Source organism: Vibrio sp. TRT 21S02 (genome assembly GCF_050113675.1).
In the GTDB taxonomy this organism is placed as follows: domain Bacteria; phylum Pseudomonadota; class Gammaproteobacteria; order Enterobacterales; family Vibrionaceae; genus Vibrio.
On sequence record NZ_JBNJOI010000001.1, the window covers coordinates 1 to 54,333 of the forward strand.

The 54,333-nt window shown below is 44.4% G+C and carries 70 protein-coding genes (1 of these 70 only partly in view); 55 read left to right on the top strand and 15 right to left on the bottom strand.

The window, feature by feature from the left end; translation table 11 throughout:
- The 13 genes from ACQEXU_RS00005 to ACQEXU_RS00065 form a co-directional block, all read left to right on the top strand.
- On the top strand, positions 1-919 hold a 919-nt coding region (locus ACQEXU_RS00005), incomplete at its 5' end, for a chemotaxis protein CheW (protein ID WP_427009196.1).
- 37 nt (positions 920-956) lie between these two features.
- The gene (locus tag ACQEXU_RS00010) at positions 957-1,451 is read left to right on the top strand and encodes a chemotaxis protein CheW (RefSeq protein ID WP_367986893.1); all 495 of its coding nucleotides are present in this window, start codon (positions 957-959) and stop codon (positions 1,449-1,451) included.
- Positions 1,451-1,948: a DUF2802 domain-containing protein gene (locus ACQEXU_RS00015; RefSeq protein WP_367986892.1), complete on the top strand. Its 498-nt coding sequence runs from the start codon at positions 1,451-1,453 to the stop codon at positions 1,946-1,948. The genes ACQEXU_RS00010 and ACQEXU_RS00015 overlap by 1 nt, the downstream gene beginning before the upstream one ends.
- A 187-nt stretch (positions 1,949-2,135) precedes the next feature.
- The gene (gene ccmA, locus ACQEXU_RS00020; RefSeq protein WP_427009197.1) at positions 2,136-2,756 is read left to right on the top strand and encodes a cytochrome c biogenesis heme-transporting ATPase CcmA; all 621 of its coding nucleotides are present in this window, start codon (positions 2,136-2,138) and stop codon (positions 2,754-2,756) included.
- Between the two features lie 2 nt (positions 2,757-2,758).
- Positions 2,759-3,427, top strand: a complete 669-nt coding sequence (gene ccmB, locus ACQEXU_RS00025) for a heme exporter protein CcmB (protein WP_367986890.1) — start codon at positions 2,759-2,761, stop codon at positions 3,425-3,427.
- Positions 3,428-3,539: 112 nt separating this feature from the next.
- A complete protein-coding gene (locus ACQEXU_RS00030) occupies positions 3,540-4,283 on the top strand; it encodes a heme ABC transporter permease (RefSeq protein ID WP_427009198.1) in 744 nt (247 codons plus the stop codon).
- A 12-nt stretch (positions 4,284-4,295) separates the two neighbouring features.
- Positions 4,296-4,502: a heme exporter protein CcmD gene (gene ccmD / locus ACQEXU_RS00035; protein WP_367986888.1), complete on the top strand. Its 207-nt coding sequence runs from the start codon at positions 4,296-4,298 to the stop codon at positions 4,500-4,502.
- Positions 4,499-4,984 (top strand): cytochrome c maturation protein CcmE, encoded by a 486-nt coding sequence (ccmE, locus tag ACQEXU_RS00040; RefSeq protein ID WP_367986887.1) that lies wholly within the window; start codon positions 4,499-4,501, stop codon positions 4,982-4,984. Before ccmD ends, ccmE begins: the two co-directional genes overlap by 4 nt.
- Positions 4,981-6,939, top strand: coding sequence for a heme lyase CcmF/NrfE family subunit (locus ACQEXU_RS00045; RefSeq protein WP_367986886.1), 1,959 nt, complete (start codon positions 4,981-4,983; stop codon positions 6,937-6,939). The genes ccmE and ACQEXU_RS00045 overlap by 4 nt, the downstream gene beginning before the upstream one ends.
- Positions 6,939-7,490 carry a DsbE family thiol:disulfide interchange protein gene (locus tag ACQEXU_RS00050; RefSeq protein WP_367986885.1) on the top strand — a complete coding sequence of 184 codons (552 nt, stop codon included), beginning with the start codon at positions 6,939-6,941 and terminating at the stop codon, positions 7,488-7,490. The genes ACQEXU_RS00045 and ACQEXU_RS00050 overlap by 1 nt, the downstream gene beginning before the upstream one ends.
- Positions 7,490-7,972, top strand: coding sequence for a cytochrome c-type biogenesis protein (locus ACQEXU_RS00055; protein ID WP_367986884.1), 483 nt, complete (start codon positions 7,490-7,492; stop codon positions 7,970-7,972). Before ACQEXU_RS00050 ends, ACQEXU_RS00055 begins: the two co-directional genes overlap by 1 nt.
- Positions 7,972-9,189: a c-type cytochrome biogenesis protein CcmI gene (gene ccmI, locus ACQEXU_RS00060; protein WP_427009199.1), complete on the top strand. Its 1,218-nt coding sequence runs from the start codon at positions 7,972-7,974 to the stop codon at positions 9,187-9,189. Before ACQEXU_RS00055 ends, ccmI begins: the two co-directional genes overlap by 1 nt.
- Before the next feature lie 68 nt (positions 9,190-9,257).
- Positions 9,258-10,010, top strand: a complete 753-nt coding sequence (locus tag ACQEXU_RS00065) for an MlaA family lipoprotein (RefSeq protein ID WP_427009200.1) — start codon at positions 9,258-9,260, stop codon at positions 10,008-10,010.
- 44 nt (positions 10,011-10,054) lie between these two features.
- On the opposite strand, the gene ACQEXU_RS00070 is transcribed toward ACQEXU_RS00065, so the two are convergent.
- The 4 genes from ACQEXU_RS00070 to ACQEXU_RS00085 all read right to left on the bottom strand — a co-directional run bounded on the left by ACQEXU_RS00070 (position 10,055) and on the right by ACQEXU_RS00085 (position 14,391).
- Positions 10,055-11,326: an outer membrane protein transport protein gene (locus ACQEXU_RS00070; protein ID WP_427009201.1), complete on the bottom strand. Its 1,272-nt coding sequence runs from the start codon at positions 11,324-11,326 to the stop codon at positions 10,055-10,057.
- 300 nt (positions 11,327-11,626) lie between these two features.
- Positions 11,627-12,919, bottom strand: coding sequence for an outer membrane protein transport protein (locus tag ACQEXU_RS00075; protein ID WP_427009202.1), 1,293 nt, complete (start codon positions 12,917-12,919; stop codon positions 11,627-11,629).
- Positions 12,920-13,163: 244 nt separating this feature from the next.
- Complete coding sequence (locus ACQEXU_RS00080; protein ID WP_367986880.1) at positions 13,164-13,892, bottom strand: DUF3379 domain-containing protein; 729 nt, start codon at positions 13,890-13,892, stop codon at positions 13,164-13,166.
- Complete coding sequence (locus ACQEXU_RS00085; RefSeq protein ID WP_367989191.1) at positions 13,885-14,391, bottom strand: sigma-70 family RNA polymerase sigma factor; 507 nt, start codon at positions 14,389-14,391, stop codon at positions 13,885-13,887. The genes ACQEXU_RS00080 and ACQEXU_RS00085 overlap by 8 nt, the downstream gene beginning before the upstream one ends.
- A 643-nt stretch (positions 14,392-15,034) precedes the next feature.
- Here ACQEXU_RS00085 and fadI point away from each other — a divergent pair.
- The 3 genes from fadI to ACQEXU_RS00100 all read left to right on the top strand — a co-directional run bounded on the left by fadI (position 15,035) and on the right by ACQEXU_RS00100 (position 19,149).
- The gene (fadI, locus tag ACQEXU_RS00090) at positions 15,035-16,342 is read left to right on the top strand and encodes an acetyl-CoA C-acyltransferase FadI (RefSeq protein ID WP_427009203.1); all 1,308 of its coding nucleotides are present in this window, start codon (positions 15,035-15,037) and stop codon (positions 16,340-16,342) included.
- On the top strand, positions 16,342-18,459 hold the full coding sequence (fadJ, locus tag ACQEXU_RS00095; RefSeq protein WP_427009204.1) for a fatty acid oxidation complex subunit alpha FadJ: 2,118 nt from the start codon (positions 16,342-16,344) through the stop codon (positions 18,457-18,459). The genes fadI and fadJ overlap by 1 nt, the downstream gene beginning before the upstream one ends.
- A gap of 141 nt (positions 18,460-18,600) precedes the next feature.
- Complete coding sequence (locus tag ACQEXU_RS00100; protein WP_427009205.1) at positions 18,601-19,149, top strand: NAD(P)H nitroreductase; 549 nt, start codon at positions 18,601-18,603, stop codon at positions 19,147-19,149.
- Positions 19,150-19,196: 47 nt separating this feature from the next.
- Here the strand turns inward: ACQEXU_RS00100 and ACQEXU_RS00105 are convergent, their stop codons facing one another.
- On the bottom strand, positions 19,197-20,072 hold the full coding sequence (locus ACQEXU_RS00105; protein WP_427009206.1) for a LysR family transcriptional regulator: 876 nt from the start codon (positions 20,070-20,072) through the stop codon (positions 19,197-19,199).
- 237 nt (positions 20,073-20,309) lie between these two features.
- Between ACQEXU_RS00105 and ACQEXU_RS00110 the strand changes: the two genes are divergently transcribed.
- The 6 genes from ACQEXU_RS00110 to recR all read left to right on the top strand — a co-directional run bounded on the left by ACQEXU_RS00110 (position 20,310) and on the right by recR (position 26,004).
- A complete protein-coding gene (locus ACQEXU_RS00110) occupies positions 20,310-21,404 on the top strand; it encodes a response regulator (RefSeq protein WP_427009207.1) in 1,095 nt (364 codons plus the stop codon).
- 401 nt (positions 21,405-21,805) lie between these two features.
- Positions 21,806-22,171: a YbaN family protein gene (locus ACQEXU_RS00115; protein ID WP_367989190.1), complete on the top strand. Its 366-nt coding sequence runs from the start codon at positions 21,806-21,808 to the stop codon at positions 22,169-22,171.
- Positions 22,172-22,324: 153 nt separating this feature from the next.
- Positions 22,325-22,870 (top strand): adenine phosphoribosyltransferase, encoded by a 546-nt coding sequence (gene apt, locus ACQEXU_RS00120; protein WP_367986874.1) that lies wholly within the window; start codon positions 22,325-22,327, stop codon positions 22,868-22,870.
- Between the two features lie 12 nt (positions 22,871-22,882).
- Complete coding sequence (gene dnaX, locus ACQEXU_RS00125; protein ID WP_427009208.1) at positions 22,883-24,982, top strand: DNA polymerase III subunit gamma/tau; 2,100 nt, start codon at positions 22,883-22,885, stop codon at positions 24,980-24,982.
- 76 nt (positions 24,983-25,058) lie between these two features.
- The gene (locus ACQEXU_RS00130) at positions 25,059-25,388 is read left to right on the top strand and encodes a YbaB/EbfC family nucleoid-associated protein (protein WP_006959389.1); all 330 of its coding nucleotides are present in this window, start codon (positions 25,059-25,061) and stop codon (positions 25,386-25,388) included.
- 16 nt (positions 25,389-25,404) lie between these two features.
- A complete protein-coding gene (recR, locus tag ACQEXU_RS00135; protein WP_367986872.1) occupies positions 25,405-26,004 on the top strand; it encodes a recombination mediator RecR in 600 nt (199 codons plus the stop codon).
- Positions 26,005-26,107: 103 nt separating this feature from the next.
- Here recR and ACQEXU_RS00140 read toward each other — a convergent pair whose 3' ends face one another.
- The 3 genes from ACQEXU_RS00140 to ACQEXU_RS00150 form a co-directional block, all read right to left on the bottom strand.
- A complete protein-coding gene (locus ACQEXU_RS00140) occupies positions 26,108-27,100 on the bottom strand; it encodes a DUF2860 domain-containing protein (protein WP_427009209.1) in 993 nt (330 codons plus the stop codon).
- A gap of 272 nt (positions 27,101-27,372) precedes the next feature.
- Positions 27,373-28,068: an aquaporin Z gene (gene aqpZ / locus ACQEXU_RS00145; RefSeq protein WP_427009210.1), complete on the bottom strand. Its 696-nt coding sequence runs from the start codon at positions 28,066-28,068 to the stop codon at positions 27,373-27,375.
- Between the two features lie 135 nt (positions 28,069-28,203).
- Positions 28,204-28,452 (bottom strand): YkgJ family cysteine cluster protein, encoded by a 249-nt coding sequence (locus tag ACQEXU_RS00150; RefSeq protein ID WP_367989189.1) that lies wholly within the window; start codon positions 28,450-28,452, stop codon positions 28,204-28,206.
- A gap of 409 nt (positions 28,453-28,861) precedes the next feature.
- Between ACQEXU_RS00150 and ACQEXU_RS00155 the strand changes: the two genes are divergently transcribed.
- Positions 28,862-29,302: a YcgN family cysteine cluster protein gene (locus ACQEXU_RS00155; RefSeq protein ID WP_427009211.1), complete on the top strand. Its 441-nt coding sequence runs from the start codon at positions 28,862-28,864 to the stop codon at positions 29,300-29,302.
- A gap of 119 nt (positions 29,303-29,421) precedes the next feature.
- Here ACQEXU_RS00155 and ACQEXU_RS00160 read toward each other — a convergent pair whose 3' ends face one another.
- Genes ACQEXU_RS00160 through ACQEXU_RS00170 form a run of 3 tightly spaced genes read right to left on the bottom strand, consistent with a single transcriptional unit; the run spans position 29,422 to position 31,887 of the window.
- Complete coding sequence (locus ACQEXU_RS00160) at positions 29,422-30,447, bottom strand: phage integrase (RefSeq protein WP_124940831.1); 1,026 nt, start codon at positions 30,445-30,447, stop codon at positions 29,422-29,424.
- 18 nt (positions 30,448-30,465) lie between these two features.
- Entirely contained in the window at positions 30,466-31,251 is a 786-nt protein-coding gene (locus ACQEXU_RS00165; RefSeq protein WP_427009212.1) for a WYL domain-containing protein, read from the bottom strand.
- A 30-nt stretch (positions 31,252-31,281) separates the two neighbouring features.
- Positions 31,282-31,887, bottom strand: coding sequence for a phage repressor protein CI (locus ACQEXU_RS00170; RefSeq protein ID WP_029860095.1), 606 nt, complete (start codon positions 31,885-31,887; stop codon positions 31,282-31,284).
- A 203-nt stretch (positions 31,888-32,090) separates the two neighbouring features.
- Here ACQEXU_RS00170 and ACQEXU_RS00175 point away from each other — a divergent pair, with 203 nt between their 5' ends.
- The 13 genes from ACQEXU_RS00175 (at position 32,091) to ACQEXU_RS00235 (ending at position 39,580) form a co-directional block, all read left to right on the top strand.
- A complete protein-coding gene (locus tag ACQEXU_RS00175) occupies positions 32,091-32,291 on the top strand; it encodes a hypothetical protein (RefSeq protein ID WP_029860093.1) in 201 nt (66 codons plus the stop codon).
- Entirely contained in the window at positions 32,288-32,434 is a 147-nt protein-coding gene (locus ACQEXU_RS00180) for a hypothetical protein (RefSeq protein WP_171758010.1), read from the top strand. Before ACQEXU_RS00175 ends, ACQEXU_RS00180 begins: the two co-directional genes overlap by 4 nt.
- A 9-nt stretch (positions 32,435-32,443) precedes the next feature.
- Positions 32,444-32,983, top strand: a complete 540-nt coding sequence (locus tag ACQEXU_RS00185) for a phage regulatory CII family protein (RefSeq protein WP_427009213.1) — start codon at positions 32,444-32,446, stop codon at positions 32,981-32,983.
- Positions 32,984-32,992: 9 nt separating this feature from the next.
- Positions 32,993-33,343, top strand: coding sequence for a hypothetical protein (locus tag ACQEXU_RS00190; RefSeq protein WP_031844042.1), 351 nt, complete (start codon positions 32,993-32,995; stop codon positions 33,341-33,343).
- Positions 33,344-33,408: 65 nt separating this feature from the next.
- On the top strand, positions 33,409-33,843 hold the full coding sequence (locus ACQEXU_RS00195) for a hypothetical protein (RefSeq protein ID WP_427009214.1): 435 nt from the start codon (positions 33,409-33,411) through the stop codon (positions 33,841-33,843).
- Entirely contained in the window at positions 33,840-34,433 is a 594-nt protein-coding gene (locus tag ACQEXU_RS00200) for a 3'-5' exonuclease (protein ID WP_261916711.1), read from the top strand. The genes ACQEXU_RS00195 and ACQEXU_RS00200 overlap by 4 nt, the downstream gene beginning before the upstream one ends.
- Positions 34,433-35,074, top strand: a complete 642-nt coding sequence (locus ACQEXU_RS00205) for a DUF6012 family protein (protein WP_427009215.1) — start codon at positions 34,433-34,435, stop codon at positions 35,072-35,074. The genes ACQEXU_RS00200 and ACQEXU_RS00205 overlap by 1 nt, the downstream gene beginning before the upstream one ends.
- The gene (locus tag ACQEXU_RS00210) at positions 35,071-35,613 is read left to right on the top strand and encodes a DNA methyltransferase (RefSeq protein ID WP_427009216.1); all 543 of its coding nucleotides are present in this window, start codon (positions 35,071-35,073) and stop codon (positions 35,611-35,613) included. The genes ACQEXU_RS00205 and ACQEXU_RS00210 overlap by 4 nt, the downstream gene beginning before the upstream one ends.
- Positions 35,610-35,831 (top strand): hypothetical protein, encoded by a 222-nt coding sequence (locus tag ACQEXU_RS00215; protein WP_427009217.1) that lies wholly within the window; start codon positions 35,610-35,612, stop codon positions 35,829-35,831. Before ACQEXU_RS00210 ends, ACQEXU_RS00215 begins: the two co-directional genes overlap by 4 nt.
- Complete coding sequence (locus ACQEXU_RS00220; protein WP_427009218.1) at positions 35,828-36,664, top strand: hypothetical protein; 837 nt, start codon at positions 35,828-35,830, stop codon at positions 36,662-36,664. Before ACQEXU_RS00215 ends, ACQEXU_RS00220 begins: the two co-directional genes overlap by 4 nt.
- Entirely contained in the window at positions 36,661-39,183 is a 2,523-nt protein-coding gene (locus ACQEXU_RS00225) for a replication endonuclease (RefSeq protein WP_427009219.1), read from the top strand. The genes ACQEXU_RS00220 and ACQEXU_RS00225 overlap by 4 nt, the downstream gene beginning before the upstream one ends.
- A 12-nt stretch (positions 39,184-39,195) precedes the next feature.
- Positions 39,196-39,405, top strand: coding sequence for a hypothetical protein (locus ACQEXU_RS00230; RefSeq protein ID WP_427009220.1), 210 nt, complete (start codon positions 39,196-39,198; stop codon positions 39,403-39,405).
- Between the two features lie 16 nt (positions 39,406-39,421).
- Positions 39,422-39,580 carry a hypothetical protein gene (locus ACQEXU_RS00235; RefSeq protein ID WP_427009221.1) on the top strand — a complete coding sequence of 53 codons (159 nt, stop codon included), beginning with the start codon at positions 39,422-39,424 and terminating at the stop codon, positions 39,578-39,580.
- A gap of 1 nt (position 39,581) precedes the next feature.
- Here ACQEXU_RS00235 and ACQEXU_RS00240 read toward each other — a convergent pair whose 3' ends face one another.
- Positions 39,582-39,908, bottom strand: a complete 327-nt coding sequence (locus ACQEXU_RS00240) for a helix-turn-helix domain-containing protein (RefSeq protein WP_427009222.1) — start codon at positions 39,906-39,908, stop codon at positions 39,582-39,584.
- Between the two features lie 239 nt (positions 39,909-40,147).
- On the opposite strand from ACQEXU_RS00240, the gene ACQEXU_RS00245 reads away from it, so the two are divergent.
- Positions 40,148-40,387, top strand: coding sequence for a hypothetical protein (locus ACQEXU_RS00245; RefSeq protein WP_102315534.1), 240 nt, complete (start codon positions 40,148-40,150; stop codon positions 40,385-40,387).
- On the opposite strand, the gene ACQEXU_RS00250 is transcribed toward ACQEXU_RS00245, so the two are convergent.
- From ACQEXU_RS00250 to ACQEXU_RS00260, 3 genes are all read right to left on the bottom strand, one after another.
- Positions 40,329-40,781, bottom strand: a complete 453-nt coding sequence (locus tag ACQEXU_RS00250) for an ogr/Delta-like zinc finger family protein (protein WP_076653621.1) — start codon at positions 40,779-40,781, stop codon at positions 40,329-40,331. The genes ACQEXU_RS00245 and ACQEXU_RS00250 overlap by 59 nt on opposite strands.
- 65 nt (positions 40,782-40,846) lie before the next feature.
- Positions 40,847-41,881: a phage portal protein gene (locus ACQEXU_RS00255; protein ID WP_076621548.1), complete on the bottom strand. Its 1,035-nt coding sequence runs from the start codon at positions 41,879-41,881 to the stop codon at positions 40,847-40,849.
- Positions 41,881-43,656: a terminase large subunit domain-containing protein gene (locus ACQEXU_RS00260; RefSeq protein ID WP_427009223.1), complete on the bottom strand. Its 1,776-nt coding sequence runs from the start codon at positions 43,654-43,656 to the stop codon at positions 41,881-41,883. The genes ACQEXU_RS00255 and ACQEXU_RS00260 overlap by 1 nt, the downstream gene beginning before the upstream one ends.
- A 166-nt stretch (positions 43,657-43,822) precedes the next feature.
- Here ACQEXU_RS00260 and ACQEXU_RS00265 point away from each other — a divergent pair, with 166 nt between their 5' ends.
- From ACQEXU_RS00265 to ACQEXU_RS00350, 18 genes are all read left to right on the top strand, one after another.
- A complete protein-coding gene (locus ACQEXU_RS00265; RefSeq protein ID WP_031844052.1) occupies positions 43,823-44,689 on the top strand; it encodes a GPO family capsid scaffolding protein in 867 nt (288 codons plus the stop codon).
- 49 nt (positions 44,690-44,738) lie between these two features.
- On the top strand, positions 44,739-45,752 hold the full coding sequence (locus ACQEXU_RS00270; RefSeq protein ID WP_031844053.1) for a phage major capsid protein, P2 family: 1,014 nt from the start codon (positions 44,739-44,741) through the stop codon (positions 45,750-45,752).
- Between the two features lie 19 nt (positions 45,753-45,771).
- On the top strand, positions 45,772-46,485 hold the full coding sequence (gene gpM, locus ACQEXU_RS00275) for a phage terminase small subunit (RefSeq protein ID WP_124940849.1): 714 nt from the start codon (positions 45,772-45,774) through the stop codon (positions 46,483-46,485).
- 121 nt (positions 46,486-46,606) lie between these two features.
- Positions 46,607-46,978: a hypothetical protein gene (locus ACQEXU_RS00280; protein WP_124940850.1), complete on the top strand. Its 372-nt coding sequence runs from the start codon at positions 46,607-46,609 to the stop codon at positions 46,976-46,978.
- Entirely contained in the window at positions 46,975-47,394 is a 420-nt protein-coding gene (locus ACQEXU_RS00285) for a head completion/stabilization protein (protein ID WP_031844056.1), read from the top strand. The genes ACQEXU_RS00280 and ACQEXU_RS00285 overlap by 4 nt, the downstream gene beginning before the upstream one ends.
- A complete protein-coding gene (locus ACQEXU_RS00290; RefSeq protein ID WP_427009224.1) occupies positions 47,394-47,876 on the top strand; it encodes a phage tail protein in 483 nt (160 codons plus the stop codon). The genes ACQEXU_RS00285 and ACQEXU_RS00290 overlap by 1 nt, the downstream gene beginning before the upstream one ends.
- Positions 47,854-48,522 carry a hypothetical protein gene (locus ACQEXU_RS00295; protein ID WP_031844058.1) on the top strand — a complete coding sequence of 223 codons (669 nt, stop codon included), beginning with the start codon at positions 47,854-47,856 and terminating at the stop codon, positions 48,520-48,522. Before ACQEXU_RS00290 ends, ACQEXU_RS00295 begins: the two co-directional genes overlap by 23 nt.
- 20 nt (positions 48,523-48,542) lie before the next feature.
- The gene (locus tag ACQEXU_RS00300; protein ID WP_427009225.1) at positions 48,543-49,664 is read left to right on the top strand and encodes a DUF2586 domain-containing protein; all 1,122 of its coding nucleotides are present in this window, start codon (positions 48,543-48,545) and stop codon (positions 49,662-49,664) included.
- Positions 49,661-50,116, top strand: coding sequence for a phage protein (locus ACQEXU_RS00305; RefSeq protein WP_427009490.1), 456 nt, complete (start codon positions 49,661-49,663; stop codon positions 50,114-50,116). Before ACQEXU_RS00300 ends, ACQEXU_RS00305 begins: the two co-directional genes overlap by 4 nt.
- Before the next feature lie 7 nt (positions 50,117-50,123).
- Positions 50,124-50,351 (top strand): TraR/DksA C4-type zinc finger protein, encoded by a 228-nt coding sequence (locus ACQEXU_RS00310; protein WP_031844061.1) that lies wholly within the window; start codon positions 50,124-50,126, stop codon positions 50,349-50,351.
- Positions 50,348-50,770 (top strand): DUF5675 family protein, encoded by a 423-nt coding sequence (locus tag ACQEXU_RS00315; RefSeq protein WP_427009226.1) that lies wholly within the window; start codon positions 50,348-50,350, stop codon positions 50,768-50,770. The genes ACQEXU_RS00310 and ACQEXU_RS00315 overlap by 4 nt, the downstream gene beginning before the upstream one ends.
- A gap of 3 nt (positions 50,771-50,773) precedes the next feature.
- Positions 50,774-51,361, top strand: coding sequence for a 3TM-type holin (locus ACQEXU_RS00320; protein WP_070969258.1), 588 nt, complete (start codon positions 50,774-50,776; stop codon positions 51,359-51,361).
- The gene (locus tag ACQEXU_RS00325) at positions 51,362-51,637 is read left to right on the top strand and encodes a hypothetical protein (RefSeq protein ID WP_031844064.1); all 276 of its coding nucleotides are present in this window, start codon (positions 51,362-51,364) and stop codon (positions 51,635-51,637) included.
- Positions 51,634-51,900, top strand: a complete 267-nt coding sequence (locus ACQEXU_RS00330; RefSeq protein ID WP_123782030.1) for a putative phage tail assembly chaperone — start codon at positions 51,634-51,636, stop codon at positions 51,898-51,900. Before ACQEXU_RS00325 ends, ACQEXU_RS00330 begins: the two co-directional genes overlap by 4 nt.
- Before the next feature lie 41 nt (positions 51,901-51,941).
- On the top strand, positions 51,942-52,085 hold the full coding sequence (locus ACQEXU_RS00335; protein WP_375732262.1) for a DUF6890 family protein: 144 nt from the start codon (positions 51,942-51,944) through the stop codon (positions 52,083-52,085).
- 3 nt (positions 52,086-52,088) lie between these two features.
- A complete protein-coding gene (locus tag ACQEXU_RS00340; protein WP_427009227.1) occupies positions 52,089-53,954 on the top strand; it encodes a phage tail tape measure protein in 1,866 nt (621 codons plus the stop codon).
- The gene (locus ACQEXU_RS00345; RefSeq protein WP_031844067.1) at positions 53,951-54,283 is read left to right on the top strand and encodes a DUF2590 family protein; all 333 of its coding nucleotides are present in this window, start codon (positions 53,951-53,953) and stop codon (positions 54,281-54,283) included. Before ACQEXU_RS00340 ends, ACQEXU_RS00345 begins: the two co-directional genes overlap by 4 nt.
- Positions 54,283-54,333 carry the beginning of a baseplate J/gp47 family protein gene (locus ACQEXU_RS00350; RefSeq protein ID WP_427009228.1) on the top strand. Its footprint extends 1,134 nt past the window's final position, so only the first 51 of its 1,185 coding nucleotides appear in the window; it begins with the start codon at positions 54,283-54,285; the stop codon falls past the right edge of the window. Before ACQEXU_RS00345 ends, ACQEXU_RS00350 begins: the two co-directional genes overlap by 1 nt.

The following is a 54,333-nucleotide window of genomic DNA, read 5'->3' on the forward strand; positions in this document are numbered from 1 at the left end:
AGAGCCAGAGCCAGAGCCAGAGCCAGAGCCAGAGCCAGAGCCAGAGCCAGAGCCAGAGCCAGAGCCAGAGCCAGAGCAGTATAAGTTGGAGCCCATGCTGCAGTCTGTGGATGAAAAAAGTTACTACCATCCTCAGGCTGAAGAGCTTGAACTTCCTAATTTGGATGATGTCGAGCGGCTACTGAAGCAACTGGAATCGACAAACCCAGTCGCAGAACTCGATCTTGAAGAGGTTATGGAGCAAAACACCGCTCAGATTGCCGTTCAAACTGAAGTTGAAGAGATTCAAGATTGGGAAGTGCCGGAGTTTGTTGAACCAGAAGTATCCTCAGAATCGGTGGTCGAAATTGCGGGCGAGCCTGTTGAACCAGCTGCGGAGCAAGTTGTTATTGAGGATGTTGAGTTAACGACAGAGTTAGAAACTCAAGCTGGTGGACAAGATCTCAAGCAGTGGCACAGCACAGAAAGGAGTGAGTCATTCCAAGTTCTGTACTTTGAGGTCAATGGTGTCACATTTGCCGTTCCATTAGATGAGTTGGGTGGTATCCATCAAATGGGAGAACTTAGTCATCTGATTGGACGTCCACCATGGTATTTGGGGCTACAGACGAATCGAGATAACCAGCTTGATGTAGTCGATACTGCCAAGTGGGTAATGTCCGAAAAATTGACCGATGACAGTTATAAAGACGGCTATCAATACATCGTCATGTTAGGCGAAAGTATGTGGGGGCTAGCCAGTTCGGAATTAAAAGGAACCGAGCTTTTAGAAATCGAAAAAGTTCGTTGGCGAGAAAAGGCGGGTAAACGGCCTTGGCTTGCCGGAATGGTTAAAGAAAAAATGTGTGCTTTGATCCATGTCGAAGCTTTGATAGCTATGCTTAATGCAGGGCTTGATGTCAAAGCACTAGAGAAATAATACGTTCATGCCAGAAATGGCTCAGAGAGGAAAAGGTATGTCTCAAACTAATGAAGTCGAAGTAAGAAAAGATCAGTCAAATGACGAAGTACTTCAGTGGGTGACGTTCCAACTGGAAGAAGAAACTTACGGTATTAATGTAATGCAGGTGCGTGAGGTTCTACGTTATACCGAAATTGCCCCTGTACCTGGTGCACCAGATTATGTTTTAGGCATCATTAACCTTCGAGGCAACGTTGTTACAGTTATCGATACACGTTCTCGTTTTGGTCTAATGGAAGGTGAAATTACTGATAATACTCGTATTATTGTGATTGAGTCAGAGCATCAGGTTATTGGTATCCTTGTAGACAGCGTTGCGGAAGTTGTGTACCTTCGTGCGTCTGAAATTGACACTACACCAAGTGTTGGTACCGATGAGAGTGCTAAGTTTATTCAAGGTGTAAGCAACCGTGACGGTAAGCTGCTAATCTTGGTTGATCTTAATAAGCTTCTTACGGATGAAGAATGGGATGAAATGGCTCACCTATAATGGTTAATGAGTGGATTACCAGCGCTCCAGTAATTGCTGGAGCAGTAGTGCTTGTTGTCCTTGTTATTGCTTTAGCGTTATTTCGTTTAAAGAGAAAACAGACATCGATCTCGGATCATCTAAGGCAACAGAATCGAGCACTGGATAAAGAGTTACAGAAAGCGAACAAACAGATTTTGGAAGTTCGTTCTGTTGTTGTTGGTTTGGGGCAGCGCGTTAGTGAGCAGCAGGATATTATCCAGCATCTTAATGAGCGCATTACTGAACTTGAGCAAGCTGACAGTGATGGTCGATTGTATTCTCGGGCCAGTAAAATGGTTCAACTGGGTGCCGACGTCAATGAGTTAATTCAAGAATGTGAGTTACCAAAAGCTGAAGCTGAGCTCATGATGTCACTGCAAAAGAAAATTGCTGGCAAAGAGAAAATTCCGCCATTAGAAGGTAATCCAGAAAGAGCCACCACTCAGCCATATCGGCGTAGTGGGATCAGAAAGTAATAATAAGGGATACGCAATGTATCCCTTTTTTTGTGCCCTTCGTAACACTTTGTGGTTAATTGCGAAGAAAAGTGATTAATTATTAACAGATTCTTACTTAGTTTCGTGACTCGTAAAGGTCTTATGCTATTTCGAAGCAAATTGGCTGTGTTAAGATAAGAGCTCGAATTTTTCATAGTAGTTCCACATGTTAGAAGTTAATCAGCTTACCGCTATCCGTGATGAAAGAGTTCTGTTTGAATCCCTTTCCTTTTCTATTTCTTCTGGTGAATTAGTTCAAATTGAGGGACGCAATGGTACGGGTAAAACAACACTCTTACGTATCGTTGCCGGCTTGGGTGATCGTGATGAGGGAGAGATAAGCTGGAATGGTGAGAATATCGAATCTAATCGAGATGCTTATCATCAAGATTTGCTGTTCTTAGGTCACCAGACGGGCGTTAAACGAGAACTTACTGCCTATGAAAACCTTCATTTTTATATGAGTGTGCATTCAAAGAACTTGGTCAGTCGAGATACAATCTATGGTGCATTAACCAAAGTGGGGCTTGCAGGGCGTGAAGATGTTCCTGTTGCAAAGTTGTCAGCAGGGCAACAACGACGTGTTGCCTTGGCAAGGCTATGGCTCAGTGAACAAAAATTGTGGATTCTAGATGAACCCTTGACTGCGATTGATAAGCAAGGTGTTAAAGTGCTTGAGTCGTTGTTTCTTAGTCACGCTGAAAATGATGGCATTGTCGTATTAACAACACACCAAGATATGTTCGCCGACAACCCAAAATTAAGAAAAATAAAACTAGGTGACTAAACATGTTTTCAATTATGAACAGTATTGTTCGCCGTGAGCTGTTAATTGCATTTCGCCGACAAGCCGACGTCCTTAACCCATTGTGGTTCTTTATTATTGTTATCACGCTTTTCCCATTGAGTATTGGCCCAGAGCCGAATTTGTTAGCTCGAATAGCAGCTGGCATCGTATGGGTGGCGGCGTTACTGTCTGCGCTACTTTCACTTGAACGATTATTTCGAGATGACTTTCAAGATGGTGCATTGGAACAAATGATGTTGATGCCTGTCCCACTACCTGTAGTAGTTATCTCCAAAGTCATTGCTCACTGGGTTCTAACTGGGTTACCGCTTATTTTAATCAGCCCATTACTCGCAGTGTTGTTATCACTAGACTTTAATACTTGGTTGGCTGTCGTACTTACTCTGGTGGTTGGTACACCAACATTAAGCTTTATCGGTGCAATTGGAGTTGCCTTAACGGTAGGATTACAAAAAGGTGGGGTGTTGCTAAGTCTGCTTATCCTGCCGCTATATATTCCAATTTTGATTTTTGCTACGTCCGCTATTGATGCCGCTTCACTAGGAATGGCATATAACGGGCAGTTAGCAATTCTAGGGGCGATGTTTATGGGTGCTTTAACATTAACACCGTTTGCAATTAGCGCGGCTCTTCGAGTAAGTGTTAATTAATTGTTTTTGATCAAGCACGAAAAATCCCCTTTTCTATAAATTACAAAACTAAAAATAGTCTCGATACGTTGTCGGAACGTGAGACAAAACGAAGTAAAGAGTGAGAATAATAATGTGGAAATGGCTCCATCCCTATGCCAAACCCGAAGCAACCTACCAGCTCAGCGGTAAGTTGTTACCTTGGTTCTCTATATTGGCCCTTCTCTGTTTATCTGTTGGTACGGTTTGGGGGCTTGCTTTTGCGCCTTCAGATTACCAACAAGGTGACAGTTTCAGAATCATTTACATTCATGTTCCATCGGCAATTTGGTCTATGGGTGTATATATGTCGATGGCCATCGCCGCTTTTATTGGCTTAGTTTGGCAGGTGAAACTGTCTAATATGGCAGCGGCTGCGATGGCTCCGATTGGTGCAGTTTATACCTTTATTGCTCTCCTTACCGGAGCGATTTGGGGTAAACCAATGTGGGGGACTTGGTGGGTATGGGATGCACGTCTAACATCAGAGCTCATTCTTCTATTCCTTTATCTTGGCGTAATCGCGCTTTATCACGCATTTGACGATCAAAAAACGGCGGCGAAAGCTGCGGGGATTCTTGCGATTGTTGGTGTGGTAAACCTGCCAATTATTCACTTCTCAGTTGAATGGTGGAATACCCTTCATCAAGGTGCAACGATTACTAAATTCGAAAAACCTTCAATCTCAAGCGATATGCTTTGGCCGCTACTGTTGAATATCTTTGGCTTTGCGTTCTTTTTTGGTTCTCTAACCATGGTTCGCTTACGCAATGAAATCATTAGTAAAGAAAGCCACCGCCCTTGGGTTATCGAATTAGCTACTAAGAAATCTCAGTGAAGGAATTAAATTATGCATTTTGAATCTCTGAGTGAGTTTTTCGCGATGGGTGGTTATGCCTCTTATGTTTGGGGTGCGTTTGGTATCACCTTTCTATCAATGTTTATTCTACTTATTGTGAGCGTACGTCGTGGTAAAGCTTTGCTGAATGAAGTTCAGGCGAAAGTCGATCGTCAAGCGCGAATTGAAGCAGCAAAAAATCTGGAGAACACTCTATGAACCCAAGACGTAAAAAGAGGCTCGGTATTGTTCTGGCTATTTTCATTGGTATTAGTGCCACAATTGGTTTGATGCTTTATGCGCTAAATCAAAATATGGACCTGTTCTATACACCAACAGAATTAGTCAATGGTAAGCCAGACGGCACGAAACCAGAAGTTGGTCAGCGTCTACGTATCGGCGGAATGGTCGTTGAAGGTTCTGTGAAGCGTGATGCCGAATCTCTGAGAGTTTCGTTTGATCTGCATGATGTCGGTCCAAAAGTGACGATTGTTTACGACGGTATCCTTCCTGATCTGTTCCGTGAAGGGCAGGGCATTGTCGCCCAAGGTGTGTTAAAAGATGCAACCACTGTTGAAGCATTTGAAGTGCTTGCTAAACACGATGAAGAATACATGCCACCTGAAGTTGCGGAAGCGATGAAGAAAACTCACGAACCGCTTAAATATACAGAACAACAAAAACAAGGAAGCGGTCAATGATTGCTGAAATTGGTCACTTTGCGATGATCGCCTCGTTGGCGATGGCAGTCTTGCTCAGCATACTGCCGCTAATTGGTGCATCTAAAAACAATACAATGCTCATGAATACCGCAAGACCGTTGTCTTGGGGGATGTTCCTACTGTTAGCGTTGTCATTTGGCATCTTATTATGGGCGTTTTATACCAACGATTTTACACTGCAATATGTAGCGAGTAACTCAAATAGCCAGCTCCCTTGGTACTACCGCTTAACCGCGGTTTGGGGGGCTCATGAAGGCTCTTTGCTACTTTGGGTGTTAATTCAAGCCGCATGGACTGTTGCTGTCGCGACCTATAGCCGTGGAATGCCACAAGAATCGGTGGCTCGTGTGCTCGGTGTGATGGGGATGATCAGTGTTGGCTTCCTGCTTTTCATCATTGTTACCTCGAATCCATTCTTACGCACGCTGCCTTTCTTTCCGGTTGATGGGCGAGATCTAAACCCATTGTTGCAAGACCCTGGTTTGATCATTCACCCACCAATGCTGTACATGGGTTATGTTGGTTTCTCAGTGGCTTTCTCATTTGCTATTGCGTCGCTAATGACAGGTCGCCTTGATACCGCATGGGCCCGTTGGTCTCGTCCTTGGACAACCGCTGCATGGCTCTTTTTGACGCTGGGTATCGCTCTAGGTTCATGGTGGGCATATTACGAGCTAGGCTGGGGTGGCTGGTGGTTCTGGGATCCAGTTGAAAATGCTTCATTCATGCCGTGGCTTGCTGGTACTGCTTTAATGCACTCACTTGCTGTCACTGAAAAGCGCGGGACGTTTAAAGCGTGGACAGTGTTGCTGGCTATTTCTGCATTCTCTTTGAGTTTACTTGGTACATTCTTAGTGCGTTCCGGGATTTTGGTTTCGGTTCATGCGTTTGCCTCTGATCCATCCCGAGGTATGTTCATCTTAGGTTTCCTCGTCTTTGTGATTGGTGGATCATTACTGCTGTTTGCTCTAAAAGGTGCGTCGGTACGAGTTCGTGGTAACTTTGAGTTGGTATCTCGTGAAAATGCTCTGCTAGCAAATAACGTTCTTTTGATTGCAGCCCTTGTGGTTGTATTAGTGGGTACTCTACTTCCTTTAGTACACAAGCAGATTGGTCTAGGTTCTGTTTCTATCGGTGCTCCTTTCTTTGACATGCTGTTTGCTTGGTTGATGATCCCGTTCTCGTTCTTACTGGGTATCGGTCCACTTATTCGTTGGAAACGCGACAGCCTTTCTACGTTGCTTAAGCCAATGGCTATCTCAGGTGCGCTTTCATTTGTACTTGCTGGCGTGTTTGTTGCCCTGCTCTCAGCACATTTTACTGCAATGGCTTATATCGGTTGGGTGATGGCGATCTGGATCATCACAATGCATGGCTATGAGCTACACCAACGTGCAACTCACCGCCATGACTTTGTGACTGGAGTGAGAAAGCTACAACGTAGTCACTGGGCGATGATGCTTGGCCACATCGGTTTAGCTGTTACCATTATTGGTATCGCGATGGTTCAAAACTACAGTATTGAGCGAGATGTGCGTTTGGCGCCGGGCGAGCACTTTAAAATTCAAGGCTATGACTTCTACTTTGCCGGCCTTCGAGACAAAGATGGTCCTAACTATGATGGTTATATCGCTGATTTTGAAATCACTCAAAATGGCACTTACGTCAATACTCTTCATGCGGAAAAACGCTTCTATCGTACTGCTCGTTCAATGATGACTGAAGCAGCAATCGATCGAGGTATCACACGTGACTTGTATATTGCGATGGGTGAGCGTTTGGACGATAACAAGTCTTGGGCCGTTCGTATTTACTACAAACCATTTGTTCGTTGGATTTGGGCCGGTTCATTGTTAATGGCATTAGGTGGTGCGATTGCGATTAGTGATAAACGCTACCGTTTCCGCAAAACTGCAAAACAAGGAGAAGCATAATGAATAAGAAGTTACTCTTTATTCCGTTAGGTGCCTTTCTAGTATTGGTAGCGGTTTTTGCAACGCAGTTGGTACGTAATTCTGATGGGGATGACCCGACCAAACTGGAATCCGTACTCATTGGTAAACCTGTTCCTCAGTTCCGTCTAGAAGACTTGGCGGAACCGGGTAAGCTTTATGATCAATCTATCTTCAAGGGTGAGCCATTATTGCTTAATGTTTGGGCAACTTGGTGCCCAACGTGTTATGCCGAACACCAATACTTGAATGAATTAGCGGGTCAAGGCGTCAAAATCATCGGCATGAACTATAAAGATCAGCGTGACAAGGCGATCCAATGGCTTAATGAATTGGGCAACCCTTATCTCATTAGCTTATTTGATGGCAACGGTATGTTGGGTCTTGATCTTGGTGTATATGGTGCACCAGAGACGTTCCTAATTGATGCTAATGGTGTTATTCGTTATCGCCATGTCGGTGATGTGAACCCTCGCAATTGGGAAGAGACATTAAAGGCAAAATATGAGCAAATGCTAGCGGAGGCCAAATAATGAAGAAGGTAATTCTAGCATTGTTGGCCATGTTTGCATTTTCAATGACGGCGTCAGCAGCGATCGAAGTGTACGAGTTCGAGAACCTTGAACAGGAGCTTCAGTTTAAAGATCTGGGCAACACACTGCGTTGCCCTAAGTGTCAAAATAATACGATTGCAGATTCTAATGCGGAACTTGCGCAGGATTTACGTCAAAAAGTCTATGAAATGACGAAAGAGGGCAAATCTAAGCAAGAAATCGTGGATTACATGATTGCTCGTTATGGGAATTTTGTGACTTACAATCCACCATTCACTATCGCAACTTCAGTGCTTTGGCTTGGCCCTATTTCAGTCCTGCTGATTGGTTTTGGCTTTATTGTTGTAAGAAGCCGAAAAGGTAAGAAAAAGGCCGTTGAAACAGAAGAAAAGTGGGATGAAGAAAAGGAAGCCCGCCTAAATTCGTTGCTAGATGATAAGAATGATGGAGATAAGCAATAATGACTTTATTTTGGATTTCGTCAGTTCTTATCGTAGTACTGAGCTGTGCATTGATTGCGCTCCCTATTCTCAGAAAGAAAGCAAACAATGACGATGCACTGCGTGACGAATTAAACAAAGCTTTTTATAAAGACCGACTTTCTGAGCTAGAAGAGGAAACTGAAGAAGGTCTAGTTGAGAACCAGCAAGACTTGATAGCAGACCTCAAACAGTCATTACTGGATGATATTCCAGCGGACAATAAGCTTGAGAAAGCCCAGTTGGTATCACCGATCGCGGTCTTCGTTCCGTCGATGTTGTTGGTGATTGTTTTATCTTACGGCATGTACATGAAATTTGGTGCGTCCGATAAAGTGATCGAATGGCAGCAAGTGAGTGCAAACTTACCCGCACTGTCTAAGAAGCTGATGTCTCCTGAAGGCGCAGCTTTGACGGACGATGAAATGGCGGATCTAACTTTAGCTTTGCGCACTCGCCTTCATTATCAGCCAGATGATTCGACAGGCTGGTTACTGCTTGGACGTATTGCATTAGCGAACCGAGATGTTGAAACCGCCATTGGTTCGATGAAGAAAGCATACAAGCTTGAGCCAGAAGATGCCGATGTTAAATTGGGCTATGCACAAGCCTTAATGCTCTCACAAGATGACATCGACCAAGAGCAGGCGCGTGGCATACTTGGTAAGCTTGTTCAAGAAGACTATGTCGATTTACGTGTATTTTCGTTGCTGGCTTTTGATGCATTCGAGCGTAAAGATTTCCCTGCTGCGATCCGTTACTGGAGCATTATGCAACAAATGATTGGTCCAAAAGACAGTCGTTATGAAATGCTTAGCCGAAGTATCGAAAGTGCAAAAAAACAGATGGGTGAGAATATAAATGCTGGAAAGACGGTCTCTGTAACTATCCAGCTTGGAGAGCAAGTAGAAGCAGATCCAAATGCCGCGTTGATCGTTTCAGTTCATCGCGCTGACGGTTCTCCAATGCCAGTTGCGGCTGCGCGTTACCCAGTAGGTACATTTCCTCGAACTGTGGCTCTGGATGACGGTAACAGCATGATGCAGGGCAGCAAGCTCTCCGATTTGGAAGAATTGATGGTTCGCGTACGAATCGACAATGACGGTAACGTCGCAACTCGCGAAGGGGACTGGTTTGGAGAGAGCGAAGCCGTTAAACTTGGGGAACCAGTTGAAGTAATAATTAATAATCGTTATTAATAGATACGATTTATAAATTGTTAGCTAAGGCCGGTGTTTACATCGGCCTTTTTTTATCGGAAATAATAATGACAAAAATGAAATCACGGATGTGGCTCGTTCTATTGGCAATAGTGGCGCTTGGAGGATGTTCAAGTGTGCCAGATGAACAAAATGCAGGGACGAATGATCCCTTAGAAGGATTTAACCGAACGATGTGGACCATCAACTACGACTACTTAGATCCGTATTTGGTGAAGCCTGTATCATTAGCGTATGTTGATTATGTACCGACGCCAATACGTACGGGCGTGGCTAATTTCCTAGGTAACTTAGATGAGCCAGCAAGCATGATCAACAACTTGTTGATGGGCAATGGTGAAAAAGCATTAGATCATTTCAATCGTTTCTGGATTAACTCAACCTTTGGCCTGCTTGGTTTAATCGATATTGCCTCAGAGGCAGGAATTACTGACCATGGTGAAAAAGCATTTGGTGATGCTGTTGGTCACCACGGTGTAGGGAATGGGCCTTACGTGATGGTACCGGGCTATGGTCCGTGGACAGTGCGTGAAACAGCGGATGTGGTTGATGGTTTGTATGCGCCGCTTTCTTATCTGAATTTTTGGGCAGGTTTAGGCAAATGGGCACTTGAGGGAATGGAAACTCGAGCAGCATTAGTGTCGCAAGAAGCTTTACTCGATAACTCTCCAGATCCGTATGCGTTAACTCGTGATGTCTATATACAAAGGCAAGATTACAAAGCAGAGATTCAAGTTGACGATTATGATGAGGATGAAGAAGCGTTCCTCGATGATTATCTTGATGAAGAATTTGAATAATAAAAAAGGCTTGGGATTACCAAGCCTTTTTTGTGCATCGAGTATTAGAATGTGTAATTCGCTTGTAAGCCAATCAGCCACACATTACCAGATGTTGTTCCTGTGAATTGACCACCGATTGCCTGAGCAATATCGTCGGATGGGTAACCACGAGATTCTTTGATGTCAGCATCTTTAGCAAAAATGTAAGTAAAGCCTGCGTCCAGTGAGAATTGTGCTGTGAAGTCGTAAGTGGCACCAACACTTAGCCATGTACGATCTGTCTCAGGGATAGTGATCGTGCGGTTTTGATCACTTACTGCTGAAGTGTCGTAGGCTACACCAGTACGAACCGCAAGTTCAGGCAGAACTTGGTAAGTAGCACCCATAGCAAAGCGGTAGTTGTCTTCCCAATTTTCCACTTTTACGGTTTGTGAAGGCAAAGTGTTGAGATCTGCATACAGCTCTTTAAAGCTGCTCCAATCTGTCCAGTTAACCCCAAAATGTACGGCTAAGTCTTCGGTCAATTGATGGTAACTAGCGAGTTCTGCTGTTGCTGGTAATTCCAAATCCATCGAACCCGTGTCGTTAAGTACGGACAAGCTATTTTTATCAAACAGTTTTGCTGTGCCTGAAAGGCTAAGCTCTACTTCTGATTTATAGCTCAGGCCGATACGATGATTTTCGTTAATCTGCCATGCCGCACCGATTTGCCAACCCCAGGCTGTATCATCACCTTCCATATATTTTAGGGTGGTGCCCGTTGGAAGTGGCGTTTGTGCTGGAGAAGTCGCGCCAAAATGGCCTTCGCCCGTTACAAAGCGAATACCACCACCAATGCTAATACGTTCATCAACTTTGTATGCAATATTCGTGTTTGCTTCGACGGTTTTTACCATAGCTTCGTTGCCAAAGTGTGTTGCGGCAAAATCGCTTCCTAGTTTGGTTTCCATGCCATAGTTGGTACCAAGTGCAAAGCCAAGTGCCCACTTATCATTTAGTTGGTGGGAAAGGTAAAAGTTTGGAATGACTGCATCATTAGCAAAGTCTGAAGATGAAGTAGGTAGTGCACCGTTGATTTCTCCCTCAACGTCTAGGTTCGGATTCACATAGATTGCACCGACGGAGATCTGTGTACCTCCTAAGTACGTCAGCATTGCAGGGTTACGCCATTGTGCGCTGGCATTATCTGCCATTGCTGCTTCACCAGCATAAGCACGGCCAAGACCGGTTGCTGAATATTCTGCAAGCTGGAAGCCCGCAGCAGTTACTGAAGTAGAAGCAGTAACGAGGCCAAAGGCAACCGCTACGGAAACAAGGGATTTATTTGATTTCATTATTATGTTCGCTGAATGTACTGTTTTGAGTGACGCGATAATAAGGTTAGAGCAAAAGCTTTAAAAATTAAAAACACTGTATTGCTATTTTTTGGAGTTATTATCTAACCAATGGGTCATTTGTAGTTATAAAGTCTGAGTTGCTAGGCGTGAATGATTTGATTCAGCGTACAGTCGTAGTTTGAAATAAGGCGATTTCAATACAGCTGTACGCTCAGTTAAAAATATTTAGTAAGGTAGAAAACAAAAAAGGGCTGGAAAACCAGCCCTTTGTATCGATCAACAATGTTGCAACAGTGCTTAGAAGCTGCGGCTGTATTGTAAGCCGACTAGGATTGCATTTGCACGTGTTGTTGCTGAAACTCCAGAGATATTTGGAATGTCACCAATTACAGGAGCTCCAGAACCGTAAGCAGGGTTAGGAGTTGATTCATTAACATCTACGTCTTTACCTAGTAAGTACGTAAAGCCAAAGTCGATGTTTGAAGCATCATCAATATGGTAGGTAAAACCAGCAGAGAACCATTGACGATCTGAGTCAGGAACTGATATCGAAGTCACACTGTCTTGTGCACTGGTATCGTACATATAACCAGTACGTAGTGTCCAATCGCTATTCAAGTAGTACGTACCACCGATTGCGTAGTGCCAGCCATCTTGCCATTGGTAGTTTTTGTTGTAGCTGCCAGTTAACAAAGAGTCTTGCAGGTTTTCGAATTCGATTTGGTCAAATGCACCCCAACCAATCCACTGTACGCTATAGTGAACTGCGAACTGAGTGTCTTCGATTTTGTGGAAGCCTGAAAACTCTGCCATATCTGGTAAAGGAAGAGTGATTTTTTGACCTTTGTCATCTTTCGCTTCAAATTCTGGGCTGTAGCGGTAAGAAAGACCGAATCGATTGTTTTCGTCTAGCTCATAAACAGTACCGAAGTTAAAACCAAGTGCCCAACCGTCTGCTTTATCAACATCAAGAAGTGGCTGTCCATTCAAATCTAAAGGTTGGAAAGAGTTTCCTGCAACTCGTTTCATTGTGCCTTGACCATAGATGATATCAAGACCCGCACCTACACTTAGTTTCTCGCTAGCACGATAAGAAGCGGCAAGACCTAAGTTAAAACTTTTAACGTCAGTTAAACCACCAAATTCGGTTGCTACATAGTCGTCTGAGAATTCAGTTTTAGTACCGAAATTTGAGTAAGCGTTAACGCCCCAAGCGAATTTGTCGTTTACAGGTACGATAAGGTGGATATTTGGTGCGATAGACGTATCGCCTACATCATCAGTATCAGAGACTGGTACTGCGCCACCAAATGTCGTATAAGATGCATCTTTTACTTCAATCATTGAAGTGATGCTCTCAAAACCTAGAGATAGCTCCATTTTGTCAAATAGAGCCATTGCTGCTGGGTTACGAGCCATTACAGACGCGTTGTCTGCAATAACAGCATCACCGGCAAAGGCACGGCCAATACCTGTCGCAGATTGAGCGTTGAGCTGGAAGCCTGCAGCGAGAGCGTGCTGAGAGGCTAGTGTTGCGGTTGTGATTGTCACTGCTAAAAGCGACTTTTTAAACAGACGCGAGTTGTTCATTTTGTTTTCCTTTTCTATTTCGCCTCTATGTGGGCGATATATTTGAGCAAATGCTCAGTTGGGGGCTGATCCTAGACGCAAGTATAGAATATAGAAATCCGACCATTGTCTAGTTTGAAGGGAAAATTGCTGAAATGATGTGTATTTGGCAAGAATGTGCTGGAATATGCGTCTTTTTAGAGTTTTGGCTCTATTTTTGTGAGTAAAGAATGGGCTAAAGCATGACGCTATAACCCATTTTGAATTAGCCCATAGGTTTGATGATTTTAGCTATTCTTTCGGCAATTTTGGCGACATCTTCACCTTGTTCACCTACGATGATCATGCTGTTATTGCCTACGGGTTCTACAATGCCTGACATGCCTTGTTTTTCAAAATCAAAGGTAGATTTTGATGGTGTCGGGGTTAGAAACAAAGTGACTTTGCCTTCAACGCCTTTAAATACCATATGGACAGCGTGTGAATCTCCAAAACCACAGTGGTTGAGGTAGTACACGTGGTACGGAAAATCGTTATCTAACTCTTTTGCAAATGGTTGCATTTTCGCATTGATTTGAGACACGTTTACTTGTTCATCTAACGGCGCGATAAAGGCGTTTTCATCCAAAACATGTTGTACTGCCGTATTGGCAAGGCTTGCTTGAGCCGGAGAAACAATGACATTTCCCCAATTGATCTGCCCAACCAATAAGCCAGCAACAAATGCAACAGAGGCAGCCATTGCCATGGCTTTACGTGCAAAGTTAGGCTTAACAACGTTGTTTTCAGGTGCTGATGTTTGGTTGAATAAGATCCTATCTGCCAAATCATCGGGGACATCGACATTCATTGCCTTCGCAATTTGAGCGTCTAGATCCATGATGTCATCGACAAATTTGCTATTTTTTTCACTTGAGCGAATAGCTTCTAGTATGTCGTTATCCCGTTTCTTTGGATCGGACATAATTCGGCGGCGAAACTCTAAATCATCCATTTTGCTGCCCTCTCTGGCCGTTTTCGGAATCCAACATCTCTTTGAGCTGATTGCGAGCTCTAAATAGACGCGTCATTACCGTGTTTTTATTCAGATTGAGTATCTGACCAATTTCTTCTCCACTAAAGCCACCAACGACTTGAAGAAATAACGGTTCGCGATAATCATCTTCCAATTTCATGATTTGGGCTTGAACCCACTCACTACGGTGGTGAGGCTCATCACTGACCTTAGCATCATTGCCAAAATCATCGATATCAACCAAATCAAGTTGTTTTCGTTCGAAGCGGCGGGCATTTTCACGTCTCAATATAGTAATGAGCCAAGATTTAGCGGCCTTTTCATCTTGTAAGCTATCTAGTGATTTCCACGCACGAAGACACGTTTCCTGAACTAAGTCTTCAGCAATGGATTGATCTTTACACAACCAGTATGCGTATCGATATAGATCTCTATGATAGGCTCGAACAAGCGCTTCATATTTTCTTTGTCTGTCCATATCCGAGTTGACCGGAGTGGATGACTTTTTCTTTCCAAAAAAATTTACGATTGACACATGAGCCTCCGACTTGCTCTGTGATTTAATTATTTTTAGTGTGGCTGATTCTCGTAAAAATAGCCTTGTTTGTGTTTGCTAATAGCTAAGTAGGATTTAAGCAAGCGACTAAAAAATAAGCCAATATTGACTTAAATAGCAACAAACTAGTACAGGAAGTTCATATAAAGAGAATTGAAATAGATAAATCAACATAAACTTGATCTATTTCAAAATCTGCTGAGCTCCAGCCGTTATAGTACACCTTGTCATCTAGTTAGTCTTTATGGCTAACATGTTGAGCAAGATGACACTTCCTTTTGAAGGCTGACTTTACTTTCTCCTAATCAGGAAACTGATTATTTCAATTGGCGTAAGTTAATTGCTTTATACATTCCAACCACACAGTTATGTGTGGTTTTTTTTTGCCTCATAAACGCACATTTGCGCTTCATCCATACGTCATCTAGCCATACTGATGCTGATTGCTCACTGATTTACGAGCCGTATTTTCAATCTAAATCACGTTTATCCAAACAGCTGTTTGATTGCGTTAACATCTTCGTTACAATAACTCTGGTCAGACCTCTTATTTTAAGGAGAAACAATGGGCAAGCAGGAAGTCAAAACACGCGGAGGTGAGCGTGTGGCTATCGTTGCTGGGTTACGAACGCCTTTTGCGCGCCAGAGCACCGAATTTAGTCAGGTACCCGCAGTTGATTTAGGCAAAATGGTGGTGAGTGAACTACTCGCGAGAACCGATATTGACCCTAAATTAATCGAGCAAGTCGTGTTTGGACAGGTGGTGCAAATGCCTGAAGCTCCAAATATTGCACGAGAAATTGTGTTGGGGACAGGAATGCATGTTCATACCGATGCGTACAGTGTAACTCGTGCTTGCGCGACGAGCTTCCAATCAGCTGTGAATGTCGCGGAAAGTATCATGGCAGGGAGTATCGATGTAGGTATTGCCGGCGGTGCAGATTCTTCCTCAGTATTACCAATTGGCGTCTCTAAAAAACTGGCGGCGAATTTATTAGCCTTGAGTAAGACGAAGACGTTAGGTCAAAAACTTAAGTTACTAAAATCTCTTTCGTTAAAAGACTTGATGCCCGTTCCTCCTGCTGTTGCCGAGTATTCAACTGGGCTTTCTATGGGGCAAACCGCTGAACAAATGGCAAAATCACACGGTATTAGCCGTGAAGAGCAAGATGCGTTTGCACATCGTTCACATACCTTAGCTTCTCAGGCTTGGAATGATGGCCACATCGAAGGGGAAGTGATGACGGCTTTTCCTGCGCCTTATAAAAAATGGATTGCACAGGATAATAATATCCGCCATGACTCAACCATTGAAGGATATGCCAAACTACGCCCAGCATTTGATCGCCAGTATGGTAGTGTCACTGCTGCGAACAGCACACCATTAACCGATGGCGCAGCGGCCATCATGTTGATGCGAGAAGGGAAAGCAAAAGAGCTTGGGCTCGAAGTCATGGGATATATCCGTTCATACGCATTTTCAGCGATTGGAGTTGAAAGTGACATGTTGATGGGACCTTCTTATTCGACACCAATTGCGCTTGACCGAGCGGGAATTACATTAAATGACTTAACGTTGATTGATATGCATGAGGCGTTTGCCGCTCAAACGCTTTCAAATGTGAAGATGTTTGGGAGCGAAAAATTTGCACGGGAGCAATTAGGTCGTACGAAAGCCATCGGTGAAATAGATATGGATAAATTCAACGTGCTTGGCGGTTCAATCGCCTATGGCCATCCATTTGCCGCAACGGGCGCTAGGATGATCACGCAAACTTTGCGTGAGCTAAAACGTCGAGGCGGTGGACTTGCATTGAATACCGCTTGTGCTGCTGGTGGTTTGGGTGCTGCGATGATATTGGAGGTCGAATAATGAGTGATGTTAAAGCGTTTTCTTTAAATATCGATGACAACCGTATCGCTTGGCTAGCTATTGATGTTCCCGGCGAAAAAATGAACACGTTACAAGCCGCTTTTGCACAAGAGATGCAATCAATTTTTGAATGCCTAAGTGAACAAAAAGATACGTTGAAGGGGATGATCATTCATTCTCTTAAGCCGGATAATTTTATCGCTGGTGCAGATGTTCGTATGTTAGATGCATGTCAGTCGGCTTCAGAAGCACAAGCTTTAGCCACACAAGGGCAGCAGATGTTTCAGCAGCTATCGGATCTGCCGTTTCCTGTGGTCGCAGCAATTCATGGCCCCTGTCTAGGGGGAGGGCTTGAACTGGCTCTGGCTTGTGATTATCGGGTGTGCAGTGATTCGGATAAAACGCGGGTCGGTTTACCTGAAGTTCAGCTAGGATTATTGCCGGGATCTGGTGGGACGCAGCGTCTCCCTCGTCTTATAGGATTGCTGCCTTCACTGGATATGATTCTGACAGGTAAACAATTACGTGCGAAAAAAGCGAAAAAGCTTGGTGTGGTAGATGCTTCAGTTCCTGAAACAATTTTGCTCGATGTGGCAAAAAGTATGCTTGAAAAAGGTAAGCGTAAGCTTACCAAACAAAGCTCTGCGAAAGAGAAGCTTGTTGCACAGACTGGGTTAGGGCGCAAAGTCATTTTTGATCAAGCTGCAAAGAAAACCCATGAAAAAACACGGGGAAACTATCCGGCTGCCGATGCCATTTTGGCTGTGATTCGGCATGGCTTAGAAAAAGGGATGACGCAAGGATTAGCGTTAGAAGCTGAGCGGTTTGGTGAGTTGGTCATTACCGATGAGTCAAAAGCATTACGTTCAATTTTCTTTGCTACGACGGAAATGAAAAAAGAGCATGGTAGTAATGCCCAACCTGCGCATGTAAGCCGTGTCGGCGTTTTAGGCGGTGGCTTGATGGGGGCGGGTATTAGTCATGTGAGTGTGGCAAAAGCCAAAGTGCCAGTGCGCATCAAAGACGTAACTAATGATGGTGTTCTAAACGCACTGAAATACAACTATAAACTGTTTGAAAAGCAGAAAAAGCGTCGTATTTTGTCAAAAGCGCAACTGGAAGCCAACATGATGCAGTTGTCTGGTGGTACAGATTTCACCAGCTTTCAGCATATGGATGTGGTAATTGAGGCGGTGTTTGAAGATTTGGACCTCAAGCAAAAAATAGTTGCAGACATTGAAGCCAATGCAGGTGAGACGACAATTTTTGCAACCAATACTTCTTCGCTTCCTATCCATCAAATCGCGGCCAAAGCGGAAAGGCCTGAGAATGTGATTGGTCTGCACTATTTCAGCCCAGTGGAAAAAATGCCGCTTGTGGAAGTGATCCCTCATGAAACAACGTCTGATGAGACAATATCCACCGTTGTTGAGTTGGCGAGAAAACAGGGCAAGACACCAATCGTTGTAAAAGACAGTGCAGGCTTTTATGTAAATCGAATTTTAGCGCCATATATGAACGAAGCAGCCCAAGTTTTGATGTCGGGTAAGCCTATTGAACATTTGGACGCCTCTCTGCTCAACTTTGGTTTCCCTGTTGGACCAATCACATTATTGGATGAGGTCGGCGTCGACATTGGCGCTAAAATCATGCCTATATTAGTGAATGAGCTAGGCGATCGCTTTAAGGGGCCAGATGTATTTGACACCTTGCTCAATGATGGGCGTAAAGGCCGAAAGAGCGGCAAAGGCTTTTACACCTATAAAGGAAAGAAAAAGGAAGTCGACAAGACGGTATATAAATTACTTGGTTTGACGCCGGAACCTAAAATGTCTGAAGAAGATATCGCTTTGCGTTGTGTTCTACCGATGTTGAATGAAGCGGTTCGCTGTCTAGATGAAGGGATCATTCGAAGCCCGAGAGACGGTGATATCGGGGCTATTTTTGGTATTGGTTTCCCACCATTCTTAGGGGGGCCATTCCGTTATATGGATCAACTCGGAATAAAAAATTTGGTTGAGACGATGAATCAATTTGCCCAGAAATACGGTGAACGGTTCGCGCCATGTGATGGTTTGTTAACCCGAGCAGGGCTCGAAGAGCGCTTCTACAAATAAAACCGATTATTTGATTACACTATAGGCGAACCGAAAGGTTCGCTTTTTTTGGACTGAGCGTTATTATCAAAAGAAAACCAAGGCTTAGTCAATGCATAACACTTAGCTAAGCGGATACCTAGAAGTAAAGAAGGAATTTAAATGGACGCTTTGGATTTACTGTTAAACCGACGTTCTATCGCCAAACTATCAGCACCTGCGCCTGAAGGGGAGGTGTTAGAGAACATTATTCGTGCTGGTCTTAGAGCTCCTGATCACGCCGGCCTAACTCCTTGGCGGTTTGTGATTGCGCAAGGTGAAGGTTTACAAAAGCTGTCAGATCTTCTTGTGAACGCTGCACAAGCAGAAGACAGTGATGAAGCTGTAATAGAAAAGGTTAAGGGAGCCCCTTTTCGTGCGCCGATGGTGATCACTGTTATCGCTAAGGTTACAGAGCACGAGAAAGTGCCAGCGCTAGAACAATATCTTTCAGCGGGGTGCGCGGTACAAGCGATGCAAATGGCTGCTGTTGCTCAAGGCTTTCAGGGTTTTTGGCGCTCAGGGAAATGGATGTTCCATAAAGCGGTGCATGAAGCTTTTGGTTTGGAAGGAGAGGACGAGATTGTCGGCTTCTTATACTTAGGGACTCCTGGGTGCACCGCCATGAAGGTACCTGAGCGAGATTTGAGTAAATTTGTCGAGTTTCTGTGACATAGAGTTATGAATGAAAAAGGCTTGGAAATTCCAAGCCTTTTCTTTTAATGAATATTGTATGCAATCACAAAATCGATGAACAGGCGTACCTTTTCCGGGAGATGGTCTTTGTGGTTATACAACATGTAGATGTCGCGAGGGTTAGCACTCCAATCATTTAGTACACGGACCAGACTTCCATCCTCGATGTACTCTCGAATCATCACATCTGGCATTAAGGTAATACCTAACCCCTCTGAACAGGCGCTTCTTACTACATTGAGAGTATTAGACTGAAAACGCCCTTTTTCATTGTTAACCACCGTTTCACCATTACTGTCAGTCAGCTGCCATTTCAGTAGAGGGTGGCCTTTCAGTAGAGAATGGTTGTGTAAATCTTCTGCGTGCATGGGGGCTTGGGTGTTATTGAGGTAGATTGGACTCGCTACCAAAATATCCTTCACCGAGCTGATTTTACGAGCGATTAAACTTGAGTCACGCTGTGGTCCAACTCGGAAAATAACATCCCACTCAGTTGGGTCTAGCTGATCCGCATGGTCGCTGGTGGTCAGTTCTATGTTGATGTCTGGGTATTGCATCATAAATGCATTGAACATTGGCATCATCATACGTTTAGTCAGATTCGACGGAGAGGAAATACGTATTTTGCCCGAGGCTCCGCGACATTCATCAGTGATCTCTTCGGCGGTTGAAGATAATCGCTGTAGCAGAGGAGAACATTCGTTAAAAAATCTTTCTCCCGCTTCTGTAAGGGAAAGCTTACGCGCATGACGATTTAACAAACGTAAATTAAGCGAGTCTTCTAATGCCTGAATGCGTCGAGTAATGGTGGCGACAGGTATCATAGTCTTGCGTGAAGTTGCAGTGTAGCTCCCATTTTCGACGACAAGTCTAAATAGGTTGAGATCATCTAATTTCATCGTTTCAGACACATTTTTTTACTGATTTGATTAATTTATATGTATATCAAATGTCAAAGCTTGAGTCACATCAACAAGTGAGACGAAAAGGTGTAACACGTACATCTAGTATGTACAAAGGTTGAAGCACGGAAGATTTGTATAAAACCGCTATCGCGACTACCTTTTTAAGGAGTGTTTCAAAACCAATAATAACAGCACACCATGTGGTTCTCTAGTTGTGTGAGGCGAAGGTTTATGCAGAAAACATACGAAACGGCGACTGCACTCTCGGCGAATAAATTACTCGGTAATAAGCTGATTATGGTGGTTGATGACGATCCGGTTTTCCGGAGGATCACCAGCGGATTCCTTATTGCTCAGGGTTATGACGTCATGGAAGCAGAAAACGGGTTAGAGGCGTTGAAGAAACTTCGAACAGCTGAACCTGACTTGGTGCTTTGTGATTTATCGATGCCCGTTCTTGATGGTATCGAACTCGTTGAAGAAGTTAGCCTAGAATACCCATCTTTACCGCTCATTGTGGTATCGGCGACGGATGAAATGGCCGATGTTGCTCGGGCATTACGCTATGGCATCAAAGACTTTCTCCCGAAACCGATCAGTAATCATGAGCATCTCGCTAGTGCAATAGAAAATACACTGGACGACAGCTATGACCATCTTTCTGATCAGCGTGATTTTGCCAGCCAATGGTTCCGTGTTGAAAGTGGTGATATGCCAGAAGAGCAAGAGCTGCACTGGCACCTTGAGTATTTACAAGAGCACCCAAGCGCTGCAAAAGACTTACTTCATGCGCTACTTCCAGAAAAAGACACCTCTCAAGGGGACTGGAAATGTTGTTATCGATTGCTGCAGTCTGCCGACATCATGCCTCTGGTGTTTGATTATGCTTGGCTTATGAATGGGCAGTTTGCTTTCTATTTAGTGGATTCTAATAGTGAAACTGGAGCGGCAACGACGCTATTAATTCGAGCCTTGTTCCATGATTATCTACGTAATTTAAAATGCTTTAATGCGGATCTCAAAGACATTGCCTATATGTTGGAGAAAGGCATGAAGTGTACAGAAGGCGTCAGCCCAGTTAGAGCCATGTTTGGTGTGGCTGATTTGTGTACCAGTAAAATTTCGATATTACCTGCAGGGCTTGAAGGGCAATGGTCGAATGGCTATGCCTCTCATCATATTACAGAAGGAGTGAAGCTCGGAGAGAATTGTGCGAAGAACTTTATCACTTCAGATCTACCGATACAGTCAGCGTGTCAATTATCTCTTAATAGCCTTGGTTCGGTCAGCTTCAGTCTTGATATTTACAAAGGGGGTAGGGCTTGAAACTAGGTTACATCTCATGTCTATAAAGGCAACCGCTAGAGGTTGCCTTTTACTTTTTTGCACGACAGTAAATGATTAAACGCCAACACGTCTTATCAAAATAACCCTTCTTTTACTTGGTTTTTGTGAAATCACCATTACGGTATAGTTGTCGCCAACAATTCGCTAACAGATAAATAACGAATTGTATAACAACAATACAGCGACATTAGAGAAGTGAGCCCATGGCAGACAAAGATTTCAAAGAACCTTATAATGTTTTCTACTTTTTAGGTTTCATTGCAGCCCTATTAATCCCAACATTACCCGCAACCTTAACTTGGATGCGTGTATTTAACGGATACTAAGGCTTATCGAATTAAACGGAGCTTACCATCAGTATTCGTCGATTGAGTTTAAATATTGTTGGTGGGCTTAGTTTGTGCCTTGGCATACTAGGCATCTTCCTTCCTCTTCTACCAACAACCCCATTTTTGTTGCTTGCGAGTGCATGCTTCATGCGCAGCAGTCCAACCTTTCATCGTTGGTTACATCAACACCCTACCTTTGGCCCCATTCTGGATAATTGGCAACAACACAAAGCTGTAACTCGTAAAGTGAAAATACGCGGAGCAGCATTCATCATTTTGAGTTTCAGTTTCTCGATCTGGTTTGCCCCCCATATGTGGTTAAAAATTCTGCTGTTAGCATTGTTTGTTGGAGTGCTTAGCTGGTTTATTCGTTTGCCTGTGATGGAGCGCCTTGCAGAGCGTCGGGGAAACACATAATATTGCAGTGAAGTGTGCCTGCTCTTCGAGTGGGCATTTATTATTTGTGCGCAGTAAAAAGCGAGTATGCTGACTGTGCATCGAGCCAATGCTACGATTTCGTCAACACCTACAATACAAGGACGAGGGGTTAGCTAATCAAAGTACATAATCATGACAACTGAAACAATCTCGCTGATCAAAGCAAGCATCAAAAGCATTCCAGACTACCCAAAACCAGGCATTCTATTTCGTGATGTCACTAGCTTATTGGAAGACGCTCAAGCGTATCAAGCAACCATCAATTTATTGGTCGAAAAGTACAAGGATATGGGCTTTACCAAAGTCGTAGGTACGGAAGCTCGTGGCTTTTTATTCGGTGCGCCATTAGCACTCGAATTGGGTATCGGGTTTGTTCCTGTCCGTAAACCAGGGAAGTTACCGCGCCAAACTGTGGCTCAATCTTATGAGCTTGAATATGGAGTGGATACATTAGAAATCCATACAGATGCTATTTCTGAAAGCGATAAAGTTTTGGTTGTTGACGACCTACTTGCCACAGGTGGTACGATTGAAGCGACAACAAAGCTTATTCGTCAACTTGGCGGTGAAGTAGAACATGCCGCGTTTGTTATCAATCTGCCTGAAATTGGCGGTGATAAGCGTTTGGAAGGTCTTGGTCTAAACGTTTACAGCATTTGTGAATTTGAAGGTCACTAATCGGAAGTTTTCATGAGTTATCTTGCCTTAGCGCGAAAATGGCGGCCAAGCCGCTTTACTGAAGTGGTTGGTCAGGGACATGTACTGACAGCATTGGAAAATGCGTTAGCCCAGAATAGATTGCACCACGCGTATCTATTTAGTGGTACTCGAGGAGTTGGTAAAACATCCATCGGCCGCTTATTTGCGAAAGGATTAAACTGTGAGACAGGCATTACAGCGAATCCTTGTGGCACCTGCGATACGTGTAAAGAGATCGAGGAAGGGCGCTTTGTTGACTTGCTCGAAATCGATGCAGCTTCTCGTACTAAGGTAGAGGATACTCGTGAACTACTTGATAACGTTCAATATAAACCTGCCCGTGGTCGCTTCAAAGTCTACTTGATCGATGAAGTTCACATGCTTTCTCGCCATTCATTCAATGCGTTATTAAAGACGTTGGAAGAGCCGCCTGAGTATGTGAAGTTTTTGCTTGCTACGACCGATCCGCAAAAGCTGCCTGTTACGATTTTATCGCGTTGCCTTCAATTCCATTTGAAGCCAATCAGTGTCGATAATATTCATGAGCAGTTGGATCGCATTCTAGCGCAAGAACACGTTTCTGCTGAGTCTCGTGCTCTTGGTATGATTGCACATGCTGCTGACGGCAGTATGCGTGATGCATTAAGCCTTACCGACCAAGCTATTGCGTTGGGAAATGGCTCAATATTGGCGGACAGTGTTTCTCATATGTTAGGAACACTGGATACAGCTCAAGCTGTTCATCTGCTTGAGGCAATAAGCTCGAAGCAGGCTCAAACCGTGATGGATAGTGTCCAACAATTGGCACAAAACGGCGTTGAGTGGGATGGACTGCTACAACAGCTCTCCACACAGTTACATCGTATTGCGATGTATCAAGCGCTTCCGTCTACGTTAGATAAGTCGCAGCCAGATGCTGAAAAAATTGAATTATTAAGCCGTGCTCTTACGCCTCAAGATGTGCAGTTGTATTATCAAATTGCATTGAAAGGACGTGATGACCTTTCGCTTGCGCCTTCGGCTCGAATTGGCTTAGAGATGGTGCTGCTTCGCATGATGGCATTTAGGCCTGTAGCAGTAACAACGGCGAATACTATCTCAACTCAAGTTTCAGAGCCTGTACCGTCAGTACAAGCGAAACCGCAAAAGATTCAGACTTCTTCTCAAGTACCATCAGTGGCAGAAAATGCCCCAGAGCCTGTAGTACCTCAGGCTCCTTCTGAGCCGCAAATGTCCGCTGATGAACCTGTAGCTGGCTACGACATGGTTCCTCCGGAGTATATGCAGGCTCCGCCAAGCTATGAACCAGCTCCGATGGAGACTCCTGTTCCTCAACCTGAGCACCAACCCAGCCAAACTGAGAGTGTGAGTTCGCCTGTGAGCGGGTTACGCCATCAGTTGCGTTCACAACGAAAAGGGCTGTCTCCGACACCTACTAAAGGGAATGATGGAAAAAAGCCTAAAGCGGCATCTGCAAAAACAGAGTCGGTTCTTGATCGTGTAGCACAAAAGCACGGTGGAACTGAGCGGGTGTCGCTATTGTCAAATCCACATGAGGTTACATCTTCTACCAATGGTAAAGATGAGCCTTATCAGTGGAAGCCGTCGGCACCACAAGTTATCGAAACAAAACCTGAGTTGACGCCGACTTTGTTGAAGAAGGCTCTTGAGCACGAAAAAACACCAGAAATGGTTAAAAAATTGGTGAAAGAGTCGCAAGCGCAAAATGAATGGGCAGCATTAATAGACCAATTGCAGACGGCTAAGTTGGTTGAGCAGTTAGCGTTGAATTCGGTTTATGAAAAAAATGGCAACTCAATTTCGCTCATATTGCGCTCTTCTCAAGCTCATTTGAATACAGACAAGGCGCAAAGCGAGTTATTAGCAGCGCTAAATAACGTGTTGAATGAAGAATGCCACTTGTCGGTTGAAATTGGCGAAGGGGGTGAAACCCCATTAGAGTTAAGAGACAAGCTCTATCAGAATAAACTTCAGTCAGCATTTACGAGTTTAGAAAGTGACGAAAATGTGCAGTTTTTGGTAAGGCGATTTGCCGGCGAACTAGACTCTGAAAGTGTCAGACCGATTTAATCCAATACGGGGTTGAAAAACACGATTTGAACCCCACTTAGTTACATAACAAGCGAATTAAACCAGAGAGATAAACATGTTTGGTAAAGGCGGTATGGGTAACCTAATGAAGCAAGCCCAGCAAATGCAAGAGCGTATGCAAAAGCTTCAAGAAGAAATCGCAAATATGGAAGTAACAGGCGAGTCAGGTGCTGGCCTTGTAAAAGTGACAATCACTGGTAGTCATAGCGTTCGTCGCGTAGAGATTGATGAAAGCTTGATGGAAGACGACAAAGAGATGCTTGAAGATCTTATCGCAGCAGCATTTAATGATGCTGCTCGTCGTGTTGAAGAAACTCAAAAAGAGAAAATGGCTGGCGTAACTGGCGGTATGCAATTACCACCAGGTATGAAAATGCCATTCTAAGAACGAGTAGGTTTTAATGCGTACCAGTCATATGCTGGAGCATTTGATGGAGGCCTTACGTTGTCTGCCAGGGGTCGGTCCCAAGTCAGCTCAGCGTATGGCCTTTCATTTGTTACAGCGCGACAGAAAAGGTGGCCTGCAACTCGCAGAAGCGTTAAGTCAGGCAATGACAGAGATCGGGCATTGCACCGAATGTCGTACCTTTACTGAAGAAGAAGTGTGCCATATCTGTAATAACCCAAAGCGTCAGGAAAACGGTCAGATCTGCGTGGTGGAAAGCCCGGCAGATATTGCAGCGGTAGAAGCTACAGGACAATACTCTGGTCGTTATTTTGTATTGATGGGACACCTTTCACCCCTTGATGGCATTGGTCCAAGTGACATCGGTTTAGATGTGTTGGATTATCGTCTCCGTCGTGGTGATGTTAGTGAAGTGATTTTAGCGACAAACCCAACTGTAGAGGGTGAAGCGACAGCTCACTATATTGCAGAGTTGTGTAAAGCGCATGAAGTGGAAGCAAGCCGAATTGCTCATGGTGTCCCTGTTGGGGGAGAGCTTGAGTTAGTTGATGGCACGACACTGTCTCACTCATTGCTCGGTCGACACAAGTTATAATAAAAAAGCCGCACTTGAATTGTGCGGCTTTTTTATTCCAACCTCTATTAACTCCAATTCCCTACCAACTAAAGCATACGAGAGTCAAAGTAGAGCTCGTTGTTTAGAATGTGTACGCCAAACCTGTGGACAAAAATAGACTGCTTTCATCATAGAATTCGATATCAGAGTCGGTCTCTTGGTAGCCTGCCATTACATTCCATTTTGTGTCAGGGAGTGCAAAAGGTTTATCAAAACTGTAGATAGAGAAGACTCCCAGCGCATTCGCGTCCTGCTTTTGATTAAACATAGGGTTATCTTGCTCATAGTCCGCGACACTGGCTCTCATTGTTGTGACGAGACTATGGCGGGAAAAGTTCATCACAATACCAAGCTGTGCTGCATAGTCACTGTAACTGTGTGCTTTTCCATCTGCATCTTTCAATGTGTATTGGAAGGCAGGCGCTAAAATAATATTGCGGCTCAGTGGAAGGTTTGTCTCGATCGTGGCGCGATGATATTGGCTATCACGTTTTAAAAGGGAGCGTTGCGTGCCATCAAGTAAGCTATTTTGACCGATTTGGTCATGCTCAATATCACTTTGCGCATACGCGTAACGCAGCGTAACAGGGATTGGTGCAAAAAGCTCAAACGCAACACGACCACCAATGATATCTTGATCGGTTTTACTACGTGATTGCTGGGTGAGGTAAGGATCTTTCCATGCCTCAGTCATCCCCGGAATGGTACTAAACATTGCAAATGTAACTAGGGTATCAGGGGTGAATTGATGAAGAATACCAAGTTCAGATTGGAACTGAGCTTCGGCAATTTGGTCTTGGCTGTTACCAAAGAAAATGGCCGTTTCACCAAATGAGTATTGTAAGCGGCCTAAGGGAAACACCTTGGCATCGGTTACTGATGTTCCGTTGTTATTCAAGTCTGGGGTGATAGCATTGTTATCATCTGTATTTAACTGAGATTGGCCAGAAGAATAACCCAAGTTAAGGCTTATCCCACCACTAAACCCTTGCTCTAAGCCATGACTTGGATTTGCTATCGCAAGCCCAGAGAACAAAGCACAAAGACTGACAGAGAGTAGACGATAATGGTTCATACTCGCTCCTTGTATAGCCACTGACGGTCATTATTGTTTCTACATGAGTTTTTATAACGTCAATATGCAAATAATGCGCTATCTGCGAAGTTTTGTGGATTATATAAGTCACACTTTGTCAGATTTGTTGAGTGAATCTATGCTAAATGCAAATTTGAGAGTGCTTAGCTAAATCTGAGAACGTAAAAAAGGGAAAGTTGGCAAAGATAAGAAAGGGAATAACAAAACGGCCTCCGCATAGGGAGGCCGCTAAATCGATTGTAGACTTAGGCTTATGCTTCGTCAGAACCGGCAATGACGCGGTAAACGATTGCACCTAGAATGGCACCGAAGATAGGTGCAACCCAGAATAGCCATAGCTGAGACGTTGCCCAGTCACCTACATACATAGCCACAGCAGTACTACGTGCTGGGTTTACTGAAGTGTTGGTTACAGGGATACTGATCAAGTGGATCAGTGTTAGACACAGACCGATAGCGATTGGTGCAAAACCTTGAGGTGCACGTGAATCAGTTGCACCCATGATGACGATAAGGAACATCATCGTCATTACCACTTCAGTGATAAGTGCTGCTGTCATTGAGTACTGGCCAGGAGAGTGTTCACCAAAACCGTTTGACGCAAAGCCAGATGCCGCAACATCAAAGCCAGCTTGGCCAGATGCGATGAGGTAAAGAATACCACCTGCTAGTAGGCCACCAATCACTTGAGCAGCGATATAAGGAATAATGTGTTTTGCATCAAAACGGCCGCCTGCCCATAAACCGATGGTTACTGCTGGGTTCAGGTGACAACCAGAGATATGACCAATAGCGTAAGCCATTGTCAGTACCGTTAGACCAAATGCCAACGATACACCCAGAAGACCAATGCCCACATCAGGAAAACCTGCTGCTAAAACCGCACTACCACAGCCACCTAACACTAACCAAAACGTACCAAACGTTTCTGCTAAATATTTTTTCATGATTTGTCCTAATCGTTTCGTTATTTTTCAAAGACCCGTGAAAAATAGTCTAGAAATGTCAGGTTTGTGTGAGACAAATAGAGAAATTGAGGAAGATCACGAGTTTACGGATCAAGGTCTCAAATATGAGGCAGGTTAAGTGAGTAATTCCAATTCAGTAATATTGTTCAGCGCTTCTTGATTGCTTTTTCCACAAACGACTGGGCAAGGTTTGAAATCATGGCAAACTTTTGGTCGCTCTGGCTTGCCAAACAGTTTGCAAAGGTTGTCTTCGGTTAACTGAATACAACGGGTACCCGCTGGTTTACCTTTTGGCATTCCAGGTATTGGGGAAGAAATACTTGGTGCAATGCAACATGCACCGCAATATAAACGGCATTCCATCGTTGTTAAGCTACCACCACATGAGTTGTATTGAGGACGGATCAGGGGGCGCACTTTAACAAAGCTTGACGTTTGAAGAAACTAAAAAAATGCGGCTGTAAAATCAGCATTTGAAATCAGCAAGTTGGCTAATGCTTAAGATAAATAGATTATGAGTCAGTCAGCAGTGGCAAGGCATTTTCAGTAGTGAACAAGGGAAATGGCTAAATGTGATGACGTTAAGTGTTATCACAATGGCCAATGTGATGCTAAAGCGATGGATTGGTAACTTAGATTAATTCTCTAAAAAGTTAATATTTTCAATGGGTAAGTGGCGCTAAGGGTATTTCTTTGAATTTCATCCACTTGAACTTTGTGACATGAAGCGGTATAAAACGCTCCCTTTATTGAATATCTAAAGATTAAGTCTATGAGCACACCATTTTGGCAAAGCAAAAAGCTAGAACAAATGAGCGAAGAAGAGTGGGAAGCTCTATGTGATGGCTGTGGTAAATGCTGCTTACATAAGCTCATGGATGAAGACACCGATGAGATCTACTACACCAATGTCGCGTGCAGCTGGTTAAACAGTAAAACGTGTTCGTGTAAAGATTATCCAAATCGATTCTCTTCAGGGGAGGAGTGCACCAAGCTGACTCGTGAAGATATTGATGATTTTACTTGGTTACCTCATACCTGCGCTTATCGACTTCTTGCTGAAGGGGAAACACTTCCCGTGTGGCATCCTTTAATTACGGGAACTAAATTAGCGATGCACGAAGCGGGTGAAAGCGTCCGGAATAAAGTGGTCTACGAGATTGATGTCGTTGACTGGGAAGACCACATTTTAAACCATCCTAACAGGGGCTAGGCGCAGCAAGGTATATCAAGGCTTTGCTTGTGGTCACTTCATCAATAATCATCAATGTTTATCTATATTCTGAAAATTTGTGGACATAATGTGGACGTTTTAGTGTCCACATTAGCCACTTATTTGAGGTTCGCTAAAGGGTTTTTCGTGACCACATCTTCTAGGTGATCGGGGGCTAGGTGAGCGTATCGCATGGTCTGTTTTATGTCACTGTGACCAAGGATTCGTTGCAGGGCGATAATGTTACCACCATTCATCATGTAGTAAGACGCAAAAGTGTGGCGCAGAACGTGGGCGGCTTGCTGCTTTAGTCGCGGAACATTACGCACGATAAATCGGTAAACCGTCGAATAGCCAATGTTAAACAATGGTCCAGAACCCTCTTTGTAAATCACATCATAAAGTTCTGGGCTGATCGGTACCGAGCGATTCTTTTTGCCTTTTGTCTGCGTGAACGTGACTTTGTACTTAGTGAGCTGTGCGCCAGTAAGTCGGGATGCTTCACGGAATCGACCACCTGTTGCTAAACAAAGTTTGATGATCTTATGCATGTCGTCGTGGAACTCGTGCGCTTCGGCATTGGCAATCAGTGTTTGCATTTCCTCAACGGTCAAAAACTCCATTTCCGTTTCATGTAGTTTGAATTGTCGAACAGACTGCAGAGGGTTTTCACCTTTCCATTCGCCCATTCGTTGCAGTTCAACAATCACCGCATTTAGCAAGTCTTGTTCGTTGTTGCAGGTGCGAAATGTAACAGCCACTTTTCGCCCGTTCAGGTCTGCGACTTCTCCGGCAATGCGTCGAGTTCGATAATCGGTGAACATAGCTGGCGTGACTTTTTGATAAAGCGGATCGCCCATTGCCAAACCAATAACTTTTAATTTGTTATAGGTGTATTTTGAATGGGCTAATGACTGGCCGTGGCGTTCCTGCCATAAATCAATCATATCCAGTAGGCTGCGAGTTTGGCTTTTTTCACCTAACCACGGTTTGTCGTCTGTTTCTTTTAAAACAAACTTTTCATAAGCCATCGCTTCGCCCTTAGTAGCGAAGCGTTTTCGTATGCGTTTACCATTGCGACCATTTGGCCGGACATCGCAAATCCATGGCTTTTTGTTTCCGTCTTCTACTTTTCTAACAGACATGTTTAAGAGTTAAACCTGTTAAATACTCGCACCGTATTTTAGGTGCAGTTCGTAAGAGTCCAGATCAAGGTATTTTTCTATCCATTCATCTGGGTCAAATCGCTGACTTCCAACTTTGATTTTCGTTTCGAAGTTATCAAGCTTGAAAGTTCGTTGTTCGTTGGATTTGTGGCAAATGCCTTTTACATAACCACGACCATTTCCATCAATGCCAAATTCATGGGGTGTTAGTGTTCGGCGTTCTTTGGGTTTTGACCAAGAGGTGGCATAGGAAAACTCAATATCTTTAGTCGTCCCTGTCCAAAGTGTTGTGCAGTCTCGTTCCCACTCTTCGATGCTGTCATATGACTTCCAGTCATCTTCGCGATCGGTTGTAGATGTTGTGATAGAAACTTTAATAGCTGGTTCAGAGGTAGGTAACTCTACAGGTGGTTTCTCGATGCCGTAAGTTTTTAAAACGAACTTCTGAGCTGATGGGGTAAGTTTCTTTTCAATACAATATTTTGCCCACTGTTCATCATCGTTGATGATGGTAAGCATTTTTTGTTTGCGCTGGTTTGCTTTTTTAAACAGAAATACAAAAAGCTCACCAATGCTATAAACAACAAATCCTAATATGGTTATTCCAACTAATGTACTAGCCTGCTTGTCACCGGAAGCAGAAACAGCCAATGTGAGAAGTAGCCATGCGAAAGAAATTACTCTAGATAAGGTGCTGTAACCTTTCTTGAGAGTGAACCAAGAAAAAACAATAGGGAGAAGAACAATCCCCAGTTTCAGCTTTACGCTAACCGATTTATCCATTTTCTATACTCCTAGCCATATTACGTGTTTTTATTTCTTCTTCATTTCCAAAGCTATACGACCAACAACCTTGATATCTTCTTCGGATACTTCAATGGTTGATGTTTCAAAAGCGATAGCTAGCTTTTTACCTGGTAGTCGTTGGAGGTAGTTAACTGATAGAACCCCATCAATATCTAGTAAGTAATCACCAGAAGCAGGTTGACGTTCTGCAGTGTTTACATACAAATGGCTACCATCTTGTTCAAGAACGAACAGGTTTTCTTTGATTAGACCAAAATCATTGAGCGTTGATAAACCTAGCTCTACAGTGCCAACCTTTTCTAGTTCACCGTTAACAATTGCAAATTTATCAATGTTGCTTGAGGTTGGGGCTGCTTCATTTTGCGGAAATGGTTCACCTAGACCAAGTGCCAAATAACGAACAGAAGCACCAGAAGCTAGATGCTCCCTAACGATTAGTTCAAAGCCAGTTCGGTTATGGGTGTGCCATGTAAAAAAAGTAGATTTGGGTACGCCGTAGTGATCAGCTACTAAGTCAAATGTAGAACAGCCAGTCACTTCTTTTAGCTTTTCCGTGAAATCTCTGCCTTTTAAATAATCAAATGCTGGTACCTTTGCTGGAACTCTGCTCATTTCGATGTTCTCTCATCTAAATAGCGCACTTTATGTGCGTTCTTGATCACATTTAAGTTATTTAAAACTCGCATTTAACTAATTTGGTCGAAAATAAGAGTTGACCAACTCGGTTTTGCGATCAAGAATGTGTCATATGTGAGTTGATGCTGTCATGTTCCACCAATAAGCATCAACAAATCTCAAACAAGTAGGATACCACTATGGCAAGTATTCAAATAGCAGTTGACGCACCTTTTTGTACTAAAAAAGAGTTTCTGCGTCGCACTGGTTGGTCAACATCTTCACTTGACCGAGCAATTGCGGCAGGTGACATCCCTATCCTAGAAAAAAAAGGTGAGCGCGGTAGCGTTCTAATTAACTTGGTAAAGGTTTACCAACGTGCTGCGGAGCAACAAGTATGAGCTTCGCTATCCCACCTAAAACCAAACTCACCCAGCAAGATGCAATGAGTGAGTCTTGGGAAGATAAATACCCGAACAAATGCCCAGTATGGCTAGAAGTAATTGGCTGGGCTTTCGTTTTCGTACCGTTCTTCTTCAATTGAGTATTAGTTATGGACGCAAATAACTCAATGTGCGTATTACGTGAACGCAAACAACAAGCTTTTGATGCAGCTTGCTGTGATTTTGTTGTCAATCACGATGTTGAAGCGATTGCCCGAAAGCTAGAACTTAGCGGCACTATGCTTCGCAACATGTTGAACCCAAATCAACCGCATGTGCTTAGACCTGCTGTACTTGCCTGCATCAGCCGTGTTTCTGGCGATTACTCAATCGTAAATACGTTATTTGCCGATGATGGGGTGGTCACTATCCCACTGCCAAAAGCAGTAGATGAACTGAACCTGCTTGAACGAGTTCTACAGCTACACACCCATTCTGGTGAGCTTTCTAGCGATGCATTAGCCATGTGCACCGCAGAGCGTTTACCGCGATCTACCAAACGCAAAACACTAGCCAAGGCACAAGCTGCTTTAGGCAACTTGGTTTTGCTAATCAATGACCTTGAACACCGCACCACAGGCCTGCAGCCACTTGTACAAATGGGCACAGACTTTTTGGCTAATGGTGCACCTATCCCCGGCTTAGCCTAAGGAGTAACCATGAGTCAGTTAGCTAATAAACAAGACCTACAACCGCCTGTTCATCAAGTAAGTACGCCAAGCGCACTAGAAAGTATCGCTGCGTGTAAGTCGCTTTTCGATAAAGGCGCAAAGCGTCAAAAGCTTCGCAAGATGTATGACGAAATGAGTGATCGCAGCCGTGGGCTAATCCTGATTGCAGGTGGTATGTCACCGAAAGACTACAACCGATCATTCGATTCATTTGATGATTTAGAGCTGCAGAAAGTCCGTTCTGGTATGCAGCTTTTAAAAGAAATGGTGTTGAAGTTTGACCGCAAAGTGGGCGATGTCCGCCGCTTGAAACACTCCGATATTTGCAACGTGAATTAATCACCTAGCCAGCCTTGCCCCTGTAACAGGGGGCTTTTTTTCGTCTTAGCGTAGGAGCATAGAAGATGAATACATTTGAAACACTCATCGAAGCAAGAAACCTCTTAGACCAAGTGATTAACCGTAATGTCGGTTCAATTGGTCACATCGATTTGCCTGCCGAAGCTTTAGCAAGCAAACAGAAGTTACTTAGTGGACTGAACACTGACAGAGAAGTATTCGACATCGTTAACGCAATTAATGCGTTGGCAATGGCAAATACTGATGTGATTCATGTGTTTGTTAATTTTTCCGGACATGTAAATCATTTACAAGTTTATGCAAACCCGGCAGATACCAAATATCAAGCGTCTGTACCAAAGCAGACCCTACTCGATGAGGATATCCGACTAAATAAGGAAAATGCGCTTGAGCAACTTTTATTTGTTGAGGGACAACTCACCGAGCTGATCATTGAAGCTCGTGAAGAAGCCGAAGCAAAAGCGGAGGTGACAGCATGAGCACACACGTAATGTTAGACCTAGAAACCATGGGAAATACGAGCAATGCAGCAATCGTTTCTATTGGTGCGGTTGTGTTTTCACCTGTGACTGGCGCACTTGGTGCTGATTTTGAAGTAGTGGTTAATCTTAATAGTTCTGCTTACTACAGCGATATTGATGCATCGACAGTAACTTGGTGGCTTACCCAGAGTGAAGAAGCGCGTTCAATCTTCCTGAGAGATACGCCTAAGTCGTCTTTGAAAGATGCTTTGCTCGAGCTGAACCAGTGGTTTGCTGATCTTGGTGACTCAAGAGATATTCAAGTTTGGGGTAATGGTAGTGGATTCGATAACGTGATCTTGGCGAATGCTTTTAAAGCTGTTCGCATCAAACCTCATTTTTCTCATTGGAATGACCGTGACGTGAGAACCATTGTTGAAATGGGACGTTCGATTCTTGGCATTGACCCGAAAACAACATTTACCCGTCAAGGTGTCCACCATTCCGCGCTAGATGATGCGAAGTTCCAAGCTAAATACGTTTCAGCGATTTGGAATGCGTTTTCTTCTTGTGCAACGGTCGCTAGTTTGCCAGTGGAGGAAGCGTAATGTTATTGCACCTCGTACCACAAATAATGAATCGTTATTCGAATGTTGAGCTGGAATTAATTGATGTTCAGATTCCAGAGCTAAATGTGACTCTAACGGGTGGTAAAGACCTTGTAGTTAGAAAACCATTTCCAAACAAATCCTACCATGTTGCATGTCGAAAGGTGGGGCGCAAAGCAATGCATGGTCTGTACTTGGAGGTTGATAAGCAACTAAAGAATTTCTCAGTGATTACACGCTGGAAAGCTAAGTGTGCCAATTGGACAGATGAACAAGAGAAAACACTTACTCACAGAGTTAATTACACCGTGGCTGACACTGATTTTGATGTGATCAGTGACGACCATACTATGCAATATGCCCAGTTTGAATTTGAAAGCCGTTGGCTTACAGATTTCAGAATTGACCCGCCCGTAAATACACAACCTCGTATGGATCTTCTTATATGCGAGTACCACAAACGTGGTGAAAACATTTCGCTTAAAGATGAATACAAAGATGTCGTGATGGTCAATCGAGTAGAGGACATTACGCTACCAACTATTGAAAAAGAAAGGCTAATGGAGAGAGGGGCGCATAACGACCGCTTGCCTACGTTAGACCAAAGATTCGTCGTTGATTTTTCAGAGGTGGCAGCATGAGTTCAACTACCGGAAAAGTGCAACCTCGTGAGCTGTACCCAACGCCGCCAGAAGTTGTCGACGCATTGCTATCAAAGTTAACTGTTCGCCCAACCGACAAGTTCTTAGAACCTTGTTACGGTACTGGCGCAATATTCGACAAGATAGCTTTGCCACAAAGCCAAAAGTCATTTGCTGAAATCGAAAAAGGTATTGATTACCTAACAACAGATTTTGGTACCCAAGATGTGATCATTACCAATCCACCTTTTTCACTAACGGAAGAATTCATTCGCAAAAGCCTAAGTGAGTTAGCCCCAGACGGGACAATGGCGTACCTGCAGCGTGTTAACTATTTAGGCTCTAAAAAGCGTTTGCCATTCTGGTTTGAAATCGGCTTTCCACCAAAGTGCCCAATCATCGTTCCTCGCCCTCGATTTGTTGGCGGTGGTTCAGATTCGTGTGAATACGCTTGGTTTATCTGGGATAACGGCAACCGCTTCGATATTCCTCAAGGGCTAAGCCATATCGTTTCATTTGGTCATGAGGTGGCGGCATGAGCGAACAACAGGTGATTTGCCAAGACTGCTTGAAGCTTAAACCTTTCACCGTGGCTCGCCATAACTCAGAAGAGCAATGCGAATGTGGCGGTGATTTCTGCGGTTGTGATGGTTGCCAGCACACCATTAAAGGTCTGTTGGCAGGTAAAACCAGTGCAAAAGATTTAGGCACTGTGAAAGATATTCACGGTTGGACATCAGAGGGAGTGAAGTCATGAAAGTAGAACTACGCCGAAAGTTTGTACCTAACAGCAATGGTCGTTTACAAGTTCTATCAAGTGGTGGTGGCACTCAATCTATTTGTATGGTTGTGCTTATTTATATTGGCGCAATTCCAAAGCCAGACTTGATTATCATGGCTGATACAGAGCGCGAAGCGAGCAATGTATTTGATTACCATAAAAGACACATCAAACCTATTTGCGATGAAATGGGAGTTGAGTTTGTTATCGTTCCTAAATCTGATTGGACAAATAACGATATTTGTACTGAGAGCGATGATGAAACGGTTCTGCCTGCGTTTTTCACCGAGTTCAATGGTAGAAGTGCAAAGGGGGAGTTAGGTAAGCAGCCGGGGTTCTGTTCTAGCAAGTGGAAAGTAGAGCCGATACAAAGGTACCTAAACAACAGGTTTGGAGAAAAGGAGTTAACCAAACGTGGTGTAGATTTCTGGATAGGAATGTCTTTCGATGAGCGCAATCGAGTTAAATATCCATCTGGAAAATGGCAAAAGCGTTACCCACTATTTGAAGCAGAAATCCTGCGTGAGCAAGCAATTCAAATCGTGCAAGATTTTGGTCTACCAGAGCCGCCACGCTCTGCGTGTTGGATGTGTCCAAATCGTCACGATGAAGAATGGATCTGGATGAAAGAAAATGTCCCACAAGATTTTGCTGCTGCTCGTCAATTTGAACAAGAACTACAGCAAGACTTTCCTTGGTTGTACTTGCATAAGTCTGGTGTGAAACTGGGTGAGATTATTTTCACTACCAAGCCTAAACAGCAAGATATATTCGACCAGTTCTGCGACACGGGTATGTGTTTCGTATGAACACCCTAATCGAACCAACTGAAATCGACCTATACGATTTTCCATGGCAAGCCCCTTTGACTGAGGTTGAAGCGGGCTGCTTTGGTTCGCGTCGATACAACTCAATTATTGAACCTGATGATCTTAGTGTTCTGGAACGTAAGCTATTTGAAGCTAACCCAGACGATTTCGAGTGGGCGAAAGATAAGATTAAAGACCTGCCGGACTACCTAACCAAGTACTTTGTTACTCGTTACGTTTCGGTGTTCGAAAAGAAAGGTCGTAAAGATGCCAACATATTTTTGCGTGAACGTATGGGGCCAGCCGCAGAGCGTGCGCTGATGGTTTTGCGCAAATACAAAAAGCTACCGACAACCCAAAAGGTTTCTTTGCTTAGTGAAGAGTTTAGCGACACTGAGCAAAGCGACTTTGCACAAAAAGAGCAAATGCGTTTTGACTTCGAAAAGGCAGAACGCAACCGCAAGCCAGTTAAAAGCCGACTACTGGCAGAGCTTGAGCCGTCAGAACTAAAAGACATGGCATTCAAAATTAGCCAAATCACTAAGGCTAAATTCCCTCTTATCGCTGCACGTGTGGCTAACCGTGATCTGGATGAAGACGAAATTCCAGAGGTGATCGGCTATGAAGAATTAGCCGAATTTGTCTGCCACTTTGGTATGACACCACCGCGCAAGAAAAAGAAACAAACCGACCTAACCGCACTGAATGACATTTCACGCATGTTAGATGAAAAGTGGTGGTATGGACGTCTTAACAAAACACGCAAAATCATGCGTGAACACCTTGCCATTGCAATGGGGCAAGTCTCTTCAAAAGCATCACCTTATGCGTCATGGGATTGCGTTCGTGAACACCAAGCGCAGCAAACTGCTAACTATGAATACATTAAACAATGCCAGTTATTAGATGAAGAAACAGGCGAAGAAGCTGATCTATGGGATATGGTCAAAAAGAGTGTGGCTAACCCTGCTATTCGTCGTCATGAATTAATGGTGCGTTGTCGTGGTTGTGAAGACATTGGCAACGAGTTGGGTTTGCAAGGTCTGTTCTTAACGTTGACCACTCCATCTAAGTATCACAACTCATACAAGAAAGGCGGCTTTATTGGTCATTGGAACGGTGCAAGCCCACGTGATGCGCAATCTTACCTAAACAACGTATGGCAGCGAATCCGCGCTAAATTAGGTCGTGAAGAAATCCGCTGGTTTGGTGTTCGTGTCGCTGAGCCACACCATGACGGCACACCACACTGGCATTTGCTTATCTGGGTAAAACCAGAAGACGTGATGCAAGTGCGTGACATCTTTATTTCTTACGCCACGCAAGAAGACCGTGGCGAACTGCACCCAGAACTTGAGAAAGAGAAGAAAAAGCCATTCCGCAAAGGTGCTTACGTTGGGCCGCTAGATTACCGCCCACGCTGTGACTTTGGTTTTATTGACCCAGAGAAAGGCACTGCAACGGGCTACATTGCTAAATACATTTCAAAGAACATTGACGGCTTTGCAATGGACGGGGAGATCTCGGACGAAACAGGCAAGCCAGTCAAAGACATGGCGAAGAATGTTAGTGCTTGGAAAAGCCGTTGGAACATTCGCCAGTTTCAGTTCTTCGGTGGTGCACCAGTCACGACTTACCGTGAACTACGCCGCTTCGCTAACCAGAACAAAAAAGCGTTTATGGAATACCTCTTCATGCAAGAGCGTGTCGACCTACTCACTATTTACTCAATGCTGCAGCGTGATCTTGTTGGGCCTATTAAGCCTAGCAAGCTGATCACCAATGAAGAGTTAATGAAAGTGATTGGTGATAGCTACCAGTCACGCATGAAGACCGAAGACGCAAGCATCACAGACACTTTAAAAGCTGCTGACCATGGTAACTGGCAAGGTTACATCATGGGGCAAGGTGGCCCATTCGTTAAGCGTGAAGATTTGCTGATCGTGAACTCTTATGAAGTGCTGCCGTTCGCTTCACCTCATGGCGAAGACGTCCGCAAAATCGAGGGTTTCACTACACCAGAAGAAACCATCAAAACACGCACCAAAGTTTGGACGATTCAGAAGAAATCAAAGGTTAATGATGAAGCTAAAGCGTGCGCTCTTGGGAGCGAAGCGACCGCTTTTGGAGCCTTTGGCTCCTCTCGGAGTTCTGTCAATAACTGTACGGAGCCTGAGAAAGTACAGGTCTGCGATCAGCTAACCCGATTATTAGAACCTGTTAATAAACGGGCGAATAAATCACCAAATATTGATGAAGCGGCACTGGCCGCACTGCTAAAAGGCAGTTCAATTCGCATCGACGATGCAACCAGTATTCAAATCCGCCCTGCGGAGGTAGACGAACACGGCAATAAACGCCCTGCCCAGTTGGTAGAAGTGAGCCGTCAACGTTCGGACGACACCAATTGGATGGATTTTGAGGGTTGGGACAACCTATTCGCCCAACCAGAAAAGCAAGAATATCAACAACCCGACCTGTCGATTTTCCCTGATGGGGACGACTGGCCGTTAATGTAGGAGAAAGAAGTTATGAAGAGTAATGCTGAAAGCTTAGATATGGAGTTGGTAGATGTGCTCAGCTCTGCAATTGAAGAATACGTATCAAAGATGAGCGAAGACGCGACAGACTTTGAAATTCAGTTGGCTATAAAAAATGTGTTGTCAAAAAAAGAGAATGAAATAGCAATAAAGATGCAAGGCGCAGCCTACTATGCAGCGTTAAAGAACATAGGGCGATAGCTTTAAGGAGATGACAGTGAAAAACTCGAAAGCTAAGAGAATGATTGTCACGGCAATAAATACAAATTATGGGTTTGATTACGCAACATGGGAAGGCAAAGAGTTAATGCAAACAAACTGGCATAAGAGAGTATCTCAAGGAGTATTCAGATGGTTTGGAAAGCTAAAAAAATGACTTAGCTACTAACAGCCTTTATCAACTCAAGTATTGGACGGCGGATATGAAGAGGAACATGCTTCATAGCTGCCGCCAAGTCCATATCACTGATTGACCGTTTACCAAGTTCTGCCCAAGCAAAGTCTAACCAAGTAATACCGTAGTACTCAAAGAGTCCTTGTAGTTCACTCAGCCTTGGGTCACGTCTTCCCTGCTCTATGCGCTGGTAAGACGTAAGCGAGATGTCAATTTGATTCGCAATTTGCTCTTGGCTTTTGCGATTTTTCACCCTTAATTGGATTAAATACTCAACTATTGGCTCTAATTGTTTGTTTTTACTCGGCAAAGATTCAAATCCCTAAGTCATTTCTGACTAGTAGTTGCGATTTATATGCCAACGGTGACGAGCCTTTATGGAATGGTGATCCACATATGTTTTGTGGTTATGCACCTTATGTATTATGCGCTGGCTAGGTAAAAAGCTAAGTCGCATAACCCAAATTATAGGCGACAAAAATCCATAATAAATTTGTTAGATAAAAACTACTGTATTAATATACAGTAAATCGTCAGTTAGGAGGCTAAATGTCTGAACTACATAACAATGCGGAGGCGTTTGTTTTATGCGCTTTGGCTGAGGATACAAGCGGGAACCACGAAGAAAACCAAGACATTGGCATGTTCTTAATTTCGTTGATTCTTGCCCACAAAAAAGGACAGCTAAAAGCTGTCCATGTTAATGGGTCTGAATGCGAGAATGAATTGGTTAAAACAAAGCTAACTGCTGCTTTAAGTGGTCACGGTGATCAGGCTTTAGCACCTTGATTAAGCAGTTAGCCAGTTCACTGGTATCTTTCGATGATGGGCTTAGTGTGTGACTAAAATACAAAGACATAACAAACTGATGTTCACACGCTGGGTTCTTACACTCACAATACAAATCTGCACAGTCGTTCGATAGGCGGTTGGTTTTATTAATCACCGCCCGTTCGCCACAACCGCAAGTAATGCGACTACCAAATAAAGACGGCTTACTAGTTGCACCAATTCCGAAATGAAGCTTTGACTGTTTTAGTGAGTGGCGATAGCCGATAGAACTCACAAAGGTATGCCCACATTCTGGGTTAGAACAGGAACAAGATAAATCTGCGCAATTGGCATCTTTAGCGATGCTTCTACTTACAATCGCGCGTTCACCACATTTGCAATAAACTCGCATACATTGACCTAACTTAACTGACTGACAGCATAATATTACGTCAATGGCTGTGTTTTTGTACAGGTTTATGCTGCTTCTCCTGTATTCACATCAAACTTTAGGTGTAGGCTTGCCATGCCTTTGATTTCTGGGTCGTTGTTCACCTCATCCATAATTAGGTGACATACGGGGATGATCTCGTCTTTGTCATACTCACGACCGACCTTTTCTGGGTCAGGGAAGTTCGAACCAGGTTGCGGCATCATTCCCCCTTTACCTGCAGGGAATCGGTGACCTACAAGGATGTCTTGAGCTGTGATGTTCTTAATTCGCTCGAATTCATCCTTTGTGGCTATGTCGCCAACGGGTATCAACTGAATGCCTTTTTCATGACCATTGGGAATATTCACAAACATGCTGCGGAAGTTGCCAACACCTTTTGAACTGGCGATCTTCTCTTTCAGCATCTTTTCATCATCATCACTTAGGTTCGGGTCAGTGGCATAGAAGATAAAGCCCATGTGAGCCCCGTTTTTGAAGTATCGACGTCTGAACAATGTGGCGTCTTGGTTCAACATGCTGCTTTGAATGCTGCCTAGATAATCAGGCAATCCATAAACCTGCTGTTGTGGGTCGTATTGGCTCAAGAAAATGACATCATCTGGATTATAGGTGCGTTGTTTGTTGCCACGCTCCAAAATGACAATTTTCCCATTCTTGCGTTTCCGAAGGTACATAGCTGGCAATGGATGAAAGCGGACTACTCGACCAAAGTGATCTCGAATCTTCAATAATGCTCCATGACCAAATTGGAAGTAATCACGGCAAAAAGCCAGCATTTGCTTTCGACGGATGGCACCTTGCTGAAAACGAGCGGTGACATAATTGCCACGGGCAACTAATAGCGAACCATGGTAGGCGTTTGCCCTTGCTATATCTGCTAGCCCTTCGGGGGAGATTGGCGGTTCCCAATAATCGTCAGTGTCGTTGTAAAACAAGTCCGTGTAGTTTGTCATCCAACTATTTGAATCGATGGATTCAGGTGCGCCAAGGTCTACGCCATACACCGATGATGATTGACTTTCTTGTTGTGTTACAAGGTGTGTTGTTTTCTCTGTCATTATGCTGCCATTGCGTAGGTAGATTTGCGTTTTGTTGAGTGATCGATAGGTTCGTTAATCAATGCGTGTGAGAGTGCCCAGAAATCATCGGCATGACCAACCAACTCGCTTCGATCGGCTTTAAACGTTAATGCGTTACCACTATTCGTCGGTACTCGTTTTATCGCCATGAATGACATTGCGGTTTCTTTGAGTGTTTCGTCGAATTGAAGTCGATTGCTGTCAATAACATCAATCATTTTCATGACTAGTCGGTTTTTACTGTCGTTCGAATAGTGAATGGGAACCACTTCACGTGGGAATTTGTTTTGGAGCAGGTCGTAAACACCTGCACCGATACCGGTGACGTCGATACCAAGGTAACTAACGTTAAAGCGTTCGAATACTTTGGCGATCTCACTGGCCTGATGCTGAAAACTCAAACCACGCCAACTTAGTTTCTTTAACACTCGGAACTTTTCGCCAGCGACAATCGGTGGAGCGACCACCATTAGCACAGCGTTATCACGAGTTCGAGAAGGGTCGTAACCTAACCAAACCTCTCTATTACCAAACGGTTGAGGGTCGTCAGGGTTGTAGTCTCGCCATATTCCAGAGTCGACCATACATTTCTGAATTTTGTTAAATTCAAAAATGGAGCTAGCACCGTCAACAAAAATACACATGAACAGGTTGTTGAACTCTGCATCACTGTATTCATCGCGGAGATCTTCGAGGTCTACCAGGTCAAAGCCACTGGCGACAGCATCTTCAATTGTGATGACATAACGCCATTGCTTGTCAGGGCATAATCGACCACCGTCTCTAAACTCATCGAATGTTGGGAATTCGATGTTTTTACGAGAGTCTTTGCCTTCCTTCCATGCGTCACCTGTCCAGAATGTATAGGCTGGATGGGTTTTACTTGATGGGGTAGAAAAGTATGTTCTGCGCCAGTGCTTATGAGTAGCGATAGCAGACGAAACTTTTTTTACTTCTTCAAACCGGCTAATCCAGAAGTATTCATCTGTGTATAAATGGCCGCTGTATGACTGTGCGGTTTTACCATTGGTAGAAAGAAACCTAAGAGTTGCGCCATTAGAGAGCACAATAGGGTTGCCAGATAGTTCAAGGTCGAAAAACTCTTTAGCAATACGAATGATGTATGTGCGGAATACTTCGGCTTGAGCTCGTGAAGCTGAAAGGAATATTTGATCATCACCATTGATGACCGCATCTTCAAAGGCTTCACCAGAAAAGTAATAGGTCGCGCCAATTTGTCGAGATTTTAAAATGTTGCGAATGCGCTGATGCAAGTTTTCGCGCATGACTTTTTGAAAGGCATAAAGTGAATTGTGCCATGGAGCAAAGTCATCACCTGTCAGGTGGTCGACGTTGTTTTTCTTCTTGCGTCCACGTGATTTTTTACCATCGCCTTTATTATTACCGCTGTTCTCATTTCGACCTTGGGGCTCTGGTTGGTTTAAGCGTTTTTCAGCTTTGGCTTTAGCGTCAGCATTTGCCCTGAGTAGTTTAACGTGATGTTCGATAAGACGGTCCATCTCCTTGAGCTGCTGGTCGCTCTTTTCGTCTTTATCAATCAACACCGCTAAACGGCGGTTAATCATCTCTTCAACAGATAAATCGTTAACGAGTAAATCCCAGCCGAATTTCTCCGCCCAGGTATAAACAATGCGTGAACTGTTTAAGCTTAGTTCCGCTGCTATTTCTTTAGGAAGTACGCCACGGATATACATCCTTTTGGCGGCTTCTCTTATTTCATCTGAATATGCCATAAGCGCATCATACGCCCCGAAAACTCGCAAATGACTAAGCAAAATTCGGATGAATTCGGATATGGGCTAAATCCGAATTTCTAGGAATTGAAGTGGCTGAAACGACTTATTCAAAGGCGTATTGTTTGCTCAAACAGAGATGTGAATAACTAACCTGAGAGCGAAAATGCCAAAAATTAGTGATTGGAAAATCATTGCAACAGAAGGTCCAACCGTTGACGGGAGAAAAATTACCCGTGAGTGGATAGAGCAGATGGCTGCAAGCTATGACACCAAAGAGTACACCGCACTGATTTGGCCGGAGCACCGCCGTTTTTATGGCTACGGTGAAAACTGGGGCAAAGTCGTTGAGCTAAAAGCTGAAGAAAAAGATGGCAAGTTACGCTTGTTCGCAAAGCTTGAGCCTAACGATTACATGCTAGAAGCCAATCGTAAAAAGCAAAAGCTATTTACATCTATTGAACCAAATCCCGATTACAAGGGCGAAGGGCGTTGCTATTTAATGGGCCTAGCTGCGACTGACTCCCCAGCCTCCACAGGTACATCGCTCCTTCAATTCTCTCGTAAGCAAGGCGAAACCACCGAACTTGAATGCAGTGCTCTTGAAGAAATTGACTTCTCAGCCTGTTTCACCAAGAAAGACCGCTTTTTTGCGGCATTCAATGAATTTTTCTCTTCTGGCGATGAAGAGCCAGAAACTCCATCAAAAGTAGAGGACACCGAAGTGACCGAAGAGCAACTAAAAGCAGCACTGAAAGAGCAGTTTTCTGCGTTCAAAGGCGAGTTCAAAAAAGAACTGAAAGAAGAGTTCAACTTGCAAGCAACTCCAGAGCAAAGCGAAACACCAGAAACGCCTGATAAACAGAATGCAGGTGCAACGGTAGAGCAGTTTTCTACCACTTTGGAAGCGCAGCTAAAACCATTGTTGGAAAAAGTTGACGGCTTAGAAACTAAGTTCAACCAACTTTCGAAAGAAGTACCAGGTCAAGAGCCTAATGACGCTGGTAACGGTGACGATTACAGCCCCGTTTAAACCGCAGAACTTGGCTAACTGAATTAACTAAATTAGGAGAGATCGCGTAATGTCGCAGATTCTTACTCAATCAGCCCGTGACAACATGGACCATTTCGCGCAGAAGTTAGCGCAGAGTTATGGTGTCACCAATGTGGCTCAATTGTTCAATGTATCACCTCAGTTAGAAACTAAGCTGCGTGCGGCTATCGTCGAATCGGCAGAGTTTCTAAAAATGATCACGGTGACAACCGTTGACCAAATCGAAGGTCAAGTGGTCGATGTTGGCGTTAGCGGTCTGTATACCGGTCGTAAAGCTGATGGTCGTTTCACTAAACAACTTGGTGTTGGCGGTCATAAATACAAGCTAGTTGAAACAGACTCATGTGCTGCAATTACTTGGGCAATGCTTTGTCAGTGGGCTAACCAAGGCGGTCGTGGCAAGTTCATGAAACTGCTGACTGAATTCTCTAACCAGATGTTCGCACTCGATATCATTCGTGTTGGTTGGAATGGTGTGTCTGCTGCTGCAACAACTAACCCAACGACCAACCCACTTGGTCAGGATGTCAACGTAGGTTGGTATCAGTACGTGTTGGAGAAGAAGCCATCACAAATCGTTGATGAAGATGTCTATTTTGATGACGCTGGCGATTACAAAACGCTTGATGCGATGGCATCGGACATCATCAACAACCAGATTCACCCAGCGTTCCGCAATGACCCACGCCTAACTGTTTATGTTGGTTCTGGTCTAGTTGGTGCGGCTCAGTACAAAACGTACAGCAAAGCCGACACGCCAACAGAGCAAATCGCTGCGCAAAAACTGGATAAGTCTATCGCTGGCCGTCCTGCTTATGTGCCGCCGTTCATTCCAGATAATGCGATGGTTGTGACTATTCCTACCAACCTGCAAGTGCTGACGCAGCATGGTACTACCCAGCGTAAAGCGAAGCATGAAGAAGACCGCAAGCAGTTTGAAAACGCTTACTGGCGTATGGAAGGTTATGCCGTGGGTGTTCTGGAAGCCTTTGCTGCTTACAACCCAGCGAAAGTCCATATCGCGCCTAAACCTGCTGCCTAACGGAAGGTAATCGATAGCTATGAACTTATCCCCAGCAATGCGCCATAAGTTGGCGCATATGAAAGCCGAACAAGAGCCAATGAATGTTGAAGTGGTAAACACCGATAGCCTTCATTTAAAGCTCATCGAGTTCGAAGAAGACCGCAAGTACTTAAAAGGTTTTAACGCCATTGCTGATCGAGTGGAACATAAACGCTCTGTATTGGTGCCTAAGTACAAGCCGTATATCGAAAAATACCTAGAAGATGGTGACGTTTATTCGAACCCTATTTTCAGCGACATGATCGTGTGGTTGTTCGATATCCAAGAACTTGAATTGGCAATCGACTGGTGTTTCAAAGCTATCGATTTGGGCTTGCCTCTTCCTGAGGGCTGGCGTCGAAAAGACTGGGGAACTGTCTGTGCTGATTTTGTTCTGCAGTGGGCAGAGAAAGAGTCTGCAGAAGGTCGCAGTGTAGAGCCGTACTTTAGCCAGGTATTCGAGAAGGTCGAAAAAGAGTGGCGTTTGCATGAAGAAGTTCATGCCAAATGGTTCAAGTTTGCTGGTCTGCACCTGATTCGAAATGAAGAAGGTAAACCACTCGCTTCTTCGGTGGGCTGCGTTGAAACACTGCAAAAAGCTTTAGTGCTGCTTGAGCACGCTGACGACAAAAGCGAAAAAGCCCAGGTGAAAACGCACATTAACAAAATTAAGAGTCGGATTAACGCCTTACAAGAAGGCAAAAATCTGTAACTCAAAGACTCCTACGCCACCGCGCTCGGCTGGCGAGGTTGCAATAACCGCAAAGGTTCATTGTAAACCGTCGACCCAGTGGCTAGAGCGCCCCTATTTTGAAGAATCGTAAGGATTGATCATGAAGAACTTAGTTAAATGGATAGTTACTTTGATGCTAGTGATAGCGGCATTAGTTAGTCACCAGTTGGGTTATGTAAGTGAAGGTGTGGTCAATCTGATGTTGGTAGCCGCTTGGCTCAATGCAGCCTTACTGATTTGCATGTTCTTCGTACTCTTTGATGACAAGAAGTTAAATGACTTTGCAGATCGGATTAGAACATCTGGGTTAAAGCCTTGGCATAGCAAATTGCAATCAACACTCGTGACACTGATTGGCTGCACGTTTATCTATTTTGGTTATTGGATTACGGGAGCAGTCTGGTTAATAGCTGCACTGATTGCATCGGTAGTTACGTACGCTCTTCATCAAATGGCGAGTGTTGAACGATGAGCTTTGGTGGATACGTCGAAGAAAATGCAAATACAGACATCGAGTCCGGTGGCTGGCCTGTGCTGAAAACCAGTGAGTTTCGCCAGATGAGACGTATTCCTTCACTGTTCGATGAAAGCTCAATTATTACTGCACTTCAAGCCGCTAGCTTGTACGTGCAGGGTGAACTGGATGAATTGTTGGTTGATGGTGAAGCACCTGCACTCGATACGCTGAAAGCATCCGTTTATAAGCGTGCCGTGTATGGAACCGCTCATGCTGACTTATTGCCAGAGTTCGCAACTCAAGACCGAAGAGAAGCGGCAGAAAATACAGCCGAAGACGATTTCAAACAGGCTGACCGATTTAGAACTCAAGCAAAACGGGACATTAGTTTGTTGCTTGGTAGAAGTGTCAACAAGGTGGATTTGATCTGATGCAAACCAAATTACAAGCCTTACACAAATACCTATGTCAGCAACTTCAAGGCAATGTCCATGCGAAAAAGATTCATGCTACCCAAGCTGGCGGTGAGTTGATTGTAAATGGTGAAGACAGAGGCAATGGCGGCTATCGAATTGCTAACTGGTTTTACCAAGCAGGGATACTGATCGAGAACTTCCCTCATAACAAATTAGACCCAAATACATTGTTCGCTTTGGTGGCTTGTTGGATTTCTGAATTTGACCCTGAAAGGGACGAGAACGAAGAGCTTGGTAATCCTGATATCGAGATCGATGTAAACAACGAAGAAAGCGCAGATGTATTAATAAAAATTGCCTTTGAAGAACCCATCGAGTTGATACCAGACCCGAAAGGGTTAGTGCTTTGGAATAGCCAAACTTATCGAGTGAATCCAGTAGAAATCTGGATAGCGGAAGAAGGCGAAATCACGAATGCAGCCAACGATAACGCTTAACGCCAATGATGCAGTCAGTGCCAGAAAAGCACTTGAAGCGTTGATGCTGCCACCAAAGAAACGATTTTGGATTCTAAAAGATTTAGGTCGCTGGGAAATACGCAATACCCGAAGCCGCATTAAGCGTCAGAAAGACACTAAAAACAAAGCGTATGACAAGCGAAAGAAAGGCGAAGGTGCAGTACTAACGAGCTTCGCCAACGGGATGGAACCCTACGTTAAGAATGGAGCAAAGGATCTCGACTTAACGTGGAAAAGCCGGATTCAGGCAAAAAAAGCCGCTGTTCATCAACAAGGTATGACAGAGACGGTCACCGCCAGGCAGCACATAAAAAGCCAGAACAAAAGGTTTGGACAACCTGATTATGAAGCGCAAGCCACTGATGAACAAGCCCATGCACTGCGCCGTTTAGGTTACAAAATCAGGCGAAAAGATGGCGGATTTAATCGCCTGAGTAAACGCAATATTCAAAAGCGACTGACGTTAGGTCAAGCAGGGCTAATTATCCGCATGATGCGTTCAGGTAGTCCGAAAGGGAAACAGAGCTGGACGATAGAAACACCAGAACGTGAGTTGCTTGGAACCCGAAAAGAACTGGTCACCAAACGACTGTTACGCAACATCGAAAAAGCCAAGCACCGCTAGGCGAAGAGAGGATAGAACTGATGGCAACCGGAAAGGTAGAAGTCAATAACTTGAACTTGGGGCAAGGCGATATCCCCGAAATTGAACGCCATCTGCTTTTCATTGGCATTACGTCAAAAGCAGAACTGCAAGGCAAAGTCACTCGTGTTTCTGCAATGACTGACCTATCAGGTGTTGTCGCAGAAGATGAGTTGGGGGCGAATGTGATCGCCGCTCAGCTCAACGGTAAACAAAACTGGACTGCTGCTATCTATGGTTTAACCGCTCCAGAACTTTGGACGGGCGCAGTAGATGAAGCCAATAAGACGGATTCGTTCGAAGGTATTGTTCTGGTAGACAAGACCACGGATAAAGCCGCTTTTGATGACATGATGGCAAAACACAATGAGCTAGTGAGCAAACTAGGTCGTTGGGTGTTCATCTTGGCTGCAGTACCTGGTATCGATTCAGACACTCAAACATGGTCTGAATATGAAACGGCAATGCTTGCACTAGTGAAAGATGTTGCTGCGAATATGGTGGTACCAGTGCCACAGCTTCACGGTAATAACATCGGTGTGTTAGCTGGTCGCCTGTGTGATCGTAGTGTCACGGTAGCAGATACACCTATGCGTGTTGCAACAGGTAACGTGCTGGGCTTGGGTGATGCACCTGTAGACAGTGCTGGCAAAAAGCTTGAAATGTCGACCATTGAAGCACTTGCAATCGCTCGTTACTCAGTGCCGCAATGGTATGCCGATTACGAAGGTATTTATTGGACTGATGCGACTACGCTCGAAGCTAAAGGTGGTGACTATCAGTACCTAGAGTATGTACGTCCGGTACACAAACTTAATCGCCGTGTTCGCGTGAAAGCGATTCGTCGTATTGGTGACAAAATTCTCAACTCTACACCAGAGTCTATCGAGCTCAATAAGCAGTATTTCTCAAAAGACATGCGCCAAATGAGCAAAGGTATTCAACTCGGTGACATTCAATTCCCAGGTGAAATCATGCCGCCACGTGATGGTGATGTGACTATCCAATGGATGACCAAATCAAAAGTGGTGATCGGTTTAATGGTGCAGCCGCATAACTGCCCTAAGCACATTGTCGTCAATGTTGCGCTAGACCTGTCTAACCCAGCTGATCAGGAGGCATAACCATGCGCATTTCCGGTAAGAATCTCAAATTCACTTTAAATGACCTCAAGATTAGTGCGCAGAAATGGACAGTTTCTATCACTGACAATAGTGCGGTGACCAAAACCAATGGCGTCCCTGATGGCTTTGTAGAAGGTGATGTCGAAGCGTCTGGCGAACTAGAGCTGATCACCAGTCAATTTAACTTGCTGATGAAAGCTGCCGCTGGCGCAGGTTCATTCCGTGGCTTGCCTACGTTCGACGCTATGGGCTACGGCAAAACGGAGCGTGACGAGCTCAAAGTAGAGATGTTTGGCATTAAGTTGAAAATCTCTGATCTGATTGATGCAGATAGCAACGGTGGCAGTGCGCTAGTTCATAAGATTCCGTTTGATGTGACTGATCCTGATTTTATCAACATCAATGGCGTGCCGTACCTACGACCAGAAGAAACCGCCGACATTATTGGGTAGGTGGTAGATGCCGGACTTATTTGATCATGCAAGCGGTATCGAAACCAAACAAACGGAAATGGCACTGGCCAAGCAATTGGCAGCCAGTGCCAAAGCGAAAGCAGAACACCCGAACGGCGAAACGCATTGCGTTGAATGCGGTGAGGAAATCCCAGCCGCACGCCGAAAGTATCTGCCTCACTGCTGCACTTGTGTAGCTTGCCAAGAACTTCTAGAGAAGAGGGCAAAACGTTGAAACGATTTGTATTGAAACGCCGTTATTTTCAAGACGGCACATTTGGAACACTTCACCGTGAAGACGGAAGCCAAGTGTGTGTGATTGCTGAACGTAGTTGGCGAAATAACCTGCCTGGTAAATCGTGTGTACCAGAGGGTTCTTATCAAATTCTGCCACATAAATCGCCTAAGTTTGGTGATTGCTATGCGCTAGAAGCTAGCGAACTGGGTGTAACTCGTCAGGGTCCGAGTTTAAGAACTCACATTCTGATCCATAAAGCGAACACACCAAGCCAACTTCAAGGATGTTTAGCACCAGGTGTTGATTTTGGTTTTGTTGGGAATGAATGGGCCGTGGTTAATTCAAAAGCAGCATTTGAAGCATTGATGCACGAGCTTGATGGTCAATCGGCTGTTTTAACCATCGTAAAGGACTGAGCCATGTGGGAAAGCGTTAAATCATTAATTGCCACAGCCGCGCCAATGATTGGCACTGTGATCGGTGGCCCTGCAGGTGGTGCCGTAGGTGCGATGGTTGCGAGTACTTTAGGCGTAGAAAATACGCCAGAAGCTATCGAACAAGAGTTGCGAAACAATCCTGATGCACTGCTAAAGCTCAAACAGCTTGAAAGTGATGAACGTATCAAACTGCAAGAGCTGGCTTTGAGTCACTCAAAGATTGAAAGCGAAGAACGCAAGTTGGCGATTACCACTCAAGCTGCAACCCAGCAAGCAGAGTTAGCCAGCAATGACGCCTATGTTCGACGTTGGCGACCAACGTTTGGTTATGCGATGTGTTTGGCTTGGTCCCTGCTGTTCTTCGGCTTGGCTTTTGCGCTGGTTTTCCACCCAGAGCAAGCAGCCAGTGTTGTGAATAGTGTTGTGGCTCTTACTCCTTTGTTTAGCGTTGCTCTAGCCGTGTTGGGTATCAGCATCCATAAGCGAAGCCAAGATAAGCAAGTCGCTCAAGGGACTAAACCTGCAGGGTTTATCGGGAGCTTAAAGCAAGCCGTTACGCAAGGAGGCTAAATGGAAGATTTGCGCGTGTGGTTGGCAGTGGCTGCTTTTCTACTGACTCTGATTGGCTTTGTGTACACACGTGCAGAGAAATCCAATAGCACAGCAAACAGCCTAATGCAGCGCACTCATCAAAATGAAATTGCTATCGAAAGAATGAGAGCGGATAACGCGGAAAAATACGCAACGAAACACGAGCTTAGGGAAGCCGTGGACGATCTTAAAGAATCCATTAACGGACGGTTCGACCGTCTAGAAACGAAATTAGATAGAGAGAAAATCACATGACTCAGAAAACCATCGTTTTAATCGTAGCAGGTAAAGAAATGACATTTGTGCCAGATGCTGACATGTATGGCGAGTACATTGGCTCAAGTGCACAAGGGTTGATCGCAGATGCATCACACAACCTTGTAATGCAAGCAGTAGCTGATGAATCGAAAGAAGAAGTCCGTACGTTGCTAGATTCGAATGTAGGTGCAGCTATTCAGTTAGCAGCCAATATCGTGAAGAACTATGCACCTAAAATCGCCATTACGGTAAAAAAATAGAAAGTCTGGTCAAGTCAATTGAAACCAGTGATTTGAACCAGATGTACACCTTACGTAAGAAATGGCTACCTCATGAACCAGATACAGAGAAAACCTTGGCACAGGCTGTTTGGTTGGAAAAAAAGTATTGGGAAGATATGAGCTCAGCTATGACGAATGGAACAGCAAGAGCATTCACAGGATAACTGATGTCACTACCAGAACCACTACGTTACACGATAGGACTGATTGACCATATAAGTAAACCCTTGGCGGATATTCAACGCCAGTTTACTGGTATGGCTTCATCCTACCGCGATGGTACTCACACTATGGTGTCGGGTGCTGCTGGCGTAGCTGGTGCTGGTATAGCTTTGCAACAGGCGTTGATGCCAGCGATTGAAATGGACAGAGCATTGAGTGAGGTAAAAGCACTTGGTGTCGCTGATGACTCATTAAGAGCTATCACTCAAACCGCTTTGGAATTTGGTGCAGAGTTTGGACGAAGTTCCGTGGAGGTTATTCAACATGCAGAAGGTGTTCGAAACGCAATGGGTAACTTGCCAGCCGATATGATGGCTAGCGTTACAAAATCCAGCGCGACACTTTCTATGGCAATGAAATCAGACGCGCAGACTACCACGCGTTTTATGAAAAACCTTTACGGGAATTATAAAACGCAAGCGGATGCCATGGGCGTCGATACATGGACTGCACAAATCGCTGGAATGACCGCAACCGCCAAACAGCTATACGGTGTGGAAATGGATGCCATCGAAGGGATGGTAGATGGGATGCACTCTCTCACTTCTACGATGGGGGTGTCTCTTCAAGAACAGTTTGCCGTGTTCGGTATGCTCAAAGGACAAATGAGTGAAGGTGATGCGGTTACACAATACACCAACTTCCTAGAGAATGCCGTTGGTGCTCAAGAAAAATTGGGTGTGTCCCTGACTGATACAACAGGGCAACTTCTACCAATGGAGCAGGTTTTGCAAAACTTAGCACCACTACTAGAAGGGTTGTCTGGTACTCAAGCAAGAACGCTACTTGATGAAGCTGGGCTAGGTGATGGTGCGCTCATGCTTACGAACTTAGTTGGACGTATGGATGAATTTAGCGCAGGTATGGATGCATTGGGGGATGTTAAGGGGCTTGATGCAGCTACCCAGATGGCGGCAGATATGACCGACCAATGGGAACGAATGGAACAAGGTGTCTTTGCAATTCGAGCCGCTTTTGGTACGGCTTTACTACCATCGTTAACGCCAGTGATCTCATCATTAGTTGACGGTGCAGGAGAGCTAATTAGATGGACGAACTTGTTCCCAAATATTACTCGATGGGTTGGTTATTTAACTCTCGGTTTCTTTGGGTTGGTTGCTGTTGGTGGTGTGCTAACCATGCTGACAGGTGCATTCAAAATGCTATGGGCTACGGTCAGCCTTGGAAGTAGCTTGGTTTCGGTTCTCGGCATTGCGGTCACGGGTTTATCTAAAACACTATCGTTTTTAAAGGTTGCAATGTTAGCCGCAAATATCGTTATTGCTGCCAATCCAATCATTCTAATCGTGGGGGCGTGTGTCGCGGCTGGTGCTGCAGTCGTCGGGCTTATGTACTACTGGGATGATCTTAAAGCTAGCTTTGGTGACACAACATGGTTCCAAGTTTTAACCGCAATCACTGCACCTATTCGAGCTTTGTTTGCCGCTATCTATGGTGGTTGGAAATGGGTGACAAGTGGCTTTACTGACTTATCGGGCTTTGATGGTCTATTTGCCATTGTTGACGAAGTGAAAGCCGTGTTTGAAAACTTGTTCGGCTGGATTGGTGAAGGCTTTGACAGCGTGATCAGTTGGATACCAGGTTTCGGTGATGATGAAGCACCAGGTAAAACCATTGGTGCAGTTCAGCAAGCCACGCCAAAAGCGAGAGTTCAACAAGGTGGCGTTGCTCGTCAGATGTCGACTTACAACCAAGGACGTTCGACGAATTACGGCGGCGTAAACATTTATCCAACGTACATGAATAGCCCACAAGACATGGCTAATGAACTAGAGATGGCTGCGCCATGAGTAAAGACTACTTGTATCAAGATTTGCTCATAGAAAACGGTGATGTCGTTTTAGATGCTGGTCGAAATCCAGTGATGATTCAAGACAGAGCCGTGATCGCCCAAGACATTAAACACGCCATTATCGAAAGCGGTTTAGCGGTGGCTTTGATTGGTGAAAAGTCTCGTGATGGTCGCAGTGACATTAAAAAGCAAATAGAGCTCTTAGTTGAAGAAGAGGTTCGCTTGGTACCAGGTACCGTTCGAATGGAAGAGCCAGAGCTAGGCAAAATCTGGATTTTCGCAACAACACGTGACTTTGGCGACATCGAAATAGAGGTTGAAAGCTAATGGCAAATATTCCACAGCCAGATTATGAAGAAATCCTAAAAGAGTCAGGC

Bases quoted from the DNA above. Each gene is read 5' to 3' on its own strand.
- ACQEXU_RS00160 (WP_124940831.1), bottom strand. From the start codon at position 30,447: ATGTCTGTTAGAAAAGTAGAAGACGGAAACAAAAAGCCATGGATTTGC.
- ACQEXU_RS00030 (WP_427009198.1), top strand. From the start codon at position 3,540: ATGTGGAAATGGCTCCATCCCTATGCCAAACCCGAAGCAACCTACCAG.
- ACQEXU_RS00285 (WP_031844056.1), top strand. From the start codon at position 46,975: ATGAGCTTTGGTGGATACGTCGAAGAAAATGCAAATACAGACATCGAG.
- ACQEXU_RS00055 (WP_367986884.1), top strand. From the start codon at position 7,490: ATGAAGAAGGTAATTCTAGCATTGTTGGCCATGTTTGCATTTTCAATG.
- ACQEXU_RS00335 (WP_375732262.1), top strand. From the start codon at position 51,942: ATGTACACCTTACGTAAGAAATGGCTACCTCATGAACCAGATACAGAG.
- ccmE (WP_367986887.1), top strand. From the start codon at position 4,499: ATGAACCCAAGACGTAAAAAGAGGCTCGGTATTGTTCTGGCTATTTTC.
- ACQEXU_RS00010 (WP_367986893.1), top strand. From the start codon at position 957: ATGTCTCAAACTAATGAAGTCGAAGTAAGAAAAGATCAGTCAAATGAC.
- ACQEXU_RS00170 (WP_029860095.1), bottom strand. From the start codon at position 31,887: ATGAGCAGAGTTCCAGCAAAGGTACCAGCATTTGATTATTTAAAAGGC.
- ccmI (WP_427009199.1), top strand. From the start codon at position 7,972: ATGACTTTATTTTGGATTTCGTCAGTTCTTATCGTAGTACTGAGCTGT.
- ACQEXU_RS00085 (WP_367989191.1), bottom strand. From the start codon at position 14,391: ATGGACAGACAAAGAAAATATGAAGCGCTTGTTCGAGCCTATCATAGA.
- ACQEXU_RS00340 (WP_427009227.1), top strand. From the start codon at position 52,089: ATGTCACTACCAGAACCACTACGTTACACGATAGGACTGATTGACCAT.
- ACQEXU_RS00300 (WP_427009225.1), top strand. From the start codon at position 48,543: ATGGCAACCGGAAAGGTAGAAGTCAATAACTTGAACTTGGGGCAAGGC.
- ACQEXU_RS00150 (WP_367989189.1), bottom strand. From the start codon at position 28,452: ATGGAATGCCGTTTATATTGCGGTGCATGTTGCATTGCACCAAGTATT.
- ACQEXU_RS00270 (WP_031844053.1), top strand. From the start codon at position 44,739: ATGTCGCAGATTCTTACTCAATCAGCCCGTGACAACATGGACCATTTC.
- fadJ (WP_427009204.1), top strand. From the start codon at position 16,342: ATGAGTGATGTTAAAGCGTTTTCTTTAAATATCGATGACAACCGTATC.
- aqpZ (WP_427009210.1), bottom strand. From the start codon at position 28,068: ATGAAAAAATATTTAGCAGAAACGTTTGGTACGTTTTGGTTAGTGTTA.
- ACQEXU_RS00205 (WP_427009215.1), top strand. From the start codon at position 34,433: ATGTTATTGCACCTCGTACCACAAATAATGAATCGTTATTCGAATGTT.
- ACQEXU_RS00045 (WP_367986886.1), top strand. From the start codon at position 4,981: ATGATTGCTGAAATTGGTCACTTTGCGATGATCGCCTCGTTGGCGATG.
- ACQEXU_RS00230 (WP_427009220.1), top strand. From the start codon at position 39,196: ATGAAGAGTAATGCTGAAAGCTTAGATATGGAGTTGGTAGATGTGCTC.
- ACQEXU_RS00165 (WP_427009212.1), bottom strand. From the start codon at position 31,251: ATGGATAAATCGGTTAGCGTAAAGCTGAAACTGGGGATTGTTCTTCTC.
- ACQEXU_RS00255 (WP_076621548.1), bottom strand. From the start codon at position 41,881: ATGACAGAGAAAACAACACACCTTGTAACACAACAAGAAAGTCAATCA.
- ACQEXU_RS00075 (WP_427009202.1), bottom strand. From the start codon at position 12,919: ATGAACAACTCGCGTCTGTTTAAAAAGTCGCTTTTAGCAGTGACAATC.
- ACQEXU_RS00330 (WP_123782030.1), top strand. From the start codon at position 51,634: ATGACTCAGAAAACCATCGTTTTAATCGTAGCAGGTAAAGAAATGACA.
- ACQEXU_RS00260 (WP_427009223.1), bottom strand. From the start codon at position 43,656: ATGGCATATTCAGATGAAATAAGAGAAGCCGCCAAAAGGATGTATATC.
- ACQEXU_RS00155 (WP_427009211.1), top strand. From the start codon at position 28,862: ATGAGCACACCATTTTGGCAAAGCAAAAAGCTAGAACAAATGAGCGAA.
- ACQEXU_RS00180 (WP_171758010.1), top strand. From the start codon at position 32,288: ATGAGCTTCGCTATCCCACCTAAAACCAAACTCACCCAGCAAGATGCA.
- ACQEXU_RS00105 (WP_427009206.1), bottom strand. From the start codon at position 20,072: ATGAAATTAGATGATCTCAACCTATTTAGACTTGTCGTCGAAAATGGG.
- ACQEXU_RS00130 (WP_006959389.1), top strand. From the start codon at position 25,059: ATGTTTGGTAAAGGCGGTATGGGTAACCTAATGAAGCAAGCCCAGCAA.
- ACQEXU_RS00175 (WP_029860093.1), top strand. From the start codon at position 32,091: ATGGCAAGTATTCAAATAGCAGTTGACGCACCTTTTTGTACTAAAAAA.
- ACQEXU_RS00310 (WP_031844061.1), top strand. From the start codon at position 50,124: ATGCCGGACTTATTTGATCATGCAAGCGGTATCGAAACCAAACAAACG.
- ACQEXU_RS00110 (WP_427009207.1), top strand. From the start codon at position 20,310: ATGCAGAAAACATACGAAACGGCGACTGCACTCTCGGCGAATAAATTA.
- ACQEXU_RS00140 (WP_427009209.1), bottom strand. From the start codon at position 27,100: ATGAACCATTATCGTCTACTCTCTGTCAGTCTTTGTGCTTTGTTCTCT.
- ACQEXU_RS00325 (WP_031844064.1), top strand. From the start codon at position 51,362: ATGGAAGATTTGCGCGTGTGGTTGGCAGTGGCTGCTTTTCTACTGACT.
- ACQEXU_RS00290 (WP_427009224.1), top strand. From the start codon at position 47,394: ATGCAAACCAAATTACAAGCCTTACACAAATACCTATGTCAGCAACTT.
- ccmA (WP_427009197.1), top strand. From the start codon at position 2,136: ATGTTAGAAGTTAATCAGCTTACCGCTATCCGTGATGAAAGAGTTCTG.
- ACQEXU_RS00265 (WP_031844052.1), top strand. From the start codon at position 43,823: ATGCCAAAAATTAGTGATTGGAAAATCATTGCAACAGAAGGTCCAACC.
- ACQEXU_RS00245 (WP_102315534.1), top strand. From the start codon at position 40,148: ATGTCTGAACTACATAACAATGCGGAGGCGTTTGTTTTATGCGCTTTG.
- ccmB (WP_367986890.1), top strand. From the start codon at position 2,759: ATGTTTTCAATTATGAACAGTATTGTTCGCCGTGAGCTGTTAATTGCA.
- ACQEXU_RS00100 (WP_427009205.1), top strand. From the start codon at position 18,601: ATGGACGCTTTGGATTTACTGTTAAACCGACGTTCTATCGCCAAACTA.
- ACQEXU_RS00280 (WP_124940850.1), top strand. From the start codon at position 46,607: ATGAAGAACTTAGTTAAATGGATAGTTACTTTGATGCTAGTGATAGCG.
- ACQEXU_RS00295 (WP_031844058.1), top strand. From the start codon at position 47,854: ATGCAGCCAACGATAACGCTTAACGCCAATGATGCAGTCAGTGCCAGA.
- ACQEXU_RS00050 (WP_367986885.1), top strand. From the start codon at position 6,939: ATGAATAAGAAGTTACTCTTTATTCCGTTAGGTGCCTTTCTAGTATTG.
- ACQEXU_RS00065 (WP_427009200.1), top strand. From the start codon at position 9,258: ATGACAAAAATGAAATCACGGATGTGGCTCGTTCTATTGGCAATAGTG.
- ACQEXU_RS00080 (WP_367986880.1), bottom strand. From the start codon at position 13,892: ATGGATGATTTAGAGTTTCGCCGCCGAATTATGTCCGATCCAAAGAAA.
- ACQEXU_RS00200 (WP_261916711.1), top strand. From the start codon at position 33,840: ATGAGCACACACGTAATGTTAGACCTAGAAACCATGGGAAATACGAGC.
- ACQEXU_RS00220 (WP_427009218.1), top strand. From the start codon at position 35,828: ATGAAAGTAGAACTACGCCGAAAGTTTGTACCTAACAGCAATGGTCGT.
- ACQEXU_RS00070 (WP_427009201.1), bottom strand. From the start codon at position 11,326: ATGAAATCAAATAAATCCCTTGTTTCCGTAGCGGTTGCCTTTGGCCTC.
- fadI (WP_427009203.1), top strand. From the start codon at position 15,035: ATGGGCAAGCAGGAAGTCAAAACACGCGGAGGTGAGCGTGTGGCTATC.
- ACQEXU_RS00250 (WP_076653621.1), bottom strand. From the start codon at position 40,781: ATGCGAGTTTATTGCAAATGTGGTGAACGCGCGATTGTAAGTAGAAGC.
- recR (WP_367986872.1), top strand. From the start codon at position 25,405: ATGCGTACCAGTCATATGCTGGAGCATTTGATGGAGGCCTTACGTTGT.
- ACQEXU_RS00190 (WP_031844042.1), top strand. From the start codon at position 32,993: ATGAGTCAGTTAGCTAATAAACAAGACCTACAACCGCCTGTTCATCAA.
- ACQEXU_RS00215 (WP_427009217.1), top strand. From the start codon at position 35,610: ATGAGCGAACAACAGGTGATTTGCCAAGACTGCTTGAAGCTTAAACCT.
- ccmD (WP_367986888.1), top strand. From the start codon at position 4,296: ATGCATTTTGAATCTCTGAGTGAGTTTTTCGCGATGGGTGGTTATGCC.
- gpM (WP_124940849.1), top strand. From the start codon at position 45,772: ATGAACTTATCCCCAGCAATGCGCCATAAGTTGGCGCATATGAAAGCC.
- ACQEXU_RS00225 (WP_427009219.1), top strand. From the start codon at position 36,661: ATGAACACCCTAATCGAACCAACTGAAATCGACCTATACGATTTTCCA.
- ACQEXU_RS00345 (WP_031844067.1), top strand. From the start codon at position 53,951: ATGAGTAAAGACTACTTGTATCAAGATTTGCTCATAGAAAACGGTGAT.
- ACQEXU_RS00185 (WP_427009213.1), top strand. From the start codon at position 32,444: ATGGACGCAAATAACTCAATGTGCGTATTACGTGAACGCAAACAACAA.
- ACQEXU_RS00015 (WP_367986892.1), top strand. From the start codon at position 1,451: ATGGTTAATGAGTGGATTACCAGCGCTCCAGTAATTGCTGGAGCAGTA.
- ACQEXU_RS00210 (WP_427009216.1), top strand. From the start codon at position 35,071: ATGAGTTCAACTACCGGAAAAGTGCAACCTCGTGAGCTGTACCCAACG.
- apt (WP_367986874.1), top strand. From the start codon at position 22,325: ATGACAACTGAAACAATCTCGCTGATCAAAGCAAGCATCAAAAGCATT.
- dnaX (WP_427009208.1), top strand. From the start codon at position 22,883: ATGAGTTATCTTGCCTTAGCGCGAAAATGGCGGCCAAGCCGCTTTACT.
- ACQEXU_RS00320 (WP_070969258.1), top strand. From the start codon at position 50,774: ATGTGGGAAAGCGTTAAATCATTAATTGCCACAGCCGCGCCAATGATT.
- ACQEXU_RS00195 (WP_427009214.1), top strand. From the start codon at position 33,409: ATGAATACATTTGAAACACTCATCGAAGCAAGAAACCTCTTAGACCAA.